This is a genomic window from uncultured Oscillibacter sp., assembly GCF_900544955.1.
Lineage (GTDB): Bacteria > Bacillota > Clostridia > Oscillospirales > Oscillospiraceae > Oscillibacter.
Genome location: NZ_UQXD01000015.1, coordinates 1 through 45,983, shown reverse-complemented (window position 1 = coordinate 45,983; position 45,983 = coordinate 1). Strand labels below are relative to the sequence as shown.

47 protein-coding genes and 2 tRNA genes are annotated in these 45,983 nt (G+C 62.8%); 36 read left to right on the top strand and 13 right to left on the bottom strand.

Translation table 11 applies throughout. From position 1 onward, the window contains the following. The first annotated feature begins 106 nt into the window (after positions 1 to 106). Entirely contained in the window at positions 107 to 1,132 is a 1,026-nt protein-coding gene (locus QZS21_RS05485; protein ID WP_295581116.1) for an NAD-dependent epimerase/dehydratase family protein, read from the top strand. Positions 1,133 to 1,801: 669 nt separating this feature from the next. Here the strand turns inward: QZS21_RS05485 and QZS21_RS05480 are convergent. Further along, on the bottom strand, positions 1,802 to 2,065 hold the full coding sequence (locus tag QZS21_RS05480) for a hypothetical protein (protein WP_295581114.1): 264 nt from the start codon (positions 2,063 to 2,065) through the stop codon (positions 1,802 to 1,804). A 383-nt stretch (positions 2,066 to 2,448) separates the two neighbouring features. On the opposite strand from QZS21_RS05480, the gene QZS21_RS05475 reads away from it, so the two are divergent. The 6 genes from QZS21_RS05475 (at position 2,449) to QZS21_RS05450 (ending at position 5,989) form a co-directional block, all read left to right on the top strand. Beyond that, complete coding sequence (locus tag QZS21_RS05475; RefSeq protein ID WP_295581112.1) at positions 2,449 to 2,586, top strand: hypothetical protein; 138 nt, start codon at positions 2,449 to 2,451, stop codon at positions 2,584 to 2,586. A gap of 142 nt (positions 2,587 to 2,728) precedes the next feature. Continuing rightward, positions 2,729 to 2,956: a hypothetical protein gene (locus QZS21_RS05470; RefSeq protein WP_295581110.1), complete on the top strand. Its 228-nt coding sequence runs from the start codon at positions 2,729 to 2,731 to the stop codon at positions 2,954 to 2,956. A 139-nt stretch (positions 2,957 to 3,095) separates the two neighbouring features. Next, positions 3,096 to 3,581 carry a hypothetical protein gene (locus QZS21_RS05465; protein ID WP_295581108.1) on the top strand — a complete coding sequence of 162 codons (486 nt, stop codon included), beginning with the start codon at positions 3,096 to 3,098 and terminating at the stop codon, positions 3,579 to 3,581. Further along, on the top strand, positions 3,574 to 4,659 hold the full coding sequence (locus QZS21_RS05460; RefSeq protein ID WP_295581106.1) for a phage tail sheath C-terminal domain-containing protein: 1,086 nt from the start codon (positions 3,574 to 3,576) through the stop codon (positions 4,657 to 4,659). Before QZS21_RS05465 ends, QZS21_RS05460 begins: the two co-directional genes overlap by 8 nt. Before the next feature lie 15 nt (positions 4,660 to 4,674). Then, positions 4,675 to 5,109: a phage tail tube protein gene (locus QZS21_RS05455; protein WP_295581104.1), complete on the top strand. Its 435-nt coding sequence runs from the start codon at positions 4,675 to 4,677 to the stop codon at positions 5,107 to 5,109. A 481-nt stretch (positions 5,110 to 5,590) separates the two neighbouring features. Continuing rightward, a complete protein-coding gene (locus QZS21_RS05450) occupies positions 5,591 to 5,989 on the top strand; it encodes a phage tail assembly chaperone (RefSeq protein WP_295581102.1) in 399 nt (132 codons plus the stop codon). Positions 5,990 to 6,191: 202 nt separating this feature from the next. Here QZS21_RS05450 and QZS21_RS05445 read toward each other — a convergent pair whose 3' ends face one another. Then, positions 6,192 to 6,527 (bottom strand): hypothetical protein, encoded by a 336-nt coding sequence (locus tag QZS21_RS05445; RefSeq protein WP_295581100.1) that lies wholly within the window; start codon positions 6,525 to 6,527, stop codon positions 6,192 to 6,194. 637 nt (positions 6,528 to 7,164) lie between these two features. Here QZS21_RS05445 and QZS21_RS05440 point away from each other — a divergent pair. The 13 genes from QZS21_RS05440 to QZS21_RS05380 all read left to right on the top strand — a co-directional run bounded on the left by QZS21_RS05440 (position 7,165) and on the right by QZS21_RS05380 (position 17,404). Further along, entirely contained in the window at positions 7,165 to 8,679 is a 1,515-nt protein-coding gene (locus tag QZS21_RS05440) for a tape measure protein (RefSeq protein WP_295581098.1), read from the top strand. A gap of 3 nt (positions 8,680 to 8,682) precedes the next feature. Then, positions 8,683 to 9,324: a LysM peptidoglycan-binding domain-containing protein gene (locus QZS21_RS05435; RefSeq protein ID WP_295581096.1), complete on the top strand. Its 642-nt coding sequence runs from the start codon at positions 8,683 to 8,685 to the stop codon at positions 9,322 to 9,324. Position 9,325: 1 nt separating this feature from the next. Continuing rightward, positions 9,326 to 10,309 carry a hypothetical protein gene (locus QZS21_RS05430; RefSeq protein ID WP_295581094.1) on the top strand — a complete coding sequence of 328 codons (984 nt, stop codon included), beginning with the start codon at positions 9,326 to 9,328 and terminating at the stop codon, positions 10,307 to 10,309. A 20-nt stretch (positions 10,310 to 10,329) separates the two neighbouring features. After that, a complete protein-coding gene (locus QZS21_RS05425; protein WP_295581092.1) occupies positions 10,330 to 10,725 on the top strand; it encodes a DUF2577 family protein in 396 nt (131 codons plus the stop codon). Further along, positions 10,722 to 11,144 (top strand): DUF2634 domain-containing protein, encoded by a 423-nt coding sequence (locus QZS21_RS05420; RefSeq protein WP_295581090.1) that lies wholly within the window; start codon positions 10,722 to 10,724, stop codon positions 11,142 to 11,144. Before QZS21_RS05425 ends, QZS21_RS05420 begins: the two co-directional genes overlap by 4 nt. Then, positions 11,137 to 12,228 carry a baseplate J/gp47 family protein gene (locus QZS21_RS05415; protein WP_295581088.1) on the top strand — a complete coding sequence of 364 codons (1,092 nt, stop codon included), beginning with the start codon at positions 11,137 to 11,139 and terminating at the stop codon, positions 12,226 to 12,228. The genes QZS21_RS05420 and QZS21_RS05415 overlap by 8 nt, the downstream gene beginning before the upstream one ends. A 142-nt stretch (positions 12,229 to 12,370) precedes the next feature. Beyond that, positions 12,371 to 12,913 (top strand): putative phage tail protein, encoded by a 543-nt coding sequence (locus QZS21_RS05410; RefSeq protein WP_295581086.1) that lies wholly within the window; start codon positions 12,371 to 12,373, stop codon positions 12,911 to 12,913. Continuing rightward, entirely contained in the window at positions 12,906 to 13,616 is a 711-nt protein-coding gene (locus QZS21_RS05405; RefSeq protein ID WP_295581084.1) for a hypothetical protein, read from the top strand. The genes QZS21_RS05410 and QZS21_RS05405 overlap by 8 nt, the downstream gene beginning before the upstream one ends. Before the next feature lie 12 nt (positions 13,617 to 13,628). After that, positions 13,629 to 14,423, top strand: coding sequence for a DUF6273 domain-containing protein (locus tag QZS21_RS05400; protein WP_295581083.1), 795 nt, complete (start codon positions 13,629 to 13,631; stop codon positions 14,421 to 14,423). Positions 14,424 to 14,450: 27 nt separating this feature from the next. Continuing rightward, a complete protein-coding gene (locus QZS21_RS05395; RefSeq protein ID WP_295581081.1) occupies positions 14,451 to 14,858 on the top strand; it encodes a hypothetical protein in 408 nt (135 codons plus the stop codon). Positions 14,859 to 15,005: 147 nt separating this feature from the next. Then, entirely contained in the window at positions 15,006 to 16,343 is a 1,338-nt protein-coding gene (locus QZS21_RS05390; protein ID WP_295581118.1) for an N-acetylmuramoyl-L-alanine amidase, read from the top strand. 15 nt (positions 16,344 to 16,358) lie between these two features. Further along, positions 16,359 to 16,820, top strand: coding sequence for a holin family protein (locus tag QZS21_RS05385; RefSeq protein ID WP_295581079.1), 462 nt, complete (start codon positions 16,359 to 16,361; stop codon positions 16,818 to 16,820). Beyond that, the gene (locus QZS21_RS05380) at positions 16,817 to 17,404 is read left to right on the top strand and encodes a D-Ala-D-Ala carboxypeptidase family metallohydrolase (RefSeq protein ID WP_295581077.1); all 588 of its coding nucleotides are present in this window, start codon (positions 16,817 to 16,819) and stop codon (positions 17,402 to 17,404) included. Before QZS21_RS05385 ends, QZS21_RS05380 begins: the two co-directional genes overlap by 4 nt. Positions 17,405 to 17,947: 543 nt before the next feature. Here the strand turns inward: QZS21_RS05380 and QZS21_RS05375 are convergent. Then, a complete protein-coding gene (locus QZS21_RS05375; protein ID WP_295581075.1) occupies positions 17,948 to 18,082 on the bottom strand; it encodes a hypothetical protein in 135 nt (44 codons plus the stop codon). Between the two features lie 352 nt (positions 18,083 to 18,434). On the opposite strand from QZS21_RS05375, the gene QZS21_RS05370 reads away from it, so the two are divergent. Beyond that, on the top strand, positions 18,435 to 18,602 hold the full coding sequence (locus QZS21_RS05370) for an SOS response-associated peptidase family protein (protein WP_295581072.1): 168 nt from the start codon (positions 18,435 to 18,437) through the stop codon (positions 18,600 to 18,602). A 152-nt stretch (positions 18,603 to 18,754) separates the two neighbouring features. Beyond that, positions 18,755 to 19,006 carry a helix-turn-helix domain-containing protein gene (locus QZS21_RS05365; RefSeq protein ID WP_295581070.1) on the top strand — a complete coding sequence of 84 codons (252 nt, stop codon included), beginning with the start codon at positions 18,755 to 18,757 and terminating at the stop codon, positions 19,004 to 19,006. Between the two features lie 181 nt (positions 19,007 to 19,187). Here the strand turns inward: QZS21_RS05365 and QZS21_RS05360 are convergent. Further along, a tRNA-Ala gene (locus QZS21_RS05360) sits at positions 19,188 to 19,263 on the bottom strand. A gap of 191 nt (positions 19,264 to 19,454) precedes the next feature. Between QZS21_RS05360 and QZS21_RS05355 the strand changes: the two genes are divergently transcribed. From QZS21_RS05355 to QZS21_RS05340, 4 genes are all read left to right on the top strand, one after another. Next, the gene (locus tag QZS21_RS05355) at positions 19,455 to 19,826 is read left to right on the top strand and encodes a metal-dependent transcriptional regulator (protein WP_295581068.1); all 372 of its coding nucleotides are present in this window, start codon (positions 19,455 to 19,457) and stop codon (positions 19,824 to 19,826) included. Between the two features lie 122 nt (positions 19,827 to 19,948). Next, a tRNA-Arg gene (locus QZS21_RS05350) sits at positions 19,949 to 20,025 on the top strand. A 370-nt stretch (positions 20,026 to 20,395) separates the two neighbouring features. After that, entirely contained in the window at positions 20,396 to 23,146 is a 2,751-nt protein-coding gene (locus QZS21_RS05345) for a helicase associated domain-containing protein (RefSeq protein WP_295581066.1), read from the top strand. A gap of 339 nt (positions 23,147 to 23,485) precedes the next feature. After that, entirely contained in the window at positions 23,486 to 23,677 is a 192-nt protein-coding gene (locus QZS21_RS05340; RefSeq protein ID WP_295581064.1) for a hypothetical protein, read from the top strand. A 37-nt stretch (positions 23,678 to 23,714) separates the two neighbouring features. Here QZS21_RS05340 and QZS21_RS05335 read toward each other — a convergent pair whose 3' ends face one another. Together QZS21_RS05335 and QZS21_RS05330 are read right to left on the bottom strand one after the other, a co-directional pair. After that, positions 23,715 to 24,017, bottom strand: coding sequence for a 4Fe-4S cluster-binding domain-containing protein (locus QZS21_RS05335; protein WP_295581062.1), 303 nt, complete (start codon positions 24,015 to 24,017; stop codon positions 23,715 to 23,717). Between the two features lie 302 nt (positions 24,018 to 24,319). Next, positions 24,320 to 25,285, bottom strand: a complete 966-nt coding sequence (locus QZS21_RS05330; RefSeq protein ID WP_295581060.1) for a LysR family transcriptional regulator — start codon at positions 25,283 to 25,285, stop codon at positions 24,320 to 24,322. Between the two features lie 297 nt (positions 25,286 to 25,582). On the opposite strand from QZS21_RS05330, the gene QZS21_RS05325 reads away from it, so the two are divergent. From QZS21_RS05325 to QZS21_RS05305, 5 genes are all read left to right on the top strand, one after another. Continuing rightward, a complete protein-coding gene (locus QZS21_RS05325; protein ID WP_295581058.1) occupies positions 25,583 to 26,998 on the top strand; it encodes a citrate lyase subunit alpha in 1,416 nt (471 codons plus the stop codon). 12 nt (positions 26,999 to 27,010) lie between these two features. Further along, a complete protein-coding gene (locus tag QZS21_RS05320) occupies positions 27,011 to 27,508 on the top strand; it encodes a TRAP transporter small permease (RefSeq protein WP_295581056.1) in 498 nt (165 codons plus the stop codon). Between the two features lie 4 nt (positions 27,509 to 27,512). Next, positions 27,513 to 28,790 carry a TRAP transporter large permease gene (locus tag QZS21_RS05315; protein ID WP_295581054.1) on the top strand — a complete coding sequence of 426 codons (1,278 nt, stop codon included), beginning with the start codon at positions 27,513 to 27,515 and terminating at the stop codon, positions 28,788 to 28,790. A gap of 66 nt (positions 28,791 to 28,856) precedes the next feature. After that, complete coding sequence (locus tag QZS21_RS05310) at positions 28,857 to 29,708, top strand: CoA ester lyase (RefSeq protein WP_295581052.1); 852 nt, start codon at positions 28,857 to 28,859, stop codon at positions 29,706 to 29,708. 68 nt (positions 29,709 to 29,776) lie between these two features. After that, entirely contained in the window at positions 29,777 to 30,838 is a 1,062-nt protein-coding gene (locus QZS21_RS05305; protein WP_295581050.1) for a TRAP transporter substrate-binding protein, read from the top strand. A gap of 94 nt (positions 30,839 to 30,932) precedes the next feature. Here the strand turns inward: QZS21_RS05305 and QZS21_RS05300 are convergent, their stop codons facing one another. Next, positions 30,933 to 32,108: a pyridoxal phosphate-dependent aminotransferase gene (locus QZS21_RS05300; RefSeq protein WP_295581048.1), complete on the bottom strand. Its 1,176-nt coding sequence runs from the start codon at positions 32,106 to 32,108 to the stop codon at positions 30,933 to 30,935. Positions 32,109 to 32,358: 250 nt separating this feature from the next. Between QZS21_RS05300 and QZS21_RS05295 the strand changes: the two genes are divergently transcribed. After that, complete coding sequence (locus tag QZS21_RS05295; RefSeq protein ID WP_295581046.1) at positions 32,359 to 32,601, top strand: hypothetical protein; 243 nt, start codon at positions 32,359 to 32,361, stop codon at positions 32,599 to 32,601. Positions 32,602 to 32,843: 242 nt separating this feature from the next. On the opposite strand, the gene QZS21_RS05290 is transcribed toward QZS21_RS05295, so the two are convergent. Together QZS21_RS05290 and hydA are read right to left on the bottom strand one after the other, a co-directional pair. Further along, positions 32,844 to 33,671 carry an RNA methyltransferase gene (locus QZS21_RS05290; RefSeq protein ID WP_295581044.1) on the bottom strand — a complete coding sequence of 276 codons (828 nt, stop codon included), beginning with the start codon at positions 33,669 to 33,671 and terminating at the stop codon, positions 32,844 to 32,846. A 111-nt stretch (positions 33,672 to 33,782) separates the two neighbouring features. Further along, on the bottom strand, positions 33,783 to 35,159 hold the full coding sequence (gene hydA / locus QZS21_RS05285) for a dihydropyrimidinase (protein ID WP_295581042.1): 1,377 nt from the start codon (positions 35,157 to 35,159) through the stop codon (positions 33,783 to 33,785). Between the two features lie 214 nt (positions 35,160 to 35,373). On the opposite strand from hydA, the gene QZS21_RS05280 reads away from it, so the two are divergent. Then, positions 35,374 to 37,650: a 5'-nucleotidase C-terminal domain-containing protein gene (locus tag QZS21_RS05280; RefSeq protein WP_295581040.1), complete on the top strand. Its 2,277-nt coding sequence runs from the start codon at positions 35,374 to 35,376 to the stop codon at positions 37,648 to 37,650. A gap of 505 nt (positions 37,651 to 38,155) precedes the next feature. On the opposite strand, the gene proC is transcribed toward QZS21_RS05280, so the two are convergent. From proC to proB, 3 genes are read right to left on the bottom strand one after another with little or no spacing between them, the layout of a single operon-like run. Beyond that, the gene (proC, locus tag QZS21_RS05275) at positions 38,156 to 38,956 is read right to left on the bottom strand and encodes a pyrroline-5-carboxylate reductase (protein WP_295581038.1); all 801 of its coding nucleotides are present in this window, start codon (positions 38,954 to 38,956) and stop codon (positions 38,156 to 38,158) included. A gap of 34 nt (positions 38,957 to 38,990) precedes the next feature. Next, positions 38,991 to 40,238: a glutamate-5-semialdehyde dehydrogenase gene (locus tag QZS21_RS05270; protein WP_295581036.1), complete on the bottom strand. Its 1,248-nt coding sequence runs from the start codon at positions 40,236 to 40,238 to the stop codon at positions 38,991 to 38,993. Between the two features lie 13 nt (positions 40,239 to 40,251). After that, on the bottom strand, positions 40,252 to 41,058 hold the full coding sequence (gene proB / locus QZS21_RS05265) for a glutamate 5-kinase (protein ID WP_295581034.1): 807 nt from the start codon (positions 41,056 to 41,058) through the stop codon (positions 40,252 to 40,254). 123 nt (positions 41,059 to 41,181) lie between these two features. Here proB and QZS21_RS05260 point away from each other — a divergent pair, with 123 nt between their 5' ends. Together QZS21_RS05260 and ilvA are read left to right on the top strand one after the other, a co-directional pair. Further along, positions 41,182 to 41,913, top strand: coding sequence for a ClpP family protease (locus QZS21_RS05260; protein WP_295581032.1), 732 nt, complete (start codon positions 41,182 to 41,184; stop codon positions 41,911 to 41,913). 84 nt (positions 41,914 to 41,997) lie between these two features. Further along, positions 41,998 to 43,218: a threonine ammonia-lyase gene (gene ilvA, locus QZS21_RS05255; protein WP_295581030.1), complete on the top strand. Its 1,221-nt coding sequence runs from the start codon at positions 41,998 to 42,000 to the stop codon at positions 43,216 to 43,218. Positions 43,219 to 43,259: 41 nt separating this feature from the next. On the opposite strand, the gene QZS21_RS05250 is transcribed toward ilvA, so the two are convergent. Further along, positions 43,260 to 44,435: a hypothetical protein gene (locus QZS21_RS05250; protein ID WP_295581028.1), complete on the bottom strand. Its 1,176-nt coding sequence runs from the start codon at positions 44,433 to 44,435 to the stop codon at positions 43,260 to 43,262. A gap of 326 nt (positions 44,436 to 44,761) precedes the next feature. Here QZS21_RS05250 and QZS21_RS05245 point away from each other — a divergent pair. After that, positions 44,762 to 45,983: chromosome segregation SMC family protein (locus QZS21_RS05245; protein ID WP_295581026.1), on the top strand; the 1,222-nt coding region annotated here is incomplete at its 3' end.

The window sequence follows — 45,983 nt, the reverse complement described above, 5'->3', positions numbered from 1 at the left end:
ACCCGCCACCGCATCCGCCAGGATATTCACGCCGCCAAGGCGGCTCAACAGGAGGAAGAGGCGGACGCACAGCGGAGCGATCCGCCCGCCAGTCGGGAGGAATGACATGAAACTCTTCATTTTAGGGGGAACAGGCGTCATCAGCAGGGAGATCGTCCGGCAGGCGCTGGAGCAGGGACATGAGGTTACGATCTTCAACCGGGGTACGCGGACCAGCCCCTCTGCGGGGAAGGTGCGGGTTCTCACCGGCGACCGCCACGACAAGGAGGGCTTTGCACGGCTGATGTCCACGGTGGACGCGGAGGTGGTGATCGACATGATCTGCTTCCGGGAGGAGGATGCCCGGCAGACCGTGGAGACCTTCCGCCACCGGGCAAAGCAGTTGATTTTCACCTCCTCCATCGCCGCCTACGACCGGCCCTACCACAGCTTCCCGATTCGGGAGTCGTGCGAGGGCCTGCGGACGGACCCCGCGTTTCAGTACGGTTTTCAAAAGGCGGAGATGGAGCGCTACCTGCAGGGGGAGATGGCGTCGTCCCCGGCGGCCATCACGATTCTCAGACCCTCGCTGACCTTCGGCGCCGGGGCCGCCAACTTCGGCATGCTCCGCCAGAACCGGAACGTCCTGCGCCGGATCCGGGAGGGGAAGCCGGTGGTCATGACGGGAGAGGGCGTGATCCCGTGGAGCTTTACCTTTGTGCCGGATTTGGCGGCGGCGTTTCTGCTGGCCTGCGGAAATGAGCGGACCTACCGGGACTGCTTCCACGTCACCAATACGGAGACAGTGGTCTGGGAGGACCTCTACCGGGCCCTGGGCCATGTGGCGGGCAGGGAGCCCCTTCTCTACTACGTGCCCTCCGCGCTGCTGCGAAAGTGCGCCCCGGGAGTCTGCGAGCATCTGAATTTTGAAAAGGTCCACTTCTCCTGCTTCTCCAACGAGAAATTCCAAACAGCCGCTCCGGCCTACGCGCCCAAGGTCACCCTGGAGGAGGGCGTCCGCCAGCTGGCGCAGTGGTGGGAGGAGACGGACTTCCCCTACGATGCGGAAAAGGAACAGGTGGAGGACCGCATCTGCGCCGCCTACGAGCGATTCGCCCGGGAGCTGGAGACGTGCATGGGACCGCTGAACTGAGGGGCTCCGCCCCTTCGCTCCCATTCAAGGCCGCTGCTCTTTGCGATTGCGGACAAAAGAGCGCCCGGAGCCAGCCACGGTGCCTCGGGGAAGTCCCCCGAACCCGTTGGCGGCGGCCGGGTGCTCTTTCTTACGGACAGCACGCGCATTTTTCGGTAAGTTGCGCGTGAGAGGAACACTGCCTCCGGGTGCGTCGCCATGCCGACGGTGCCCGACTTTGGAGGGCGGTGTTCCTTTTTTCCGTTTCAGCGGAGCCTGCCGGGCTCTCCGGCGCCTACCCTCTTTCCGGCGACGGCGGCCTTCCCCGCAGGAAGCGGGGAAGGCCGCCGCTTGCATGTTGGGCGGCGGTGCGGACGGCCATCGGACAAAAGAAAAACCTCGCTTCTGAAAAGAAGCGAGGTGTAGGTCATCTCTTTCGACAAAAATCCCATAGTGTTTCCTCCGTTTATCCAGATGGACAATTGATTACCGCCCCAGGCGGGTTCAATAATACAGCTCATCCGCTAGGTTGCCGTAGATATCAGCAGACGGCTTTGCATATAAATTCCGGTATTGCACCGAAATGCCCGACAGAGACCAGGGGTCCACGCAGCCGTTGGCCACGGCTGCGTCCAGTGCCTCTGCGGAGATCAGATGCCGCTTCCGGCGTAACCGTACAGTCCCAGGAGCTTATTTTCCATCCTGCTTTTTCCTCCTCTGGGCGAGCTTGTATTGGATATAGTCTCTCGCATCGGCCCAAAGCTCGTCCATCTCTTCGTCTGACAGGTCCTCGCCGCCTTCGAAAAACGCGGCCATGATATCGCCCTTGCTGATGGCGTCTGAATCGGACACGGTTTTTTCCTTGTGTTTAGAGCCCTTGCCTGGTAGAAGATATTCAGTAGTGGTTTCCAGGACTTCAGCAATTTGTGACAAATATTTTGTGTAAGACTGCAATTCACGTGTTTTCCAACGTGTAATTGCATTTTTTTCGCGCCAATTCTATTTACGAGATCCTGCTGACTTAGACTTGATTCTGCCAAAAGATCAAATAAACGATCAACTGTGTCCAATGGAATCACTTCCTCGGAGGTATCCAAAAACGGAACTATAGTAATAACCATAGAGAAACAAACCGCCGGGAAAGCATGGCGGCAAGGGCAACCCGCATGTCCGGGGCAAGGCACCGTGCAAGTTCTACAGGTGCCGCCCCCGATATAAACCGCAAGAAAAGTATATCACGGGCAGAAAGCTGTTTCGAGTGTCAACCGAAGGGAGATGAATTACATGACATACCCGTACAAAAACGAGTATGAGATGCGGCGGAAGGAGGACTGCTGATGAGCCAGCAGAGCCGGCTGGATAAGGGCGCGTGGGACACCTTCTGGCGGGTCTGGGCGCGGCGGCTGGAAAAAGCTGCCCGAGGCGAAGGCGACGGCGCTGTACGCGGCGGGAAAGGCGGTTTAGCCGCTGCTTAAAAAGCAGATCAACCAGCGCGTCGGAGACCGGCGGGGGCGGGTCCAGAGGTGGCAGGAGCTGCGGCGGGGCAGCAGGGGCGGCTATGTGGCGGTTTCACCGGCGTTTGAAGATGTATCGGTGAACCGGACGGAGGACCGCATCGTGACGTCCGCAGATATTACGCAGTATCTGGAGAAGGGACACCGCATCCGGCCGCCCTCCGGCAGGGCCAAGCGGTATCAGCCGCGGATCAGAAGCGGCAGGCTCTATGTGCCGGGCAGACAGTTTCACAGCTGGACCAAACCGGACGCGATGCGGGCCGCCGTCCCGGCGGCCAGAAAGGGTATCACGGACTGGCTGGAGGAGCTTGCGGAACTAGATGATGCATGACAGTCAAATCGCGGGAGAGTTTTTTGTGCAAAACGGAGAAATCAAAAAAGAGCGAAGCATATGCCCGGCGGCGTGCAAATTTCCCGGGACGGTGACGGTTTATGGAGCGGCAGCGTCGCCGCTTAGAAAGGAGGCGGCTGTGAACATCACGCCGGAAAAAACAACGGACGCCGTGAGGGCAGCGGTGGAGGCGGCAATTCCAGGGGAGCGGATATATGTGGACGTGACGCCGGAGAATTTTCAGCGGCCCTGCAGCCTGGTGGAACTGGTGAAGCTGGAATTGGACACCCGGTCCCTGGGACGGAGCCTGGTGGGGCTGCGGTATCAGTACAAGCTGACCACCTTCAGCGAGGTGGACCAGGTGCACAATTCTCACCTGCCGGTGCTGGATTTGCGGGCCATGGCGCTGCTGGGAGCTTTCGCCTCCGGGTATGTGCCGGTGGAGGACCGGGCTATGCAGGTGACGGCTCTCACGGCAGACACCAGCCTGTACGACTGCGCGGTGGTGACGCTGGCCCTGGAACTGGCGGTGGCCCGCGAGGCGTACTGCCCGGCGGAGCTGCTGCCCGCGATGCGGGAACTATCCACAAGGTATATCACAAAGGAGGAAACAAACCATGAGTAAATTGACCATGCCGACGCTGACGGTGGCATTCCGTGAGCGGGCAAACACCGCGGCGGCCAGAAGCCGGAAGGGCACGGTGGCCTTTCTGATCCGGGACGCGGCGGCGGACGAGGAGGCCCTGACGTATACGCTGACCTCCACGGCGCAGATTCCCAAGACGCTGGGGACGGCCAATCAGGCGTCTGTCCGGCGGGTGTTTCTGGGGAACGGGAATCCCCCCAGGAAGGTGCTGCTGTACGTGATGGGCGCAGCGGACACCCTGACGGCGGACAGCGCGGCGCTGACCTGGCTGGCCACGCAGAAATTCGACTATCTGGCGGGGCCGGACGATCTCACAGCCGCCGAGGCGGCGGTGGTGAAGACCTGGATCGTGAACCAGCGCAGCGACAACCACGCCGTGTACAAGGCGGTGCTGCCGAACCTGGCAGCGGACAGCGAGGCCGTCGTGAACTTTGCCGCCGACGGGATTCTGGCGGACGGCGCCACCTACGACGCCGCGGGCTACTGCGGCCGGATTGCCGGGCTGATCGCGGGAACCCCCATGACCCAGTCCGTGACCTACGTGGCGCTGCCGGAGGTGACGGACATCCGCCGGATGACCCTGGCGGAGATGGACGAGGCCGTGGGGGCCGGCAAGCTGATCCTGTACCACGACGGCGAGAAGGTGAAGCTGGGGCGGGGCGTGAATGCCCTGACCACCGTGACCGGGAAGAGCGAGGTGTGGAAGAAAATCAAGATTGTGGAGCTGCTGGACATGATGCAGCAGGACATCCGGTTGACGATTCAGGACCAGTACATCGGAAAGGTGTCCAACAGCTACGACAACAAGCTGCAGCTGGTGACGGCCGTCTCCGTCTATTTGCAGGCGCTGGCCAAGGACGGCCTCATCGAAGCGGATTTCACCGTTGGCATCGACGTGGACGCCCAGGACGCCTGGCTGCAGGAGGCGGGTGTGCCCACCGCAGAGATGAGCGAGCAGGAGGTCAAGGAGGCCAACACCGGCACCCACGTGTTTTTACAGCTTTTCGTGACGCCCATCGACGCCATGGAAGATGTGGCCGTGCAGATTGATCTTTGAGGGAGGTAATGAAACATGGCATTTGAGAACGCAGCCCGTGTGATGAACGGCACCTGGGGCCAAATCTGGGAGGAGGGCGCCGAGGTGGCAGAGGTCTCGGCCTTCCAGGTGAAGCTGACGAAGAACTTTGACACCATCAGCCTGTGCGGACAGATGGCGGAGGACCGGAAGCTCACCGGTGTGAAGATCACCGGCAGCATGACGCTGCACAAGGTGTATACCCGGGGGGCGGAGGACGTGGCCGCCGCTATGACGGGCCGGGACCTGCGCAAGACCCTGGTGGGCAAGCTGGCGGACCCGGACGCCTACGGCGCGGAGCGGGTGGCCGTGTACGGCGTGAGCTATGACGAGGAGACGGTGATGGACTGGGAGGCCGCCAAGGCCGGGAGCATCACCATCCCCTTCCAGGCCACCGGCGTGGAGTACCTGGATAAAGTGAATGCCGGATAAAGAGGGAGCGGGCTCCCCCTTTCAATTCCCCACCACCAGTCTGTGGACTGGTGAGCGGCGCCCAAGGCGCCTGGGTCGGGGAATTTTCGCCAGGTACACGCCCTGCAAAAAATGATAAAAAGGCCGCCCGGATGGGCGGCAGGAATTGACAAAAAGCGGCGGACTGTATAAGATGAATACAGGCGCTGTTACATAAAAGCGGTTAGCCACTCCCTTGTGAAAGGGGGTGATGCAATTGTGGGACACCGATGGAAGCAATTCCTGCGGATTCTGGTGTGTTTGGCCCTTGCGGTCTACATACTGACCATAAAAGCGTGTTAGCCGCCCGGCTGCCACCGAACGGCTAACGTGAGCATTGCTTGCGGAACTGTCAGGGGCTAACCGTTTTGTAACAGCGCCCTTTCTATCTTCATTATAGCCGAACGAGCCGCTTTGTCAAGGGAGACAGGGCGGCTTTCTTGCCGCCCGGAAAGGGAACGGTATGAGCGACGAGAAGAAAGTGAGCACGCTGGACGTGCTGCTGCGGCCGGAGCTGCCAGACGTGCGGAAGAGCCTTGAGAAAAAGCAGGTGGAGCTGCCCCGGCTGACGGAGCTGGCCGGAGAGCCGGTTGTGTTCACCCTGCGGGGGCTGACCTACGACAAGGTGCGGGAGCTGCAGGAAAAGGATGATGGCCTGCGGGCGCTGTACATCGTGCTGGAGGGCTGCGAGGACCCCAACTGGAGGGACACGGCGCTGCTGGACCCGTCCAGAGGCATGGCCACGCCTTTGGACGCCATCAAGGCCCGGCTGCTTCCCGGTGAGATCGAGGACCTGAGCCGGGAGATCCAGCGGCTGACCGGGTACCTGCGCAGGACCATTGCCGACGTAAAAAACGCCTAGAGGCGGGGGACGAGCCGGAACTGCTCTATCTGTTTTACCTGTTCCATGCGCACCACTGGGGCCTGCGGGACCTGCGGGCGCTCTGCGAATGCCGGGACGGGTGGCAGGAGATCATCCGGGAGTTCTCCGCCTACGAGGCGGAAAAGCGGGCGGAGGCTGTGGGGAGATGAAAGCCCGCCCTCCCGGGCAGGAGGGCGGAAGTCTACGCACGGTAGCCGCTGGACCAGATCGCCCAGGCGAGGCTGGCGGGAGCGGCCAGAATCAAAACCACGGCAATTCCCCCGTACATATAAGAGCGAAGCAGGCCGGGAACAAAGAGGAGCGCCATCAGGCACAGAACGACGGTCTCGGCCCAGATGAGCCAGCGGAGCTGATAACACATCCCGCGGGCGGAGGGGCGGGCGGACGCAGGACGGGGCAGACTCTGAAGCTCCTCGTACAGGGCGCAGAATTCCTCCATGACCTCGGCGGGGTCCATCTTCTGGAGCTGGTCCAGGCGGGGGTTGATCTCCGCACGGCGCTTAAAGGCGTCTTTCATTTCAAAACCCCATGGCAAGAAGCAAAATGAGCAGGGCGGCAGCAATAACGATAAGCATACAAAATACACCATAGACGGGATCGTTTTTTCTCATATTACATACGCCCCTATCTTTAATTTCTAAGTTCAACATGCCACGAATAAAAAATTGTGTCAAGGAGGTGGTTATATGCCAGAGACATCTATTGTTATTAAGGTAGAAGACCGGTATTCTTCGGTTTTGAAAAATATGTCCAATGTGACAAAGGGCTTTGATAAAAGTGCGGAGCATTTGGAGCAAACACTGCATGAGCTGTCTGGTGAAAAATCTATATTAAAGGCAGAAACAGACAAAGCCAGAAGGGCCATGCAGGAGGCACAGCGGCAGTTTGCCAAGACGCATAAGGAAGCGGATGGGCTTGCGGCTTCTCTGGCGGGGCAGGAGTATGAAGACTATCGCCGGAAGCTGGAAGCCATCAACAGAACCATGAAGGCCACAGAGAAGCAAATTCAGAACGTGGAGGGCGTGGCTGGAAAGTCTGGCGGAGGAGTGAGTTCCGGCGTTGGGGGTCTGATAAACGCGCTTGCAGCAAACGGCATTGGAAATCTGGTCAGTCAAATATTTCAGGAGGGCGCAGATGTCTTTGTTTCAAGCGCCATGGGGAGTGAAATTGGGACATACTTCTCAAATAGTCTATCCTCCATAATTTCCGGCGCATCCATCGGTACAAAGATCCTTCCCGGACTTGGCACGGCAATTGGAGCGGGAGTCGGCGCGATAGCTGGGGTTGGCAGCGGGTATATTCAAAATTTTCAGAAAAGAGACGAAGCCTTCAAGAGCTATGTCCAGGAGGCGACCGAGGGGCAGATCAGCGAGCGGGACCGGTCCCTTGCCGCCGGCAGCGCCATCGCGGCCGGCCGGGAGACGGACAAGATCTCCTTCGGCACGCTGTTCGGAGACCAGGAGACGGCGGACCAATATCTGGAGGACCTGGTGGGCATGTCCAACGAGACGCCGTTTCTCTATGATGACCTGACGGCCATGAGCAAAACGCTGGCCACCTATGGCTACGATGCGGACAGCATTCTTCCTGTGCTCCAGACCGTCGGCGACGCGGGTGCCGCCCTGGGCCAGTCCACCAGCGACATGAACACGGTGGCCACAGCCATCGGGCGGATGAAGTCCAGCGACAAGGCCAGCATGGAGTACCTGAATATGCTGAATGACCGGGGCATCGGCGCCGTGGGGATGCTGGCGGAGGCCAAGGGCGTGGACCAGGGGACCATGTACGACATGATCTCCAAGGGCCAGATCGCAGGCGGCGAGGCCGCCGAGATCCTTTTGCAGGCCATGGCGGAGGCATTCGGCGGCTCTATGGAAGACCAGAGTAAGACCTTTTCCGGCCTGACCTCCACCGTGGAAGGCCTGGAGCAGGAGCTGGACAACGCCATGGGCGAGGGATACAACGAGGGAAGAAAGAGCGGCTTGGAGGCACAGAAGGACTGGCTGTCCGGTGAGAGCGGAGAGGCTGTTAAAGAGGCCAACCGGGCTATTGGTGCGTGGCAGGCGGAGCTGGAAAACGAAAAAGAGCGGTATCAACGGGAGGCCGTGGATGCCATGATGAACTCCGAGGAATACCAGACCGCCAAGGCCAGCGGGGACGCCGCCGAGATGGGCCGCCTCATCATGCAGGCCAAGGTCCAGGGCATGAACGAGTACAACGCCAGCGAGGGCGCCCAGATGGCCCTGAAATCCGAATTGGCCCTGGCGGGGGCCATCCGGGACGACACCCGCACCAATGAGGCGTACTACGACGCCGGACTCCGCAAATCCCAGGAGTTTACCAAGGGGCTGGCGGAGGGCATCTTCGAAAACAATCCGCTGATGCAAGGCGCCGTCTTCAACGACGCCACGGGCGAGTGGGAATACCCGGACGGAAGCAGCCACGCCTACGGTCTGGGGTACGTGCCCTATGATGGCTACCGGGCCGTCCTCCACCAGGGGGAACGGGTGCTGACGGCGGCGGAGAACCGGGAAAAGACCCGGGCGGGCGGCGGCGTCAGCGTGACCATCAGCGGGCCGGTGACGGTGCGGCAGGAGAGCGACATCGACGCCATCGCCGCGTCCATCGTGACCCGGCTGGAGGAACGGGCGCTGCTCTATGGAGGATAAAGCATGCAGATTGTATTTTTGAACAGCAGGACCGGCGAACAGCTCTTGATGCCGGTGACGCCGCCGGAGTTTCAGGTGGAGGCGGGCCGGGCGGTGGAGCAGCTGGACATGGCCCACACAGGGCAGGTGAACCTGCCGGGGCTGCGGGCCCTGTTCAACGAGCAGCAGACCTTTCTGCTGCCGGCCTCCGCCCGGAACTATACGGCCGCCGGGTACGAGGGAGGCCCCTATGGGATCGTGGACAGGCTGAGCGGCTGGAGCCGGGACGGCGACGTGCTGCGGCTGATCGTCACCGGTACGCCGGTGAACGTGCCCGTTCTGCTGGCGCCGGTGCGCTACGGGGAGCGGGACGGCACCGGGGACGTCTATGTGACGCTGACCATGCGGGAGCACCGGGAGCTGGCGGCGGAGGCGACGGTGAAAAACGAGACGGGCAACACCGGCCGGGCGGCGCCGGCGGCGGCATCCGCGCCGGCGGCGGAGCGCTACACCGTGGAGAAGGGGGACACCCTCTGGGGCATCGCCCGCCGGAAGTACGGCGACGGGGCGCTGGCCTACAGGCTGGCGGCCTGCAACGGCATCCAAAACGCCAATTTGATCTATCCGGGACAGACAGTGAACCTGCCGCCGAAGGAGCGGCTCTGAGATGTACAACGACTATTTGAAAATCCGCACCTGGAGCCTGGACATGGGCAGGACTGCCAACATCACGGAGCAGCTGGAGACGGCGACCTGGTCCGGGAGCAGCACGGATTGCGCCCGGAAGCTGAGCTTTTCGGCGCTGCCGGAGGCCCTGGGCGAGACCGGCGGGCTGTGTCGTCTGTACCTGGGGCCGGACTGCCTGTTCTCCGGCACCATCCAGCGCCGGGAGCGGGACAGCGCCGGAAGAACATACAGCTGCACGGCCTACGACCGGGGCATTTCCCTGAAACGGAACCAGGTGTACCGGAAGTACCGGCACATGACGCCGGAGGCGGTGGCGGCCCAGCTGTGCGGAGAGTTCGGCGTGGAAACGGGGGCCCTGGCGGCCACCGGCGTGGCCTTGGACCGCAATTTTCTGGGCAGCAGTCTCTATCAGGTGATTCAGACCATGTACACCCTGGCGGCGGAGCAGACCGGAAAGCAGTACCAGGTCCGGTTCCGCAAGGACGCCCTGGAGGTGGTGGAGAAGGCCCTGGGGGAGGAGAGTATCCGGCTTCTGCCGGGGAGCAATCTGCTGGGCTGCTCCAGCGCGGAGAGCATGGAGAGCATGGTCACCAGCGTGGCGGTGTACGACGAGGAGATGCGGCAGAGGGCCGTTTACGACAGCCCCGACGGCCTCCGCGCACTCTACGGCCTCTACCAGGAGGCCGTGAAGGCCGGCGGCGGGGACGACCCCGCCAAACGCGCCAAGCAAATTTTGGAGAACAGCGGCGTGCAGACCACGCTGACGGCGGACTGCCTGGGCAGCGCCAAGCTGATCTCCGGCAACGCGGTGGTGGTCCACGAGCCCGTCACCGGCGCCGACGGGCTGTTCTGGGTCACCTCGGACACCCACACCCTTGCCCGGGGGATTTACCGGACGAAGGTGGTGCTGGATTTCCGCTGCCTGATGGACAGGCAGACGGCTGGCAGCGTGCCGACGGAATGAGCGGCGGAGAGGAGAATGACGTGGAAGGCGACGTATTTGAAAAGCTGTACCGGCTGATGCGGCGAGCCGGCGGGGAGGAGAGCCGGGCCGGGGGCCTGCGGCTGCGGCTGGGCACTGTCCGCGCGGCGGACCCGTTGCAGGTGGACGTGGGGGGGACGGCGCAGGAGGCGGCCCGGTTTTATATCGCGCAGCGGCTGCTGCGGGGCTTTCGGGAGCGCGTGACGCTCTCCGGCGGCACCGGCGGCTTCACCGCCAACGGCGGAACCCATTCCGTGAGCCTGGTGGCGGGGACCCTGCTGGTCTCCGACACGGAGCTGGCCACGGCGGAGCCGGTGCTGCGGGCCGGGGACCGGGTGCTGCTGCTGACGGAGGACGATCAGACTTTTTATCTTTTGGACAAGGTGGTGCATCTATGACGGTGGAATTGTTTCCCGCCATCCGGCCGGAGGCGGAGGAGCGGGCGGAAGTCCTGCCGGTGGCGAAGGAAATCGCTTGGGACTACGCGCGGGAGCGGCCTCTCTACCGGCGGGGGCGGCCCGTGACCGTCACCGGGGCGGAGGCCGTGAAGGCGTGGATTTGGCGGGCGCTGCGGACCGCCCGGTGCCGCTTCGACATCCACACCTGGGACTACGGCTGTGAGATGGAACAGCTGGTGGGCCGTCCCTTCACGGCGGCGGTGAAGGAGAGTGAGGCCGCCCGGTATGTGCGAGAGGCGCTGGCTCCCAACCCTTATATCACCGGGGTGGAGCAGGTGGAGGCGGCCTTTGGCGGCGACCGACTGACAGTGCATGTCCGGGTGAAAACGATTTATGGGGAGGTGGATCTGGATGTATGAAACTCTGACGGTTGAGGAGGTCAAGCAGCGTATCCTGGGCCGTATCCAAACGGAGCTGGACACCCGGGAGGGGTCCCAGCTCAACGATGAGGTCTCCGCCATCGCGGCGGAGCTGTGCGAGGCATATCACAGCCTGGACGCCCTGGAGCCCATGTTCTACCTGGAGGAGGCCTCCGGGCCGTACATCGACAAGCAGGCGGCGGTGGTGGGCATCGTCCGCAAGGCCGGTGCGTTCAGCTCCTGCGCCGTCACCTTCACCGGCGCCGACGGGGCCACGGTGCCCGCCGGGATGCCGTTTTATACGGCGGACGGACTGGAGTTCCTCCTGGACGGGGCCGTGACCCTTGCCGGCGGCACCGGCTCCGGCACGCTGACCGCCGCCCGGGTAGGGGAGGCCTACAACATCGGGGCCGGGGAGATTACCCAGACGCTGCAAAATGTCACGGGCATCTCCGGCTATACCAATGGCCGGGCTGCCGGCGGCGCGGACCCGGAGAGCGACGGGGCGCTGCTGGAGCGGTATCTGGAGCGGATGCGGCGCTCGCCCACCTCGGGCAACCCCTACCATTATCAGCAGTGGGCCGCGGCGGTGGACGGCGTGGGCGCCGCACGGGTCGTCTCCAAGTGGGACGGACCGGGCACGGTGAAGGTCCTGCTGGCGGGGCCGGGGATGGAGCCGGTGGACGGCGGCGTGGAGAGCGCCTGCGCGGCGTACATCGAGAGCCGGCGCCCGGTGGGGGCCGCAGTCACCGTGGCGGCGGCCGGGACGCGGGAGATGGCCGTTCATGCCGCCGTGACCATCGACGGCACCACGACCAAGGCGGCGGTACAGACGGCGCTGGAAGCCGCCGTGGGGGACTATCTCCGCCAGCTGGCCCGGGAGGCCTTCGCGGACAACATCGATTTACAGTTGGAGACCCTGGCGGAGAAGACCTATACGGTGCTGTACAACCGGATTGCATACCTCCTTTTGAGCATCCCGGGCGTGGTGGACTACACCGCCCTGACGCTGGGCGGTGGGACCGCCAACATCCCCGTGCCGGCGGACGCCGTGCCGGTGCTCACGGGGGTGAGTGTATCGTGAGGAACGGAGAAAGACCCGGACGGAGCCCAACGCAGTGGGTCCGGCCGGGAGAGGAGGTCCAAGGGAGCGGGCGCAGGTTTCGCCGTCAGGCGGAAACGGAGGCAAGCGGACTTTGGACCGACGAGGCGGGGGTGACGGTGACGTGAGAAAACTAATCGTCCGGTACCCGGATTTTTACGCCGGGAGTGCGGAGTTTGCAGACTTGCAGGAGGCGCTGGAGCCAGAGGTGCTGGCGCTGTGGGAATACCGGGACAGTGTGCTGGACCAGCTGAGTGTGGACACAGCCACCTGGGGGCTGCGGTACTGGGAGCAGACTCTGGGTATCCCAGTGGAGGCAGCCAAGGATCTGTCTTTCCGTCGCAGCCGAATCAAGTCCAAGCTTCGGGGCGCCGGCATCACCACCGTGGCCATGATCCAGAACGTAGCGGAGAGCTTTTCCAATGGAGAGGTGGCGGTACGGGAATTCCCGACGGAGTTCAGGGTGGAAATTGTCTTTGTGGGAACCATCGGTATCCCACCGAATATGGAGGATTTGACAGCGGCCCTGCGGGAGGCCATGCCTGCCCACCTCAAGTGGGACTACATCATCATTTATAATACCTGGGGCAATTTGAAGCTGTGCCTCTGGGAAAAGTTGGCCGCCAAAACATGGCGGGAAGTGAAGGAGAGTGACCTGCATGGATAAGACGGCACATCTGCAGTTGAATCTGCCCGGTGCGGAGGATTATGCCGATATCGGTGTGCTGAATCAAAACTTTGAAACTTTGGACCGCGAGGTGGCGGAACGGGAGCAGCTGCTGAAAAACGCGGGGGCCGCCCAGCTGCTGAGGGTGCTGGACAAGCTGCCGGTGCTGGACAGCCAGGACGGCTTTGAGACGAAGCTGGTCACGCTGGAGCTGCTTCAGTCCGCGCTGAAGGCGGCCTTTGATGAGGCCTATGCGGCACTGAGCCACACCCACAACTGGACGGACCTTGCCGGGGTGCCCGGTTCGTTCACGCCGGCCGCCCACACCCACTCCAAGAGCCAGATCACGGATTTTCCCGGCTCTCTGCCCGCCAGCGACGTGTATCCCTGGGCCAAGGCGGCCAGTAAGCCGGGGTATACAGCGGCGGAGGTGGGGGCGGTTCCGGTGGGGGCCTCCTGCAACAAGAACTGGGTCTGGTCCGGGCAGAGCGGCCAGCCCTCCTGGCTGTGGGGCAGCAACGACGGGACGAATATGTATGTCTACAACCCATCCGGATTCAACGTCAGCAGCGCCGGTTCCGCCCACGTGACCGCCAACGCGGACCCGGGGACGGCCTCCTTGAAAAACATCAGCGCGGGCACCGGGGACATCGGGGCCGGGGCGGGATTGGCGACGGGGCAGGTTTACCTGGTGTATGAGTGAGGGGGCAGAGATATGGCGAAGGGAACGTACATCGGCGTGGGCGGGGCGGCCCGGAAGGTGAAAGACTCCTATATCGGCGTAAACGGGGTGGCCCGGAAGATCAAGACGGGGTATGTGGACGTGAGCGGCGTGGCTCGGAAATTTTATCCGGGGGGAACGCCGCTCGGCAGTCTGCCTGTCGGCGCAATTGTACAGATCAAGGAGAAAGATATACCAAAAGAGTATATCGTGGTGCATCAGGGACTTCCGTCCGCGATGTATGATGCGTCCTGTAACGGAACCTGGCTGTTTCGCAAGTTTTCTCCCGGTTCGTCGGCATGGGCTTCAAGCGAAGGTTTTAACCAATATGCAGACAGCTGGATTCATTCTTATTTGAACAGTTCCCAGCTTGCGCTGTTTCACAGTTCTGTTCAGAGCAGGATCAAGCAAATTAAACTTCCGTATGGCGCGGGAGCGGCGACCGCAACGGTATACAGCGGTGCCAACGGATTGAGCACCAAATTATTTATACCGGCTTTATATGAAGTCGGACTGACCAACAAAGACAGTTACGCAACTGCTGCTGTGATAGACGGCGCCTGCTGGGCCTATTTTAGTGGGAACTTTGCAAGACGACGCATATTGACCGAAGCCAATCGGCAGACTGACTGGTGGCTTCGCACTCCAAGCTCCGTCAGCGGCCGGCTGGTGTACTTTGTATACACGAGTTGTGATCCGGGCACCCAGCAGGCGCATAAGGGCATCAACGGCTATCCCTTTGCAATGGTTTTGCCGAGTGATGCCACCGTGGAGGAGTTGGCTGTCTGATTCTGAAAATTGAAAGGAGACAGATACATGAACATCCAATTGAGAGATGGAACAACCCTTACCGCCCTTTTGGTGACGGGCGGGCCCCGCTTTGTGCAGGGACAGAGCCGGGACACGCTTTCCTTCGTGTTCCCGGCCACGGAGAGCATGGAGGCCCTGGACGCGGCCTTTTCGGCGGAGAACTGCGAGCGCATCACCCTCCGGGAGGAGGGGGGCGCGGAGCACATCCACCAGGCGTACACCGTCCGGGCGGAGTTGAAGAAGGAGGCCGTGGAGACAGCTCCCGCCACGGCGGAGGCGCCGGCGGCCTACGAGGAGCGAATCACCGTTTCCATGAGCCAGCGGAACTATTCGGAGGGGCAGATTGCCTCTTTGCAGGACACCGTGGACACGCTGGTGCTGGATACGCTGCTGGGAGGGGAAGACCATGTTTGAGACCATTGAGCGGCTGTACAGAAAGACCGGAAATGCCGCCGTCGTGACGGCGGCGTCCGCGCGGGGCTGGATTACCCAGGCGCAGGCGGAGGAGATTTTGGCCGGGTAAGGTTCGCACGGAAAGGATGGGGGAGCGAGTTGGTACATATGGAGCGGACGCCGCTGAAAGAAATCCGGCGGGCGGCGGTCTATGAGAACACCCGGCGCCTGCCGCTGCGCCAGATCGTGGCGGAGCAGCGGCCGGACATCGCCCTGACGGCCTCCTTCTACGATCCGGGGGCCTGGCGGCCCGTGTGCCCGGTGAAGGCGGAGGGCCGGGTACTGTTCGCGGACAGACAGTATTCGTACTGGGCCGTCGGCTGGGACGCCGGGGCCGACGCGGCGGCGGTGCCGGTGCCGCCGGGCGGGGAGAGCGGAAAGAAAAACTACGTGGCAAACTGCCTGTTGGTGCGGGAGGGGGCGCCGCAAAAGACCCTCTATTACAACGCGGGCGTGGGCGGCAGGCGCGGCCGCGTGGCCGTTGGGCTGACGGCGGACACCTGGATAACCTACGGCGCCACGGACGGCTCCTCCGGCGCCGCGACGCCGGAGGAGCTGCGGGACTACATGGCGGACGCCCTGGGCTGCACCTTCGCCGTGATGATGGACGGCGGGCGGAAGGTGAATTTGTACGTGAAGTCCGCCGGGGTGATGATGGAGGGGGCGGACCCCAGCCAGACGCTGATTCTTTTGTGGCTGGCGGACGGAGCGGAGAAACCCACCGGGCCGAAGAAGGTGTGCCTGGACGCGGGGCACGACGCGGGGCACGACGCGGGGAACCGGGCCAATAAGAGTCCGGACGGGAGCTATTACGAACACGAGTTTGCCCTGGATATGGCGAAGCGGATCAGGACGGTTCTGGAGCGCCACGGGGTGACCGTGACGGAGACCCGGCCATCCGGCGGGGCGGTGAGCCTGGCGGCGCGGTGCCGGGCGGCAAACGCCGTAGAGGGGCTGGACCTCTTTGTGAGCCTCCATTCCAACGCGGCGGGCGGCAGCGGCTGGTCCGCCGCCCGGGGATGGAGCGCCTATCTCTACGGCCCAGGCGGCGCCCGGGAGGCGGCGGCAAAGGCGATTCTCGTCCGGGTGCGGGAGGCCGGGGCGGCGGTGCGCTCCGCGCCGCTGGTATACGACTCGGGGCTGTATGTGCTCAAACATACCGCGGCGCCGGCGGTGCTCATCGAGCACGGCTTTCACACCAACCGGGAGGACACGGCGCTGCTGTCGGACGGTGCCTATCGGGACAAGCTGGCCCAGGCGGAGGCCTGGGGCATTCTGGATTATCTGGGCATCTCCTGGGAGGCGCCCGGGGACGCGGAGCTGGCGGCGGTGGACATTCTGGCGGCCCGGGGGATCATCGACAGCCCCCAGCGGTGGAAGACCCTGGAGTATACGGAAAATTCCGTGCGGATGCTGCTGCTGAAAATGGCGGCGGCGCTGAAATAAGAGAGGGGCGAGGGTATGGGAAACGCGGTACATACGAAGAACGTGGTGCTGGGAGTCCTGGCAGCGGCGATTTCTGCACTGGCGCAGGCCCTGGGGGGCTGGGATGTGGCGCTGAGGGTCCTGGTGGGCTTCATGGCCGCGGACTATATCACGGGGCTGCTGGTGGCCGCCGTGTGGCATAAATCCAGCAAGTCGGCCAGCGGGGCGCTGGAATCCAACGCCTGCTTCAAGGGGCTTTTGAAGAAGGCCGTGATCTTGCTGATCGTGTGGCTGGCGGCCATGCTGGACCGGGTGACGGGCAGCGACTTCGTGCGGACGGCGGTGTGCCTCTTTTACATCGGGAACGAGGGCCTTTCCATTTTGGAGAACAGCGTGATCATGGGAGTGCCCTGGCCGGAGAGCATCAAAAACGTGCTGGAGGTTATGAAGCGGCAGGGGGATGAGGCGAAAAGGAACGGAGAGGAGACGGGTGTATGAGCGTCAAAACCTACTCTAAGGCCCAGGACGGCGGACAGCTTCTTTCTGCCAATTTTAAGGTCAGCGAATTTGCTTGTCGGGACGGCAGCGATCAGGTGCTGATCTCGGACGAGCTGGTGACGCTGCTCCAAAAAATCCGGGACCACTTCGGGGTGCCGGTGGTCATCAACTCCGCCTACCGGACGCAGGCCTACAACGCCAAGGTGGGCGGCGCGGCTCGGTCCCAGCACCTGCTGGGCACGGCGGCGGACATCACCCTCGCCGGGGTCACGCCGCTGAAGGTGGCCCAGTACGCGGAGTTCTTGCAGCCGAAGGCCGGGGGCATCGGCGTGTACCGGACCTTCACCCACGTGGATGTTCGGGCGGCCCGGAGTCGGTGGGACAGCCGTAGTGGCAAGGAGACGGTGGTCTCCGGCTGGCCGGGGAACAGCGAGACCAGCGAGGCGGAGGAGGCCGTGGTGTGGGCAACCGCCCAGGGCATCCTGCGGGGAGACGGCGGCGATCTGATGCTGGACCAGCCCCTGACCCGGCGGCAGGCCGCCATGGTGCTGCACCGGCTGGCCCGGCTGCTGGGCAAGGCGTAAGGAACCGGGGGGCTTCTGCCCTCCGGTTTTTTCTGTTTTCAAGGTGCAAGCTATCTCAACGTGGCGGCGCTGGCCCACGGTGCCGACGGGTTCCCGTGACGCTCCGAAAGGCGTTTCAACTGGTGCCCGGCCAGTCATCATCAGATGGGGCGGCTGCCCTCGTGACCTCCGGGGCGGGCGGAAATTTAGATGTCCAGTCCGTAGCCGTCAGGGCCGTAAACAGGGGCCGCTCCAACGTTTGCCTTGCGCATGTAGTCCTTGGCGTCCTCCATGCTACTGGCCTTGTACAGCATGGGCCAATTGTAATCTGTTGACCTCTGACCTCTAACAAAGTACCCAGATACTACTTTGTTGATATCGATAGCGCTGGTGTCAATCCGATAAGCGATATACTTCATGTCGTTCTCCCTCACGCCGCTGATGCGGCTTGCATCCTATCTTGGTTTGTAGTAGGATGGAGGCGGTCGGATGGCAGGCTCTAACCGCCTCCTCTGGTTCGTTTAGACCACCTGAAGCTGTGAGAGGCGCGGGTGGTCTATTCTTTTACCTGAGTTTATCTGCCTTGTCTCGGAGGATTGCTGCCGCCTCCTGCGCGGTGGTGGCCTTGCTCTCAATCAGTTCAGCCAGGGTTTCCAGATACAAGATCAGCTCGGCCTGGGGCATACGATCAGTCTCCATTCGCTTACCTCCTGTCCGGTAGATTTGGATTTGGCTTTTGACCTCCTCCATGGTTATATAGCACTACATGTACACATGATTATCGATAGAAAAACCTTATAAACATGTGCACATTAAATTGTTTAAAGTGTATATGTACACATGAAAATAAACGTGGTATAGTTTTGTGGGGTGATGTACATGGCCACAAAAGCTCAGTTAGAAGGCAATAAGCGATATCAAGCGAAGTTGGACCGAGGCATTTTTTATGTGCCTAGGGGTAATTTGGACAAAATTAAGGCCCATGCCCAGAGTAAGGGTATGAGCCTGAATGCCTATGTTGTTGGGCTGATCGAGAAGGATATGGGGATGAATGATGACATTGAATGACCCGGCCAACAGGTCCATGGAGGGCATCCACGACCGTATGCCGGTGGTGCTGCGGTGGGAGGAGCTGCGGGCATGGGTGCGAGACAGCGGCCGCGCCACGGAGATTTTGCGCCGGGTGCCGCCGGAACTGGAGAACGCTGTGATGAAATAAAACCCCCTGGGAAACGACTCCCGGGGGGTTCGCTGTATCGGCAATTCCGACAAGGCTGCTCGACCTGTTTCGACGAGTTCCACAATGCGAACGCCGTATACGTCGACAGGAATGTAAATATGGAATATTCTTCCTAATAGAGGAGGGATATTATGTCCGATAAAGAGAGAAAACCGCTCCATGTTTTTGCGGGACTCCTTTGCGCCGCAAGAAACGAGCGGGGGATGACGCAGCAGGAGGTGGCGGACCACATTCACCGCACCAGGCGTTGGTACCAGAGGATCGAAGCGGGTACCTCCAAGCCGAATTGGCAGGACACGCTGCTGCTCGTTGCCCTATTCGAGCTGGACGTGGGTGCATTCGTGGAGGAGATGGGGTTTTCTGTTCCGGTGTCAAGTACCTGAAAACAGGCGGTGCGGGAATTCTGGGTAAATGTCGTTGATACCTTTCGCTTTTTTGTGTATAAGCGGATTGTTTTGATTAGTATGATTAGTAATAGAATAAATTTATATAGACTTTTACATTAACAGATAAAATAAAAAAGTTGCAGGAATTAGGCAATGCAACCTAATTCCTGCAACCTTTTGGTGGAGATATGCGGGATCGAACCGCAGACCTCTTGACTGCCAGTCAAGCGCTCTCCCAGCTGAGCTATACCCCCGAATGCGGGAAAGAACATTTTGGAATGCCGCGTGGAACAGTGGATAGTATAGCAGGGCGGGAGAAAAATGTCAACCCTCTTTTTTCTTTTCCGGCGAGGGGAAAACCGCGGGAAAGGCCTTGCAATCGGACGGAAAACTTGGTAACATGATTCAAATAGGATGCGGTGCCGCGTGCAAAGGAGGGACTATTTTGGTGATACATGAGTCCGCGGAGGATTATTTGGAATCCATTTTGATTTTACAGGAGCGGCGCGGCTATGTGCGCTCCATTGATATTGTCAATGAGCTGGGCTACTCGAAGCCCAGTGTCAGCATTGCTATGAAAAAGCTGCGGGAGAGCGGATATATCTCCATGGCGCCGGACGGCGCCATCACCCTGAACGAGAGCGGTATGGAGGTGGCCAGCCGCATCTATGGGCGGCACAAGACGCTGACCAAGCTCTTCACCATGCTGGGGGTTTCGCCGGAGACGGCTGCGGAGGATGCCTGCAAGGTGGAGCACGATGTCAGCGAGGAGACCTTTTCCAAAATCCGGGTGTTTGTGGAGCAGCACGAGGCCTGACGGCGGGCCGGGGCGGAAGGCCTCTGGATAATTTTTTTGAAAAATTGAAAAGAAAGACTTTACAGCGGGGAAAAAAACTGCTATACTGTCGTAGACATATGGATGATATGTCTTGGGTAGATGCGCCCGTGGCGCAGTTGGATAGCGCGTCAGACTCCGACTCTGAAGGCCGCTGGTTCGAATCCAGTCGGGCGTACCAAGAAATTTCCCTAGAGCTTCAACGGCTCTAGGGTTTTTCTTTTTTCTGTACCCGTAGAGGTGCCCATGCGCTGTTTTTTCATGAGACTTTCATCAAAGGCCTGCTCCGCATAGACGGCAGCTTTTTTCAGGGAAACCTGGCGTGGGTGTCCATATCTTTGTAATGGTCGCCCCGGTGCAATATTCCTATACAGCTTTTCGTGCGAACGCAAAACGGTTGCCGCAGTCGCATCTGTTAAATAGATAAATCAAATACCCGGTTGGGTGTGTATGAGATGGGGGATATGGTGGAGGGCGAGGAGAGAAGCAGGCACAGGCGCTACTTATATCAACTGGGGGACACCTTTGAAACCCGGCATGGGACGATGACTGTGGTAGATCGGACGCGCGTGCAGCATGCGGATCAGGTGTTCCGAAAGCAATATCTTCTCCAATGTGAAAAAGGCCATCAATATGGGGTCATGGAGGAATACCTCAAATCGGGACGGCTGAAAACCTGCAAAAAGTGCAACCACCCTACGATTCTGGAGGCGGACCCGGAGTTTGCCGCTTGGTTTGTGGACCAGGCGATTCCCCGCGAACGCCCCTGCGGGTGTCATGACAAAGCGGATTTCTACTGTCAGCAATGCGGCAAGATTGTCCGTGGGAAGAGCATCAACAATGTTCACAAGAGGAGACAGGTGCCCTGTCCGTACTGCGCCAATGGGGTGAGCTACTCCGAGCGCTATGTGATCGCGCTGCTGGAGCAGATGCAGGTCCCTTTTGTGCATCAGTATACCGTCAGAGTTGTGTTAGACGGACGGAACACGTATTACAGATATGACTTTTACGATGGGGAACGCGGGCTGGTCATCGAGACCCATGGACAGCAGCACTATGAGCCGGGAACCTTTGAGCGCGTCGGCGGGTATCCCCTGGATGAGATCCAGCGGATTGATGCGGAGAAGGCGCGGTACGCCACCCAGGTACTCCATCTGGGGTATGTGGAGCTGGACTGCCGCAGATCGGACCCGAACTGGATTCGCGGCGAAGCCGTCAAAAAGTTGGCCTTTTATCCCCTTGATACCGTGAACTGGGATGCCGTGCGTCAGAGCGCCAATCAGTCCGTCGTCTTGCAGATGATTGCACTCAGCAAGCAGGGATATACCCAGAGCCAAATTGGCGAGATCGTGCATATGAGTGCCGGCGCCGTGTGTTGCAGGTTGCAGAAGGCCCGGGAAGACGGGCTCTATGACGGAATGACGCCGCAGTTGCTGCGCAGACAGGAGAACCGGCGGCTGCAAGAGGAAAAGCGGGAACGCCTCCGGCAGGAGAGGGAGCGGCGGGAGGCGCTCCGGGCGGTCAAGGAGCAGCGGCACGCGGAGCATCTGCGGCGGGCGGAGGCTGCCAGGAGAGAGTGGGAGGATCGATTGCGCAGCCTGCCTCCCGGCATTGCGGTCCTGGAAGCAGACAGGAACAGCGATACGCATTTGACCTTCTTGTGCGAAGCCTGCGGCCGGACGTTCACCCGTTCCTCTGCGGCCATGCTGAAAAACGACAACTGCCCCTGGTGTCAAAAACGCGAGAAGCTCCGGCAAAGACTTTTCAACAAATATGGGGACGAATATGAGATCCTCGGCGCCTATTTTGACAGCCATACGCCGCTGGAAATTCGGCACAAGGTCTGCGGAACGGTATTTCGCAGGACCTTAGGGGAGTTGACCAAGCACGGATGTCCGGCTTGTGCCATGCGCCGGCGGCTTGAAAAATCAAATGCGTCCAGACGCAGGCAGGGCACGGAAAAATTTTTCGCCCTGCTGCCGGAGTTTGAACGCCGGGGCTATCCCTATGCGGGCGAGCCGTTCCAGGGGCTTGGTGAGCGCAACGCCTTCCGGTGCAGCCACTGCGGAGAGCTCTGGTGGACCACAGCCAGCAGCATTCTCAGCGGGCGCGGCCATATCTGCACCAGTCCATGCCGGAAAAAGACGCCGGAAGAATTTGTGCGGCAGGTGTATGCGCTGGTGGGAGACGAGTACAGTGTCTTGAGCGACTATCAGACGGCCTTTGCCCCGGTCAAGCTGCGGCACAACGTCTGCGGCCTGGAGTACCTGGCGGCGCCGGCCCATTTTATCAGCACCGGGCGGCGCTGCCCGGTCTGCACAAAGGCCGGGGCGGCAAAGGGGGAAGAGGATCCGCGGGCGCGGCTCCGCCGGGCGCAGGTGCTGTATGCCGACTGGGAGCGAGCCCTTCAGACGGAGGAAAGGGACCAGGCGGGTATTCTCAACTACATTTGGGATCGGAAATGCGCGGATGTGGAGACGTTTCGCGCCCAGTACGGCCACAGCGATGTTCCCGCTGGGTATAGGGTGCGGGGCTACGATCTGGGGCAATGGCTCGGCGACCAGCGAAAGTTCTATGGCCGCGGCCGGCTGCCCGCAGACCGGGTGCGGCGGCTGGAGGCGTTGGGTGTCAAATGGAACTGCAAGGAGGACGCCTGGCATCGCATGTATGAGGAGGTCCGGGAGTACCTGGGGGAACATGGCTCCGTTTGCCTCCGAACGGACGGCACAAAAGCGGAGCGCAAGTACTACGACTGGATCCAGGGCCAGATCAAGCGCGGCCGGAAGGGAGGCGTGTCTTCGGAGAAGACCGCGCTGCTCCGGGCCATCGGGATTGTGTTTGACTACCGCGCCGATGCCCGGTTTGACGCGATGTGCGACAAGCTCCGCCGCTTTGTGGAGGAAAACGGCCACTGTATCGTCCCGCTGGAGGAGGGCAGGGGAGAGGACGAGCCCCTTGGCCTCTGGGCGCAGCGAATGCGGCAGCAAAAGGCCGCGGGTACGCTTTCCGCAGACCGGGCCGACCGGCTGACGCAGCTCGGCCTGCCGGACGACAACAAAGCGGCGAAATTTCGGCGCAAGCTGGCCTGCTTGACCGCCTACCGGGAGGCACACGGACATCTTCGGATTCCCCAGTCCTGTATAGAGAATGGGGAAAAGCTGGGAAAATGGATCAACACCTTTCGGGTGAACTATGCCAAGGGCCGTCTGTCCGCAGAACAGGTGGCGGCGTTGGAGGCCATCGGCATGGTGTGGAGGGCCGATGAGGGGAAGAGGATGGATCGTGTGAAATCAGTGGATTGATATCCTCCAATACGCCGCTCCTTTTTTGATTTTGAGGAGCGGAACTTCTAAAATGCGCTGTACTCTGTGTTCACGCAGTATGCCATTTTTCCTTTACCCGAGGGAGGGCAACTGGAGAAAAGGAAAGCAACTCCTCAAGAGTTGCTTTCCTTTTTTATCCGGTTCTTCCCGACTGCGTCGTCAAACAGGCGGATGCTGATGTAATTTCCCTGCTTCCCGTCCCGGTACCATTCATCGAATAGGACACAGAGGAACTTCGTACAACTCTGGGGTCAGAGGGTGGGGCTGCTTCCCCCGAGACGTTTCCAGCGGATACGCGGCCCCCGTTTTTTTCAAAGAATGGTAGACTTTGCTGGGGCTTTTGGCGCAGAAGCGGCTGATGACACACAGGAGATTGGCATCCACAAGGCTCTTTTGCAGCAGGACAAGATTGCGGCATATCTGCGTCCAGATACCTTTCCCGCAGACGTCGGGGCGGAGGGGATCATGGATGGTTTATCGCCATCCAGAGAAATGCCGACCCCAAAATGATGTTCGGCAAAATGATCCGCCCACGCCTGATCCAGCCTCAGGCCATTGGTCTGAATTGCATATAACGTACCGACACGCGGCGCTGGTTATACTGATCGACCAACGAGACAAATTGCCGAAAGGAATCCAGACCCGCCTGTGTGGGTTCGCCGCCTTGGAAGGTGGAGTGGACACTGCTTCTCGAGTTGGCAGAGAAGCACTCCTGGATCGGCGTTTCGCGGGTCCTGGGGGACATGACCTCCGGCGTTTGCAGGTCTCGATTGGCGACTTCATCCGCATGGAAGCAGTATCGGCAGCGCATATTGCATAGACCGGAGGCGGGGCTGATAAGCAGTTCCATATGTTGCATGGCAGTCTCCCAGCCAATTTAGAATATGCGGCGGGCACGGAGCATACAGGAAGCAGCAGACGATGAAACAGAGGGTGGAGGAATTTCACTTTATTTTGTTGGAGCCGTCGTACAGGTGAACAAATTCCGTATCTCTCCAACGCCCGAACCACATGGTTCCATAGTCCGGGAGTCTTTTCCTTTAGTGCATCCCTTCGACAAACTCTGCGCCAAAGGGGCCCATTCAAAGAAGCGTGAAACTTAAACCGGAGCCCCTGCTTTTCCGACACGGAGCAGGGGTTCCAACTGCCCGCTCAAATCGCTCCATACTGGCCAAAGACCTGTATGCAAATATCCAAAATATCCTGCTCTGCCTTTGACAGATGTTTGCCTGGGCGGAAGATCAAAAGACGTGTCCACAGATCCGGCGGGTCTCCCAGCGTGTAATAGCACACCTTTCGATCAAATTGCTTCGCATAAATTGCCGCCGAACTGGAAATGGTGAAGGTCATCCCGTAGCCGCTGGCCGCCAGAGACAGCGCGGTATCCGGACCCTTGGACTCCACAATTTTTCGGGGAGTGATTTTGTGTTTTTTCAGCGCCCGCCGGGAGGCCTGGCCGATGCCCTGCTCCTCCGAATTCAGAATGAACGTGGCCTCCTGCAAAAAGCGGTGCGCTTCCTCCGGTAGCCGGATGGGATGGCTGTAATTATTGACCGCCTCCTCCTGGCTGATGGGACTTTGCAGCGGGGCCACCAGGAGAAGATGCTCCGTTCCAATGACCCGGGAGGAGATGCTGCAGGGCAGAGCGATGTCTCCGATCATGGCCACATCCACTGCGCCGGAAAGACACATTTTCGTGAGCTGATGGGAGGTTCCCTCAATATACTTTAGATCCACCTCCGGATTCCGCTCCCGAAACAGCGGGAGAATGGTTCTCATATAATTGGTGCTGATGGACATGGGGAGGCCAAACGTCAGCTCGTTCTGGACGGTCATTCGGTGCTGGAGGGCGGAGAGCTTTCTGTCAAACGTCTCCGCGGCTGCGGCTAGGGGCCGGAGCTCCTCAAAAAAATTTCGCCCCGCATCTGTCAGCTCCAGCATGGTCTTGTTCCGGTAGAATAATTTGAAGCCCAGTTTTTCCTCCAAGGTGGATACAAACTGACTCAGATACGGCTGGGAGACGTAGCTGGCCTCCGCCGCTTTGGTGATGCTTTTGTGGAGTTCCACCTGCATCAGCAGCTGTATCTGATGAAAATTCAGGTTCAGGATCGTATCCATCCGGCTGTGTCCTCCTTCTGTATTCTGCACGGCCACGCCGCCCCGGCGGGAGCGTTTCAAGGGACAGTATGTGTGCCGACAGGTATAACCATTTTGTTATGCCTGTTATTTTTTTACATATTTTACGGAATGCAGCCGACCTGATATGATAAGTTTATACAAAAGATATCACAAGTTGTCGCAAAAAGAAAGAGCAAGTTGGCCGATTTGCCGTACAACCAAACTTTCAGCGGAGGAGGTGGCTGGGTCCAGTTTGTGCAGAGCGTATCAACTGATTTCAGACCGAGGAGGCAAACTGTGAGAGATACAAAGATTGTCTGCTCCCTGCGGCAGGCCATCCAGGCTGCGGGGCTGAGGGATGGAATGAGAATTTCGTTCCATCACAATTTCCGGAATGGGGATCTGGTGTTCAACCAGGTGTACGAAGCGATCCGGTCCCTGGGCATTAAAAATCTGACTCTTCACTGCAGCGGTGTCTTTGACTGCTGGAACGCGGCGGATGCCGTGCGGGACGGCACCATCACAGCATTTGAGGGCACGGGCATCTCCAATCGAGAGCTGGCGGCCATGGTATCCGAGGGGCGGGCGTTTCAAAAGCCGGTGCTTCTGGATTCCCATGGCGGCCGGGCCAGCATGGTGGAGACCGGCCGGATTCAGATTGATGTTGCGTTTATCGGTGCCCCCACCTGCGACTGCATGGGCAACATGACGGGGAAGCGCGGCCCTTCGGCCTTTGGGACGATGGCGTACTCCATGGTGGACGCCCAATACGCCGATAAGGTGATTGCCATTACAGACAATTTGGTTCCCTATCCCGTGGAGGACTACTCTATTCCGGAATCCCGGGTGGACTATGTGGTTGCGGTGGAGCGCATCGGGGACCCGGCCGGGATTCAGTCCGGCGTGGTGGTGATGACGAAGGACCCCGCCCGGCTTCTGATTGCCCAACATGCGGCGAAGGTGATTCAGTTTTCCGGCATGATGGATGCGGTTCCCTTCGGCTATCAGGCGGGTGCCGGCGGCATCGCCATGGCGGTGAACCGGTATCTGGCGGATACGATGCGGGCTAGCCACAAGCGGGGCGATTTCATGCTGGGACTGATTACAAAGCAGCAGGTGGACATGCTGGCGGACCACACGTTCCGGGCCCTCATGGACCCCCAGACCGCGGATGTCCACGGCATTGCATCCTGCGGCAAACCCGGTCACGCCGAGGTGTCCACTTCCCACTACGCAAGCCCCACGGCCAAGAGCGCTCTGGTGGACCAGCTGTCCGTGGCGGTTTTGGGCGCCACAGAGGTGGACGTGGACTTCAACTGCAACTGCCTCACCGATGCCGGGGGAAAGATTGTGGGTGGTATTGGCGGCCACAGCGATGCCGCAGAGGGGGCGAAGGTCACCATACTGGCCCTGCCCCTGCTGCGCAGGGCGAATCCCTGCGTGGTGGAGCGCGTGGCGACGGTCGTTACGCCGGGGAAGGATGTGGACGTGGTGGTGACGGAGGTGGGGATTGCCGTCAATCCGGGCAGGGAGGAGCTGGCGTACCGGCTGAAAAGCGCGGGGCTGCCCGTGGTGGATATCCACGACATGCAGCGCCGGGCCGCCGTCCTCGGCGAAGCACCGGTGGAACGCCGGCACGGCGCGGAGCCGGTTGCCCATGTCTACCACCGCGGACAGTACCAGATCGACACCGTGTGGAAATCCGATTCGTGAGGGAGGAAGCGTATGAAAAAAAGCTGGTTTGACAACATTTTGGAGGTTGTGGGCGGCATTGCTTTTTTGCTGATTGTCCTGTCCACGTTCACGGAGGTGATCTCGCGGTACGTCTTCAACCACTCCTTCAACTGGGCGCAGGAGGTGCCCACCTACCTCATGATCGTCCTCGGCATGATCGGCGCCACGGAGGCCATGAAAACGGATTCCCATATTCGGATTACCCTGTTCCTAGATAAGCTGCCTCCGCGCGTCCGGGACCTGGCCTTGCAGCTCATTGACATCGCCTGCGTGGTTTTTTGCGTGGTAGTGGCCGATGCCTCCGTTGGAGTGGTGGCGGCACAGTCGCTGCGAACCTCCACAGGCGCCCACATCAATATGGGGCTGGTCTATGCGGTGCTGCCCGTGTTTTTGCTTATCATGGCTGGTTTGGCGGTGCTTCGTGTGGTCAGAAGGTTCCGGGAGATATCCCATCCGTCCGCCGGGCGGGACAAGAGAGAAGAGGGGTGAGGGGATGTCCTTCGGCGTTGCGTTTTTGTTTCTCATCGTCATTTTGCTGATCGGCGTACCGGTGGCGTTTTCCATTGGGATCACCAGCCTGCTGTATGTGTGCACCAACGGATTTCCCATTGCCATCGTCGCGCAGCGGACGGTGGAGGGCATGAATTCCTTCACCCTGTTGGCGCTTCCGCTGTTTATTTTGGCCGGCGAGATCATGGCCTACGGCTGCACGCCCCGGATTCTGGCATTTGTCAACATGATTCTAAACCGCATTCCCGGCGCCATGGGCGCCGTGGGCGCCCTGGGAAGCGCCTTCTTCGGCGCCATCTCCGGCTCCGGCGTGGCCACCACCGCCGCAATTGGCGGGATTGTCATTCCGGAGATGACCAAGCAGGGCTACGGCAGAGGCTATTCAGCCGCCCTGCTGGCGGCCTGCGGGGGACTTGGCATCATGATCCCGCCCAGCATTCCCATGGTGGTATACTGTGTGGCCTCGGGCGAGTCCATCGGGCGGCTGTTTATGGCCGGCGTTGTCCCGGGCGTTTTCATCACGGCGTCCTTCATCGTCGTCAATGCCGTCATAGCGAAAAGGAAGGGGTACGGGGTCAGCACCCGGCGCACCTACACCTCCCGGGAGGCCCTCGGAATTTGCTTGGATATGCTGCTTCCCGCAATGACGCCGGTCATCATTCTGGGCGGCGTCATGACCGGTATCATCACGCCCACCGAGGCCGGTACCACCGCCGTGGTGTACTCGCTGTTTCTGGCCATGGTCATTTACAGAGAGCTGAAGCCAAACATGCTGTTCGGCGTTTTGAAGAAGGCCACCATCAGCTCCGCGCTGATCCTGTTTATCATCGGGGTGTCCCAGGCCCTGGCCTGGATCATCACCGCCACCAATGTGGCGCAGAGCATGTCCCAGTTCGTCCTGTCCATCAGCTCCAACCGCTATGTCATCATGGCCCTGGCGCTGCTGGTACTGCTGTTCCTGGGCACCTTTATGGAGGCGACTCCCATCATTGTGCTGACCACGCCCATCTTTGCGCCCCTGATGTCCGCGGTGGGAGTGGACCTTATCCACTACGGCGTTCTGGTGGTTGTCTGCATCATGGTGGGCGGCTGCACCCCGCCGCTGGCCGTGCGGCTGTTCACCGGCGCGCGGATCGCGGGCGTCAAGCTGGAGGAGACGTTCAAGCCCATCTACGGCTGGGTTGCCGTTCAGATTCTCGCCCTCATCGTCCTGGCGGCCTTTCCGCAGGTTTCCATGTTCCTTCCCTCGCGGCTCATGTGAGCCTGTCCCCGACTGCGTACACACGAAAAAGAGAGCCTGCAAGGCTCTTGTTACGAGGTGGAAATTATGAAGCTGCTCGCCGCAAAAGCGTTTTTGTTCACCCCGGGCGATCAGGAGAAAAAGATCCTGCAATCGCTCCAGCGCAGCGATTGCGCCGTGGTTCTCGATTTGGAGGACTCCGTTCTGCCCGAGAAAAAGCCGGAGGCCCGGGCGCTGATATGCCGTCTTCTGAAGGAGCCCCATGCCGCGGAGGTCGTCGCCATTCGCATCAATAGTCCGGAAAAGGGGATGTTGGCGGAGGACATGCGGGCTGTGGAGGAGAGTATGCCGGCGGCCATCTTCCTGCCAAAGGGCGACCGCAGCAATGCGGAGGCCATGGTGAAGCCGCTGAAGGACCTGTTTGAACGCACTGGAAGGCTGCTTCCCGTCATTCCCATCATCGAGACCGCCCGTGGCTTTGAGGAGATGGCCGAGGTATTCCGCATCCTGCCCTACACGCCCTTTGCCTCCTTTGGCGGCGAGGACCTGGCAACAGATATGCGCATCCGCCGGGACCCCGGCGGCGGACAGTTCGAGTATGCCCGCTCCCGTTTCATTCTCAGCTGCGTTGCCTATCACGTGATCCCGTCGGATACCGTCTTTGTGGATTACAAAGATGCGGCGGGCCTGGAACGGGAGGTTGCCCATGTGCGGGATATGGGCATGATGGCTAAATCCTGCATACACCCCGCGCAAATCGAACTCATCAACCGGGGGTTCGCGCCGCCGGAGGAGGCCATCAGGGAGGCACAGATGATTGTCGAGGCCGCCATGCTGCCCGAAAATCAGGGAAGGGGCTCCGTCTCCGTGCATGGAAGGATGGTGGACATTCCCGTTATTCAGCGTGCCAGGGAACTCCTGGCGCGTGCAGGCCTATGAACAGGAAGACGCCGCTCAGAACATCCGGCTGGCGGCCGGGGGATGAATTTCAGAAAGGGAGAACCACTATGAAAAAAAGATTTGCCGCGCTGCTTTTGACCTGCGCCATGGCCGTTTCCATCTGCGCCTGCGGAGCGCCCGCCGCCACGAACGATGCGCCTGGCGGCAGCGCTGCCTCCGACGGCGGGGAGCAGTGGGAGAGGCGGACCATCCGCATCGGCCACGACAACTCCGCCAGCCACGCTGCGCACCGGGCCTGCGAACAATTGGCCGAGAAGATTGCCGAGGCCACCGGCGGCGCCGTAACCATCGAAATTTACCCCAGCGGCACGCTGGGGAGCTCCTCGGACATGGTTTCTCAAATCGTCCAGGGGACGCTGGACGCCACCTTCACCGGCACGGCCGCCCTGTCGGAGTATGATCCCCTGATGAACGTGGTGGACGTCCCCTATCTGAAGGACACGGTTGAAGAGTATCAAGAGATGTACAACGGGCCCTTTGGCGACGCGGTGGCCGAAATCATTGAAAAGGGCTGCAACGCGGTGATGGTTGACTTCCTCTCCATCGGCGGCTTCCGCCACATGACCAACAACGTGCGGCCGATCATCACGCCGGACGATCTGAAGGGCCTCAAAATCCGCATTGCGTCCTCCGATATCCGGGGCAAATTCTTTGATGAATGCGGTGCCTCCGGCATCTCCATGACCTTCAGCGAGGTGTTCACGGCGCTCCAGCAGGGCACCATTGACGGCCAGGAAAACCCGCTGGCCACTATCCAGATGAATAAGCTGTCCGAGGTGCAGAAATACCTGTCCCTGACCGGTCACATCTACTCCGCTTATGCCTTCATGTTCAGCGCCGTCAAGTGGAACGAGTATCAGCCGGAGCTGCAGGAGCTGCTGATGACGTACGGCAAAGAGGTCGGACAGTGGGAGCGCCAGCAGATTCTGGTGGAGGAGGACGCGCTTCTCCAGGAGCTGAAGGAGGAGGGCATGGAGGTCAACGAGGTTGACTTGGCGGCCTTCCGGGAGAGGGCCGGCGCCGTGTGGGCCTATTTCATCCAGACATACGGCGACGCCGGCCGGGAGCTGCTGGACCTGGCGGAGGTGGACTACGAGAAATACCTGTGAGCCGCACGGGGAACACCCCATCCCGCGCTCATGATGCAAACACCCCCGGAGCCTTTTGGCTCCGGGGGTGTTTGCCGCGGGGGGAGGTCCGGGCTCAGAGCGTCCGGGTGAAGGCCGCGATGCGGTCCACGGCGATTTTCAGGTTTTCCAGGGAGTTGGCGTAGGAGAGGCGGAAGTGGCCCTCGCCGTATTCGCCGAAGGAGGTGCCCCAGGCGGCGGCCACGCCTGCCTCCTGGAGGAGGCGGTGGCAGAAGGCGTCGCTTTTCAGGCCGAAGGAGGAGATGTTGGGGAAGGCGTAAAACGCGCCCCGGGGCGTCCGGCAGGTGATGCCAGGGATGTCGTTGAGGGCCGCCACCAGCCAGTCCCGCCGCTGCCGGAAGGCGGAGCGCATCTCCTCCACCGCGTCCTGGGGTCCCTGGAGGGCGGCCATGGCGGCCATCTGGGTGAAGGCGGCGGTGCAGGAGTTGGAGTTCACCATCAAGAGCTCCATCTGCTTGGCCAGCTCCCGGTGCATGATGCCGTAGCCGATGCGCCAGCCGGTCATGGCGTAGCTCTTGGAAAAGCCGTCCAGGATGATGGTACGGTCCTTGAAGTCGGGGAGGGAGGCGATGGAGCAGGGGGTGCCGTCAAACACCAGGCGGTCGTAGATCTCGTCGGAGAGAACAAAGATGTCCGGCCGGTCCCGCAGGATGTCCGCGATGGCCCGGATGTCCTCCGGTTCGAAGATGCCGCCGGTGGGGTTGGAGGGGTTGTTCAGCAGCACCAGCTTGGTTTTGGGGGTGATGGCGCTGCGGAACTGCTCCAGGTCCAGCCGGAAGTTGTTTTGGTCCAGCAGGGGCATGGGGACGGGGACGCCGCCGGCAAAGCGGATGCAGGAGGCGTAGATGGGGAAGCCGGGGTTTGGGTAGATGACCTCGTCTCCCGGCTCCAACAGCATCAGCATGGTGTAGAACAGGACGGGCTTGCCGCCGGGGACCACCACCACCTCCTCCGCGTCGGTGGAGATGTGCTTGTAGGCGGAGGCGTAGGCCGCGATGGCCTCCCGCACCTGGGGATAGCCGGGGGTGGGGGAGTAGCCGGTGTAGCCGTCGTTCATGGCTTGGTAGGCGGCGTCGATGATGTGCCGGGGGGTTTTGAAATCCGGCTGGCCGATCTCGCAGTGGATGATGCTGCGGCCCTGGGCCTCCAGGGCGTTGGCCTGGGCCAGGATTTTGAAGGCGGATTCCGCGTGCAGGCGGCTCATGCGGTCCGCGACGGCGTGTTCAAACATGGTGGGGCCCTCCTCGCATCTTTTGAGTGATGATGCCTCTATTATAGCGGCTCCGGGAAAATTTGCAAGAGGCCCCGGGGCCTCTTGCGCGGCGAAGGCGCACCTCGGCGGGCGGGGGAAGAGGGGCGATTTTTCAATGCGGGGGCCGGAGACAGAGCGGGCGGTATGGTCGCCGTTTCATCCGGGAATGCTAGGGGCAGTTCCGCCGGGGAGCGGTCCCCGGCGGCTGGAAGAACGGGAGGCGACGGGAGTGCAGAAAGTGGATTTTTTGGAGTGGCTGGCCCTGCGGTCCGGCTGCGACTACCTCAGCGATTTGCGGGTGCCCCACAACCCGGAGCGGGTGGCGGCGTCGCTGCTGGACGTGACGGCGGAGCAGTGCTCCCTTGCGGAGTGGAACGAGGCGGTACAGTACCTCACCGGGGCGCCCGGCGCGTTTCAAAGCGCCGGGGAGGCCCGGGACCATCTGCTGCAATTCTTGGAGGGGATGGAATAGGGGCGGTCCGGGCGGGCTTGGGCGGTCCGGTTTTCCGGCTAAGCCGGTTCGGCCTGTCCTCCAGGTGCCGCAGGCACTTGGGGGGAGCGCGGTCGGCTGCCCGCGCCGCCTGCGCACTGGCGGGATTGCCGCGTGTACGCCGCGGCGGAAGGGGGGGCCTCCCCGCTCCGGCGGCAACCGTCTGCAGAACCGTCTTGGCAGGCGAAAGCGGCCCGGCTGGAGAGCCGGGCCGCCATTTTTCCTCACCGGGCGCGGAGCTGCCAGAAGGCCACGGCGCTGGCCGCCGCCACGTTCAGGGAGTCCACGCCGTGGGCCATGGGGATGCGAACGGTGTAGTCGCACGCGGCGATGGTATGGGGCGCCAGCCCGTCCCCCTCCGTCCCCAGCACGATGGCCAGACGCTCCTCCGCCAGCAGCGCCGGGTCTTCGATGGAGACCGCCGTGTTGCTCAGGGCCATGGCGGCGGTTTTGAAGCCCATCTGCGCCAGGCGCCGGAGCCCCGGCTGGGGCCACTGGCCGGCGTCGTCCCCGATGCGGGTCCAGGGAACCTGGAACACGGTGCCCATGCTCACCCGCACCGCCCGGCGGTACAACGGGTCGCCGCAGGAGGGGGTGACCAGCACGGCGTCCATGCCCAGGGCCGCCGCCGAGCGGAAAATGGCGCCGATGTTGGTGGAGTCCACAATGCCCTCCAGCACCGCCACCCGCCGTGCCCCGGCGCACAGCGCCTCCACCGGCGGCAGCGCCGGCCGCTCCATGGCGCACAGCACGCCCCGGGTCAGCGGATAGCCCGTCAGGCCCGCCAGGAGGGCGCCGTCGGCGGTGTAGACCGGGAGATCGCCGCACCGGGCGATCAGCTCCCGGGCCTGGCCCTGGAGGTGCCTGCGCTCCGTCAGCAGGGAGAGGGGGCGGTATCCGGCGTCCAGGGCCCGGTGGATCACCTTGGGGCTCTCCGCGATGAAGACGCCCCGTTCCGCCTCCACCCTGCGGCGGAGCTGTGCCTCCGTCAATCGGGCGAAAACGTCCAGCTCCGGCGCCGCAAAATCGGTTATTTCCACGATGTTGGCCATAAAAGCCTCCTCCACTGCCAAAGAATAGGCCCATTGTACCCCATTCGCCCCAAACCGGCAAGCCCCCGCCGGACAAAACGGGGCCGGGCCCTGAGGGCCCGGCCCGTCTTTTCACAAGGAGCACTTGCCCCGCGCCAGATAGGTGCCCCGGGGCGCCTGGTCCAAAACCGCGCCGTCCCGGACGGCCACCGCCCCCCGGAGCCACACCTCCCGAATGCCCCCGGCGGTGACGAAGCCCTCGTAGGGGTTGTAGTCCACGTTGGCCGCGCAGTCCTCCGCCCGGATCACGTGGCTGCGGCCCGGGTCGTACACCACGATGTCCGCGTCGCTGCCGGGGCGGAGGACCCCCTTCCGGGGGAACAGCCCGTACAGCCGGGCGGGGTTTTCGCTGAGGGCCTTGCACATCCGGGCGGCGCCGATCCGCCGCTTGGCCACGCCGTAGGAGTAGAGCAGCTCCCCCCGGGTCTCCACCCCGGGCAGCCCGCCGGGGATTTTGGTGAAGTCCTCCGCGCCCAGGTCCTTCTGGGCCAGGGTGAAGGAGCAGTGGTCGGTGGAGACCGTCTGAATCTCCCCCCGGCGGAGGGCCTTCCACAGAACGTCCTGCTCCTCCTTGGCCCGCAGGGGCGGGGCGCAGACGTACCGGGCCGCGGCGGAGTAGTCCGCGGCAAAGTACACGCTCTCGTCCAGCAGCAGGTACTGGGGGCAGGTCTCCACATACACGGTCTGGCCCCGCCGCCGGGCGTGCTCCACCTCCTGGAGGGCCTCCCGGTTGGTCAGGTGGACGATGACCACCGGGCACTCCGCCGCTTGGGCGATGCGCAGCAGGCGGCTCACCGCCTCCGCCTCCAGGTAGGGGGGGCGGGTCCGGGGATGGCTGGCGGGGCCGGTCTCCCCGGCAGCCTTCCGCTCGGCGATCATGCCGTCGATGACCCCGGCGTTCTCACAGTGGACGCCGCAGATGCCCCCCAGGGCCTTCAGCTCCTTCAGCGCCCAGTACATATCCCGGTCCCCCACCATCATGGCGGGGTAGGTCATGTACATCTTGAAGGAGGAGACGCCCGCGGCGAACATGTCCCGCAGCTCCCCCCGGATGGACTCGTTCCAGTCGTCGATGGTCATGTGGAAGCCGTAGTCGCAGAAGGTGCGGCCGTCGGCCTTCTGGTGCCACAGCTCCAGGCCGTGGCGGAGGCTCTCCCCCTTGTTGGGGCAGGCGAAGTCGATGACGGTGGTGGTGCCGCCCCGGAGGGCCGCCCGGCTGCCGGTGAAAAAGTCGTCGGCAGTGGTGGTGCCCGCCACGTCCAGATCGAAGTGGGTGTGGGCGTCGATGAAGCCGGGGAAGAGCAGGCAGCCGGTGACGTCCGTCACGGCGTCGGCCCGGAGCTTCAGATTCCGTCCCACGGCGGCGATCTTCTCGCCGTCCACCAGGATGTCGGCCCGCTTCATCCCGTTGCCGGTGATGACGGTGCCGCCCTGCAGCAGTGTTCTCATGCACGTCCCTCCGTTCTTGTGTTGGGTTTGATCCCAGTATACCACCGCCGCCGCCGGATTTCCAGGGGCGGCGGGGGAATTCCCTCAAAGTTTATGGGCGAAAGCCAAAAAAATTTGGTTTGCGACGGAAATTTCTTTGTCTATTTTTGCTGGATATGCTATAATCAATTCATGTAGGCAAAGGACTTGCCTGGAAAACGAAGGAGGTATGATCATGAAGAGCAAAAAACTGCTGTCCCTGCTGCTGACACTGGCCATGCTGTTCTCCCTGACCGTCACCGCAAGCGCGGAGGAGACGGGCGGAGAGATGAGCGGCAGCATCGTCATCCTGCACACCAATGACGTCCACGGGGCCATCGGCGGCTACGCCACCGCCGCGGCGCTGAAACAGGCCTACGAGGACGCGGGCGCCTACGTGCTGCTGCTGGATGCCGGCGACTTCAGCCAGGGCGATCCCACCGTCAGCGTTTCTCAGGGTGTCACCGCCGTGGAGCTGATGAATCTGGCGGGGTATGACGCCGCCGCTCCCGGCAACCACGAGTTCGACTACGGCTACGACAACCTGAAGGCGCTGGAAGAGCAGGCGGACTTCCCCATCCTGGCCGCCAACGTGCTGGAGATGGACGACCCCATCGCCGTGAACGGAGCCACCATCACCACCGGGGGCAACGCGTTTGGTACGCGGACCGTGTTCACCGCCCCCGACGGCACCAAGATCGGCGTCTTCGGCCTGACCACGCCGGAGACCGCCACCAAGGCCCACCCCGCCAAAATCCAGGGCCTGGCCTTTGAGAGCGGCCGCGACCTCTTCGCCACCGCCAGAACACAGGTCCGCGCCCTGGAGAACGCCGGGTGCGCGTACATCATCTGCCTGGGCCACCTGGGCATCGACGAGGAGTCCACCGGCAACCGCTCCACCGACCTTCTGGAGGCGGTGGAGGGCATCGACGTCTTCATCGACGGCCACTCCCACTCCACGGTGGAGGAGACGGCGGCGGTGAGCGGCGCCACGCTGTCCAAGCTCCCCGCCCAGGGCATCGCCTCCAAGGAGACCACCCTGGTCACCCCGGCGAAGGGCGAGGCGCTGCTGACCTCCACCGGCACCAAGTTTGCCACCATCGGCGCCATCGTCCTCAATGACGAGGGCATCACCGAGCGCTCCTTCCCTTTGGATGCCATCTCCCTCACCCCCGACGCCGCCGTGGCCGCCCGGGCCGCCGCCATCCAGAAGGAGATTGACGACGACTACGGCACTGTGTTCGCCACCACCGCCGTGGCGCTGAACGGCGAGAAGGACCCCGGCAACCGCACTGAGGAGACCAACCTGGGCGACCTCATCACCGACGCCCTGGTCTGGGGCGCGGAGAAGAACGGCGAGCAGGTGGACGCGGCCGTTACCAACGGCGGCGGCATCCGGGCCTCCATCGCCGCGGGGCAGATCACCAAGAAGGACATCAACACCGTGCTGCCCTTCGGCAACACGCTGAGCATCGTCAAGGTCACCGGCGCGGAGCTGCTGGAGGCCCTGGAGGCCTCCACCTATGCCACGCCCACCGCCATCGGCGGCTTCCCCCAGGTCTCCGGCATCCAGTTCACCGTGGACACCACCAAGGCCTTTGACCAGGGGAACCTGTATCCCGGCTCCACCTACCACGCCCCCAAGAGCATCCAGCGGGTGAGCATCCAGAGCGTGGGCGGCAAGCCCTTTGACGCCAAGGCCACCTATGCCATCGCCACCAACGACTTCATGGCCGCCGGCGGCGACACCTACTACGCTTTCTCCGCCGCCTCCGTCAACTACGACCTGGGCCTGCCCATGGACGAAGTGGTGATGGACTATATCACCGAGGCGCTCAAGGGCACCGTCACCGCGGCGGCCTACGGCGAGCCCGACGGCCGCATCACCATCAGCAACGGCCTGCCCTTCACCGACGTGGCTGCCACCGCCGCCTATTTCGACGCGGTGAAGTACGTCTATGAAAACGGCATCTTCAACGGCACCAGCGCCACCACCTTCGCCCCCGACGCCACCATGACCCGGGGCCAGATGGTCACCGTGCTGTGGCGGATGAGCGGCTCTCCCGAGCCCAAGGCCGCCAGCCCCTTCACCGACGTGGCCGCCGCCTCCCCCTACGCCAAGGCCATCGCCTGGGCCAAGGAGAACGGCCTGAGCAACGGCACCTCCGAGACCACCTTCGCCCCCGGCACCGCCATCTCCCGCCAGCAGTTTTTGACCATCCTGTACAACTACGCCGGCTTTATGGAGTATGACACCACCCAGGGCGGCATGTCCGCCAAGGAGGCCTCCGACTACGAGCAGATCTCCGAATACGCCCGGCCCGCCATGCAGTGGGCGCTGAGCGCAGGCATCACCGCCGCCGTGGACGGCAAGCTGATGCCCACCGCCCCCGCCCCCCGCTCTCAGGTGGCGGAGTTCTTGGCGAACTTCTGCCAGAAGGTGGTCCCCGCCGAGACCGCCAAGGCAGCCTGATCCCATACCTTTCAGCGACCCGCCGCCTGCGTGCAGACGGCGGGTCGCTGCCGCTGTGGGGCCGGAAGCGCCTTGCGGCGGTTCGCCGCCGGGGCGGCCGAGGCGGGGGAAGGCGTTCTGCCGCGGCGTGTACGCGGCGGAGACCGCTTCCCGGCCCGCGGATGGGGGAGCAGCCCCGCAGAGCCCGTTTGCAATCTTGGACAAGCTGTCCCGCGTCTCGGCCTGCGGGTGCGGGAGCTGTCCCGTGAAGCCCGTTTGCGATTCTGGACGAGTTGTCCCGCTTTCCGGCCCGCGGGCAGGGGAGCAGCCCCGCAGAGCCCGTTTGTGATCTTGGACGAGTTATCCCACTTCCAAGTCCGCAGGTGCGGGAGCCATCCCCGCCCCTGGGCAGGCAAGGGCTGTCCCCGGCAGCCCGCCGCCTTCCCGGACCGGCGCCGCAGGCACCGTCCCGGCAACTACAAAGAGCGCCCGGAGCCACTGGCTCCGGGCGCTCTTTGCAGCGCTCTTATTTCAGATCGGCGTTTTTCTCCCAGGCGGCGATCACCGCGTCCATGACGGCGCCCCGGAACCCGGCCCGCTCCAGGGTTCGGACCCCCTGAATGGTGGTGCCGCCGGGGGAGCAGACAGCGTCCTTCAGCGCGCCGGGGTGGAGGCCGCTCTCCAGGGCCAGCCTGGCGGAGCCCAACAGCATCTGGGCGGCCATTTCCAGCGCGGCGGCCCGGGGCAGGCCGCAGGCCACGCCGCCGTCCGCCAGGGCCTCCAGGAAGAGGTCCGCAAAGGCGGGGCCGCAGCCGGCGACGGAGGAGCCGGCGTCGATGAGGTGCTCCGGCAGGGGGGAGAGGCGCCCGGCGTGGGACATGGCGTCCAGGAAGGTCTGGACCTCCGCCGGGGCGACGCCGGGGCCGGCTGCGTAGAGGATCATGCCCTCGCCCACGGAGACGGGGGTGTTGGGCATGATGCGCAGGACGGGATACGCCCCGCCCGCCAGCTCCTGGATGCGGGCAGTGGTGAGCCCCGCCGCCATGCTCACCAGGAGGAAGCGGTCCCGCCGCCGGGCCAGCACCGGGGCGATCTCCCCCAGCAGGTCCGCCATCATCTGGGGCTTCACGCCCAGGAAGAGATAGTCCGCCTGCTCCGCCACGGCGGCGTTGTCCATCGCCTGGCAGTCCAGCTCTGCCGCCAGGGCCGCGGCCTTGGCCGCCGTCCGGTTGGAGAGCAGCACCTGCTCCCCGGGCAGGACCTTGCGGGCCGCCCGGGCCAGGGCGCCGCCCATGTTGCCAGTGCCGAGAAAACCGAAAATTGCCATTTTCCGCACAACCTTTCCAAAAGCGGGGAGGGGGTCAGCGCACCTGCCCCTCGCCGTAAATCACGTATTTGCAGCTGGTCAGCTCCTCCAGGCCCATGGGGCCCCGGGCGTGCATCTTCTGGGTGGAGATGCCGATCTCCGCCCCCAGGCCGAACTCGCCGCCGTCGGTAAACCGGGTGGAGGCGTTGACGTACACCGCCGCCGCGTCCACCGCGTCCAAAAAGCGCTGGGCCTTGAAGTAGTTGGTGGTGACGATGGCCTCGGAGTGGCCGGTGGAGTGGGCGTTGATAAAGGCGACGGCCTCCTCCATGTCCTTCACCGTGCGCACCGCCAGGATGTAGTCGTCGTACTCCGCGTCCCAGTCGCTCTCCGCCGCCGGGAGAGCCCGGGGGCCCAGCAGCGCCAGGGCCTGTTCGTCCGCCCGCAGCTCCACGCCCTTTTCGTCCAGCAGCGGCAGCGCCTTGGGCCAGAACGCCGCCGCGGCGGCCTCGTGGACGAGGACGCACTCCGCCGCGTTGCACACCGAGGGCCGGGAGCACTTGGCGTTGTAGAGGATGGAGGCGGCCATGTCCAGGTCCGCCTCGTCGTCCACGTACACGTGGCACACGCCCTCGCCGGTGCGGATGACGGGGACGCTGGCCTCCTTGGCCACCGCCCGGATCAGCGCCGCTCCGCCCCGGGGGATCAGCACGTCCACATACTCCTCCAGGTGCATCAGCTCGTTGGCCGTCTCGTGGCTGGTGTCCTGGACCAGGGAGATGCAGTCCCGGGGCAGCCCGGCGGCGGCCAGGGCCTCCCGCATCAGCTCCGCCACGCAGCGGTTGGAGCGAATGGCCTCCTTCCCGCCCCGGAGGATGCACACGTTGCCGGACTTCAGGCACAGGGCCGCCGCGTCCACGGTGACGTTGGGCCGGGCCTCGAAGATGATGGCGATGACGCCCAGGGGCACCGTCCGCTTTCCGATAATCAGCCCGTTGGGGCGGGTCTCCATCTTCGTCACCCGGCCGATGGGGTCCGGCAGGGCCGCCACCTGGCGCACGCCCTCCACAATGTCCGCGATGCGCGCCGGCGTCAGGGTCAGCCGGTCCAGCATGGCGGGGCGCATCCCCGCCTCCTGGGCCGCCGCCACATCCTCCGCGTTGGCGGCCAGCCACTCCGCCTGCCGCGCCGTCAACATCTCCGCCACGGCGCTCAGCGCCGCGTTTTTCCGCGCCGTGCCGGCGGTGGCCAGCACATAGCCGGCGGCCTTGGCCGCCGCGCCCTGCTGCTGCAATGCTGTCATGTGCGTCTCCTCCTTATCTCGATCTCGCCGCCAGGAACCGGGTGCCCAGGTCCCGTCCCTCCACGATGCCGTACAAATCCTCCATCCGCTTGCCATTGGTAATCACCATGTCGCACCCGGCGGCCATGGCCACCCGGGCGGCGGAGAGCTTGGTGGCCATGCCGCCGGTGCCCCGCCAGGTGCCGGCGCCCCCCGCCATCTCCAGAATCTCCGGGGTCAGGGCCTCCACCCGGTGGAGGAGCTTCGCCGCCGGATGGGTCTTGGGGTCCGCGTCGTACAATCCGTCGATGTCGCTGACGAGGATCAGCAGGTCCGCCCGGCACAGCTCCGCCACAATGGCGGAGAGGGTGTCGTTGTCGCCCAGGACCTTGTGGCGGCCGGTCTCGATCTCGGCGGAGGACACGGAGTCGTTCTCGTTCACCACCGGAATCACCCGCATCTCCAGCAGGGCGGAGAAGGTGCTGCGCAGGTGCTCCGCCCGGTCGGGGTCCTCCACGTCCTCGCCCGTCAGCAGAATCTGGGCCACGGAGCGGTTATACTCGGAGAACAGCTTGTCGTAAATGTGCATCATCCGGCACTGGCCCACGGCGGCGGCGGCCTGCTTCATCCGCAGCTCCCGGGGCCGCTCCGGAAGGCCCAGCTTCGCCGTGCCCACGGCGATGGCGCCGGAGGTGACCAGAATGACCTCGTGGCCCATGCCGTGGAGGTCCGCCAGGGTCCGCACCAGGTGCTCCATGCTCCGCAGGTCCAGGCTGCCGGAGTCGTGGGTGAGGGTGGAGGTGCCCACCTTCACCACAATGCGCTGTTTTGTCTGATCCACCGCCGTGTCCTCCCGGTATCAAAATGATACATCAGTATACCATGGGCTGCAAAAAAAAGAAAGCCCGGCGGGCGTGTAGTTTTCATAAAAATGCGGACAATACCAGGGAAAGCGAGGGATACTATGACTGAAACCACAAAACCCACCCAGCCGGAGGAGGAGAAGAGCTCCGACGCCAAGGAGACCGTCCAGGGCATTCTGGACTTCGGCTCCGCCCTGACCCGCACGCCCAGCGGCACGGTGTACTGCCTGACCATCATCGGTCAGATTGAGGGCCACATGACCGCCTCCAACAACACCAAGACCACCAAGTATGAACACGTCCTGCCGCTCCTTGCCAAGCTGGAGGAGAGCGAGGAGGTGGACGGGGTGCTGTTCCTTCTGAATACCGTGGGCGGCGACGTGGAGGCCGGGCTGGCCATCGCGGAGCTGATCGCCGGCATGACCAAGCCCACGGTCTCCATCGTCCTGGGCGGCAGCCACTCCATCGGCGTGCCCCTGGCGGTGGCGGCCCGGCGGAGCTTTGCCGTGCCCTCCGCCGCCATGACCATCCACCCCGTCCGCATGAGCGGCACCGTCATCGCCGCCCCCCAGACCTACAGCTATTTCCAGCGCCTTCAGGACCGCATCGTGGCCTTTGTCGCCGGGCACAGCAACATCTCCGGGGAAAAATTCCAGGCCCTCATGCTGGAAAAGGACGACATGGCCGCGGACGTGGGCAGCGTGATCTACGGGGAGGAGGCGGTCCGTCTGGGCCTGATCGACCAGGTGGGCGGCCTGTCCGACGGCCTGTCCTGCCTCTACCGGCAGATCCGGGAGCGGCGGGCGGAAAAAAGCGCCGGCGCCGGCGATTGACATTTTTCCCGAATTTGCTATGATAGTATTCTCGACTCGTCTCGGCCAGGAAGCTGAAATCTGGATAAATGAGGATACGGTCATATGCTTACACTCGATCAATTCAAGGAAGCCCGCGGCGTGCTGCGGGGAGTCATCTCCAAGACGGAGCTGGTGCACAGCCAGTATTTTTCCGAGCTGTGCGGCAACCAGGTCTATCTGAAGCCGGAGAACTTACAGGTCACCGGGGCCTATAAAATCCGGGGCGCCTACTACAAGACCACCAAGCTCACGGAGGAGCAGAAGGCCAGCGGCCTGATCACAGCCTCCGCCGGAAACCACGCCCAGGGCGTGGCCTACGCCGCCCAGGTGGCCGGGGTGAAGGCCGCCGTTGTCATGCCCACCACCACGCCGCTGATGAAGGTGAACCGCACCAAGCAGTACGGCGCGGAGGTCATCCTCCACGGCAGCGTGTTCGACGACGCCGCCGCGCATGCCATGCGCCTGGCGGAGGAGCGGGGCATGACCTACATCCCGCCCTTCAACGACCTGGACGTGGCCTGCGGTCAGGGCACCATCGCCTATGAGATTTTCCAGTCCCTGCCGGATGTGGACGTGATTTTGGTCCCCATCGGCGGCGGCGGCCTGGCGGCGGGGGTGTCCACCCTGGCAAAGCTGCTGAACCCCCATGTGAAGGTCATCGGCGTGGAGCCCGCCGGCGCCGCCTCCATGAAGGCCTCCATCGAGGCGGGGGAGGTGGTGACGCTGCCCTCCGCCGTCACCATCGCCGACGGCGTGGCGGTGCGCACCCCCGGGGATCTGGTGTTCCCCTATGTGCGGGACAACATCGACGAGTTTTTGACCATTGAGGACGACGAGCTGGTGGAGGCCTTCCTGGACATCATGGAAAACCACAAGATGGTGGTGGAGAACGCGGGGCTGCTGTCCGTGGCGGCGCTGCGCCACCTGGACTGTAAGGGCAAGAACGTGGTCTCCATCCTCTCCGGCGGCAATATGGACGTCATCACCATGGCAAGCCTGGTGCAGTACGGCCTCATCAACCGGGGGCGGGTGTTCACCTTTTCCGTCATGCTGCCGGACCGGCCCGGCGAGCTTTTGCGGGTGGCCGAGGTGGTGGCGGGCCAGAGCGGCAACATCATCAAGCTGGACCACAACCAGTTCGTCAGCATCAACCGCCAGAGCAAGGTGGAGCTGCGGGTGACGCTGGAGGCCTTTGGCCACGACCACAAGACCGCCATTTTGCAGGCCCTCCGGGACCAGGGCTACGACGCCTGCCTGGTGGACTCCAAGGGCATTTACAATTGAAGCGGAAGGGGAGACCGGAGGGAACGGTCTCCCCTTTTTATTTATCCCAGGGCCTCCCGCAGCAGCGCCTGCTGCCCGCCGTCGAACTCCCCCAGCACCCGGTCGAAGGTCTCCGCGTCCGCCGCCCGCTGGGCCTGCAGCATCCCGGCCACGGCCTCCGCGTAGGGGTCGTAGGCGCTGAGATAGAAGTTCATCATGTCCCGGTCCCGGTCGGCCTGGTCCGGTCCCACGGCGGCCTCCGCCAGGGCCTTCTTCAGGGGCGTCCACCAGTCGGAGCCGTAGTTCCGCCGGCCCATCACGCCCCAGGTGTCGTAGGTGAAGCTCCCCGCGCAGTCCAGAAGCTCCCGGCCGTCCACCGCCCGGTCGAAGAACAGGTCAGACAGCAGCTCGTGCATCCGGCGGTTGGTCTCCATGTAGCCGCCGTCCGGCCCGTCCGTCAGCTCCAGGCTCTCCTCCGCCGGGGGGGCGTTGTAATACCCCGGGGTCAGGATGTAGGCCCGGGCCGCCCCCAGGGGGGTGAGAAGCTCCGGATGCTGCCCGGCGTCGCACTCCGCCTGGAGCGCCGCGTAGTGGTCCGCCATGGGCTGGTCAATGGCGGGGATGGTCAAAGAGACGGTGCCGTACTCGTCGTACACCCGCTCCACGCACCAGATTCCCCCCTCGCCCTGCCTGGCGGGCTGGGACAGCACCAGGGTCTCGTACTCCCGCTTGGAGCCGTCAAAGGTGAAGTAGCGGAAGTATTTCACGTAGGCGTGGTCGCCCTCCCAGGTGAAGGGCTGGTTCCAAAATTCCTGCAAGCTGTACGGCGTCAGGCCGTTGCGCTGGATGATGTCCGCGCTGACCTGGGGCCCCAGGGCGCTCAGCCGCTCCCAGGTCTTCCAGTCCTCGGTCTGGGTGTCGACGGTGCCGCCGCTGCGGTAAAACCGCACGTCGGTGGGGAAGGTCCGGGCGTAGTACCAGCTCTCGTCCCGGGCAAAGACCTCGCAGCCGCTGCCGTCCCCCTGGCACAGCTGCTCAAAGGCGGTCTGGTCCAGGGCGGAGATGCCGAAGAGCACGCCGTCGCCCTCGCCGCTGAAGCCGTCCGCCCGGGCGGCCTCCACGGAGGCCTTTTCCTGGACCAGCAGGAGCTGGACCCAATGGGGGTTGGCACCGCCGTCGGGGAAGTCCGTGGTCACCAGGAGCAGCTCTTGGTACTCCTCCGGCAGGACGATTTCCATGTCCCGGGGATCGGCGGCCTTTTCCGCGGGCGGGAGCGTCTCTGCGGGCGGGGCGTCCGGCTCCGGGGCGGGCGGGGGATCTGCCGCCCGGCCGCATCCGGCGGTCAGCAGCAGGCATAAAAGCAGGGGGAATCCCCTTCGGAAAACATGCTTCATCAGAACTCCTTTCCAGTGCGGTGGATGCCTTTTTTTCATCATAGCCCAAAGCGGGGCGCCGTCCATCTCAAAACGGTAACAATCGGGCAAGTGAGGGAACCACCTGGGCGGAAATTTCGGATTTTTCTTGAAATAGACGGGATTGTCTGCTATATTATTCTAGTTATCGTATGTTGATTTGCAGAGGTGGAAACGTGTACTTAAAAGCATTGGAGATTCAGGGCTTCAAGTCCTTTCCGGATAAGACGGTTCTGAACTTCGGAGAGGATATCACCGCCATCGTGGGCCCCAACGGCTCCGGCAAGTCCAATATTTCCGACGCCATCCGCTGGGTCATGGGCGAGCAGAGCGCCAAGGGCCTCCGGGGCGCCAAGATGGAGGACGTCATCTTCGGCGGCACCGCCAAGCGGGCCCAGGTGGGCTTTGCCCAGGTGACGCTGGTCATCGACAACACGGAGCACATCTTTCCCACCATGGAGGAGTCGGAGGTGGCCGTCACCCGGCGCTATTACCGCAGCGGGGAGAGCGAGTACTACATCAACCGCCAGTCCGTCCGCCTCAAGGACGTGACGGAGCTGTTCATGGACACCGGCATGGGCAAGGAGGGCTACTCCATCATCGGCCAGGGCAAAATCGACGAGATCCTCTCCGCCAAGAGCGGGGAGCGCCGGGAGATTTTCGAGGAGGCCGCCGGCATCTCCAAGTTTCGCCACCGCAAGGAGGAGGCGGAGCGGAAGCTGGAGCGGACGGAAGAGAACCTGGTGCGCATCAACGACAAGATTTCGGAGCTGGAGCTGCAGGTGGACCCGCTGCGGGACCAGGCGGAGAAGGCCCGGAAGTACCTGGTCCTCCGGGACGAGCTGCGGCTTTTGGAGATCTCCGTCTGGCTGGAGAACCTGGACGGGCTGAAGGCCGGGGCCCAGAAGCTGCGGGCGGACTTTGCCGCCGCCGAGGCCGCCCGGGACGAGGCCCGCACCGCGCTGGACGCCCTCTACGCCGAGGGGGAGCGGTTCGGCCAGCGGATGCAGGAGAAGGACATGGAGGCGGAGCGCATCCGCGCCGAGGCCGCGGCCCTGGAGGGCCGGGTGAAGGAGCAGGAGTCCGCCGTGGCCGTGCTGGAGAGCACCATCGCCCACAATGAGGAGAACATCGCCCGGGCCCGGACGGAGCTGGAGGAGACGGACAGCCGCTCCGGCGGGCTGCACCGCCAGGCGGAGGAGCAGGAGCGCCGCATCGCGGAGATCGACCGGGAGGCCGGGGAGTTGCGCGCGGCGCTGGACGAACTGCTTTCCAGGGCCCGGGAGGCGGCGGAGCAGGCCGGCGGCGCCCAGTCCCAGGCGGAGGCCCTCCGGGGCCAGGAGGCCATTGCCGTGGCCGCCGCCGCGGACCTGC

What these genes read in the sequence shown, in the direction of transcription:
- QZS21_RS05485 (WP_295581116.1), top strand. Translation starts at nt 107, where the DNA reads ATGAAACTCTTCATTTTAGGGGGAACAGGCGTCATCAGCAGGGAGATC.
- QZS21_RS05475 (WP_295581112.1), top strand. Translation starts at nt 2,449, where the DNA reads ATGAGCCAGCAGAGCCGGCTGGATAAGGGCGCGTGGGACACCTTCTGG.
- QZS21_RS05460 (WP_295581106.1), top strand. Translation starts at nt 3,574, where the DNA reads ATGAGTAAATTGACCATGCCGACGCTGACGGTGGCATTCCGTGAGCGG.
- QZS21_RS05455 (WP_295581104.1), top strand. Translation starts at nt 4,675, where the DNA reads ATGGCATTTGAGAACGCAGCCCGTGTGATGAACGGCACCTGGGGCCAA.
- QZS21_RS05450 (WP_295581102.1), top strand. Translation starts at nt 5,591, where the DNA reads ATGAGCGACGAGAAGAAAGTGAGCACGCTGGACGTGCTGCTGCGGCCG.
- QZS21_RS05445 (WP_295581100.1), bottom strand. Translation starts at nt 6,527, where the DNA reads ATGAAAGACGCCTTTAAGCGCCGTGCGGAGATCAACCCCCGCCTGGAC.
- QZS21_RS05440 (WP_295581098.1), top strand. Translation starts at nt 7,165, where the DNA reads ATGGGGAGTGAAATTGGGACATACTTCTCAAATAGTCTATCCTCCATA.
- QZS21_RS05435 (WP_295581096.1), top strand. Translation starts at nt 8,683, where the DNA reads ATGCAGATTGTATTTTTGAACAGCAGGACCGGCGAACAGCTCTTGATG.
- QZS21_RS05430 (WP_295581094.1), top strand. Translation starts at nt 9,326, where the DNA reads ATGTACAACGACTATTTGAAAATCCGCACCTGGAGCCTGGACATGGGC.
- QZS21_RS05420 (WP_295581090.1), top strand. Translation starts at nt 10,722, where the DNA reads ATGACGGTGGAATTGTTTCCCGCCATCCGGCCGGAGGCGGAGGAGCGG.
- QZS21_RS05415 (WP_295581088.1), top strand. Translation starts at nt 11,137, where the DNA reads ATGTATGAAACTCTGACGGTTGAGGAGGTCAAGCAGCGTATCCTGGGC.
- QZS21_RS05405 (WP_295581084.1), top strand. Translation starts at nt 12,906, where the DNA reads ATGGATAAGACGGCACATCTGCAGTTGAATCTGCCCGGTGCGGAGGAT.
- QZS21_RS05400 (WP_295581083.1), top strand. Translation starts at nt 13,629, where the DNA reads ATGGCGAAGGGAACGTACATCGGCGTGGGCGGGGCGGCCCGGAAGGTG.
- QZS21_RS05395 (WP_295581081.1), top strand. Translation starts at nt 14,451, where the DNA reads ATGAACATCCAATTGAGAGATGGAACAACCCTTACCGCCCTTTTGGTG.
- QZS21_RS05390 (WP_295581118.1), top strand. Translation starts at nt 15,006, where the DNA reads ATGGAGCGGACGCCGCTGAAAGAAATCCGGCGGGCGGCGGTCTATGAG.
- QZS21_RS05385 (WP_295581079.1), top strand. Translation starts at nt 16,359, where the DNA reads ATGGGAAACGCGGTACATACGAAGAACGTGGTGCTGGGAGTCCTGGCA.
- QZS21_RS05380 (WP_295581077.1), top strand. Translation starts at nt 16,817, where the DNA reads ATGAGCGTCAAAACCTACTCTAAGGCCCAGGACGGCGGACAGCTTCTT.
- QZS21_RS05375 (WP_295581075.1), bottom strand. Translation starts at nt 18,082, where the DNA reads ATGGAGACTGATCGTATGCCCCAGGCCGAGCTGATCTTGTATCTGGAA.
- QZS21_RS05370 (WP_295581072.1), top strand. Translation starts at nt 18,435, where the DNA reads ATGATGACATTGAATGACCCGGCCAACAGGTCCATGGAGGGCATCCAC.
- QZS21_RS05365 (WP_295581070.1), top strand. Translation starts at nt 18,755, where the DNA reads ATGTCCGATAAAGAGAGAAAACCGCTCCATGTTTTTGCGGGACTCCTT.
- QZS21_RS05340 (WP_295581064.1), top strand. Translation starts at nt 23,486, where the DNA reads ATGGTAGACTTTGCTGGGGCTTTTGGCGCAGAAGCGGCTGATGACACA.
- QZS21_RS05335 (WP_295581062.1), bottom strand. Translation starts at nt 24,017, where the DNA reads ATGGAACTGCTTATCAGCCCCGCCTCCGGTCTATGCAATATGCGCTGC.
- QZS21_RS05330 (WP_295581060.1), bottom strand. Translation starts at nt 25,285, where the DNA reads ATGGATACGATCCTGAACCTGAATTTTCATCAGATACAGCTGCTGATG.
- QZS21_RS05320 (WP_295581056.1), top strand. Translation starts at nt 27,011, where the DNA reads ATGAAAAAAAGCTGGTTTGACAACATTTTGGAGGTTGTGGGCGGCATT.
- QZS21_RS05315 (WP_295581054.1), top strand. Translation starts at nt 27,513, where the DNA reads ATGTCCTTCGGCGTTGCGTTTTTGTTTCTCATCGTCATTTTGCTGATC.
- QZS21_RS05310 (WP_295581052.1), top strand. Translation starts at nt 28,857, where the DNA reads ATGAAGCTGCTCGCCGCAAAAGCGTTTTTGTTCACCCCGGGCGATCAG.
- QZS21_RS05305 (WP_295581050.1), top strand. Translation starts at nt 29,777, where the DNA reads ATGAAAAAAAGATTTGCCGCGCTGCTTTTGACCTGCGCCATGGCCGTT.
- QZS21_RS05300 (WP_295581048.1), bottom strand. Translation starts at nt 32,108, where the DNA reads ATGTTTGAACACGCCGTCGCGGACCGCATGAGCCGCCTGCACGCGGAA.
- QZS21_RS05290 (WP_295581044.1), bottom strand. Translation starts at nt 33,671, where the DNA reads ATGGCCAACATCGTGGAAATAACCGATTTTGCGGCGCCGGAGCTGGAC.
- hydA (WP_295581042.1), bottom strand. Translation starts at nt 35,159, where the DNA reads ATGAGAACACTGCTGCAGGGCGGCACCGTCATCACCGGCAACGGGATG.
- QZS21_RS05280 (WP_295581040.1), top strand. Translation starts at nt 35,374, where the DNA reads ATGAAGAGCAAAAAACTGCTGTCCCTGCTGCTGACACTGGCCATGCTG.
- proC (WP_295581038.1), bottom strand. Translation starts at nt 38,956, where the DNA reads ATGGCAATTTTCGGTTTTCTCGGCACTGGCAACATGGGCGGCGCCCTG.
- QZS21_RS05270 (WP_295581036.1), bottom strand. Translation starts at nt 40,238, where the DNA reads ATGACAGCATTGCAGCAGCAGGGCGCGGCGGCCAAGGCCGCCGGCTAT.
- QZS21_RS05260 (WP_295581032.1), top strand. Translation starts at nt 41,182, where the DNA reads ATGACTGAAACCACAAAACCCACCCAGCCGGAGGAGGAGAAGAGCTCC.
- ilvA (WP_295581030.1), top strand. Translation starts at nt 41,998, where the DNA reads ATGCTTACACTCGATCAATTCAAGGAAGCCCGCGGCGTGCTGCGGGGA.
- QZS21_RS05250 (WP_295581028.1), bottom strand. Translation starts at nt 44,435, where the DNA reads ATGGAAATCGTCCTGCCGGAGGAGTACCAAGAGCTGCTCCTGGTGACC.